Source organism: Stenotrophomonas sp. 22LJNL06-5-1, assembly GCF_056861455.1.
This window is the reverse complement of the sequence record NZ_JBSPUE010000001.1, coordinates 1,015,044-1,071,557: the sequence shown is the minus strand read 5'-3', so window position 1 is coordinate 1,071,557 and position 56,514 is coordinate 1,015,044. Positions and strand designations below refer to the sequence as shown.

48 protein-coding genes and 1 riboswitch (1 of these 49 cut by a window edge) are annotated in these 56,514 nt (G+C 66.8%); of the genes, 28 read left to right on the top strand and 20 right to left on the bottom strand.

What is annotated here, in order from left to right; translation table 11 throughout:
• The first annotated feature begins 224 nt into the window (after positions 1-224).
• Positions 225-2,213, top strand: coding sequence for a hybrid sensor histidine kinase/response regulator (locus AC13GF_RS04970; RefSeq protein ID WP_126928776.1), 1,989 nt, complete (start codon positions 225-227; stop codon positions 2,211-2,213).
• 43 nt (positions 2,214-2,256) lie between these two features.
• The gene (locus tag AC13GF_RS04965; protein WP_483003553.1) at positions 2,257-2,547 is read left to right on the top strand and encodes a DUF3247 family protein; all 291 of its coding nucleotides are present in this window, start codon (positions 2,257-2,259) and stop codon (positions 2,545-2,547) included.
• A gap of 82 nt (positions 2,548-2,629) precedes the next feature.
• On the opposite strand, the gene AC13GF_RS04960 is transcribed toward AC13GF_RS04965, so the two are convergent.
• Entirely contained in the window at positions 2,630-2,893 is a 264-nt protein-coding gene (locus AC13GF_RS04960) for a hypothetical protein (protein ID WP_005407925.1), read from the bottom strand.
• 157 nt (positions 2,894-3,050) lie between these two features.
• Here AC13GF_RS04960 and AC13GF_RS04955 point away from each other — a divergent pair, with 157 nt between their 5' ends.
• The 3 genes from AC13GF_RS04955 to AC13GF_RS04945 are packed head-to-tail and all read left to right on the top strand — an operon-like array spanning position 3,051 to position 5,493.
• Complete coding sequence (locus tag AC13GF_RS04955) at positions 3,051-4,115, top strand: class I SAM-dependent methyltransferase (protein ID WP_043398893.1); 1,065 nt, start codon at positions 3,051-3,053, stop codon at positions 4,113-4,115.
• Positions 4,112-4,813: a pseudouridine synthase gene (locus tag AC13GF_RS04950; protein ID WP_126928779.1), complete on the top strand. Its 702-nt coding sequence runs from the start codon at positions 4,112-4,114 to the stop codon at positions 4,811-4,813. The genes AC13GF_RS04955 and AC13GF_RS04950 overlap by 4 nt, the downstream gene beginning before the upstream one ends.
• Positions 4,810-5,493, top strand: a complete 684-nt coding sequence (locus tag AC13GF_RS04945) for an HAD family hydrolase (protein WP_483003551.1) — start codon at positions 4,810-4,812, stop codon at positions 5,491-5,493. Before AC13GF_RS04950 ends, AC13GF_RS04945 begins: the two co-directional genes overlap by 4 nt.
• 132 nt (positions 5,494-5,625) lie before the next feature.
• On the opposite strand, the gene fabB is transcribed toward AC13GF_RS04945, so the two are convergent.
• On the bottom strand, positions 5,626-6,834 hold the full coding sequence (gene fabB / locus AC13GF_RS04940; RefSeq protein WP_483003549.1) for a beta-ketoacyl-ACP synthase I: 1,209 nt from the start codon (positions 6,832-6,834) through the stop codon (positions 5,626-5,628).
• Positions 6,834-7,349, bottom strand: a complete 516-nt coding sequence (gene fabA, locus AC13GF_RS04935) for a 3-hydroxyacyl-[acyl-carrier-protein] dehydratase FabA (RefSeq protein ID WP_049480813.1) — start codon at positions 7,347-7,349, stop codon at positions 6,834-6,836. Before fabA ends, fabB begins: the two co-directional genes overlap by 1 nt.
• Positions 7,350-7,540: 191 nt before the next feature.
• On the opposite strand from fabA, the gene dinB reads away from it, so the two are divergent.
• Positions 7,541-8,629 carry a DNA polymerase IV gene (gene dinB, locus AC13GF_RS04930; RefSeq protein ID WP_126928780.1) on the top strand — a complete coding sequence of 363 codons (1,089 nt, stop codon included), beginning with the start codon at positions 7,541-7,543 and terminating at the stop codon, positions 8,627-8,629.
• Between the two features lie 319 nt (positions 8,630-8,948).
• On the opposite strand, the gene AC13GF_RS04925 is transcribed toward dinB, so the two are convergent.
• Complete coding sequence (locus AC13GF_RS04925) at positions 8,949-9,860, bottom strand: MBL fold metallo-hydrolase (RefSeq protein WP_483003546.1); 912 nt, start codon at positions 9,858-9,860, stop codon at positions 8,949-8,951.
• 91 nt (positions 9,861-9,951) lie between these two features.
• On the bottom strand, positions 9,952-10,590 hold the full coding sequence (locus AC13GF_RS04920) for an NAD(P)-dependent oxidoreductase (RefSeq protein WP_483003544.1): 639 nt from the start codon (positions 10,588-10,590) through the stop codon (positions 9,952-9,954).
• 108 nt (positions 10,591-10,698) lie between these two features.
• Between AC13GF_RS04920 and AC13GF_RS04915 the strand changes: the two genes are divergently transcribed.
• The 3 genes from AC13GF_RS04915 (at position 10,699) to gph (ending at position 13,137) form a co-directional block, all read left to right on the top strand.
• Entirely contained in the window at positions 10,699-11,628 is a 930-nt protein-coding gene (locus tag AC13GF_RS04915) for a LysR family transcriptional regulator (protein ID WP_483003542.1), read from the top strand.
• Positions 11,625-12,416 (top strand): class I SAM-dependent methyltransferase, encoded by a 792-nt coding sequence (locus AC13GF_RS04910; RefSeq protein WP_049444871.1) that lies wholly within the window; start codon positions 11,625-11,627, stop codon positions 12,414-12,416. The genes AC13GF_RS04915 and AC13GF_RS04910 overlap by 4 nt, the downstream gene beginning before the upstream one ends.
• A 64-nt stretch (positions 12,417-12,480) precedes the next feature.
• The gene (gph, locus tag AC13GF_RS04905) at positions 12,481-13,137 is read left to right on the top strand and encodes a phosphoglycolate phosphatase (protein ID WP_483003540.1); all 657 of its coding nucleotides are present in this window, start codon (positions 12,481-12,483) and stop codon (positions 13,135-13,137) included.
• Positions 13,138-13,237: 100 nt separating this feature from the next.
• Here gph and btuB read toward each other — a convergent pair whose 3' ends face one another.
• Positions 13,238-15,079 (bottom strand): TonB-dependent vitamin B12 receptor, encoded by a 1,842-nt coding sequence (gene btuB / locus AC13GF_RS04900; RefSeq protein WP_483003538.1) that lies wholly within the window; start codon positions 15,077-15,079, stop codon positions 13,238-13,240.
• A gap of 114 nt (positions 15,080-15,193) precedes the next feature.
• Positions 15,194-15,416: riboswitch (cobalamin riboswitch) on the bottom strand.
• A 142-nt stretch (positions 15,417-15,558) separates the two neighbouring features.
• On the opposite strand from btuB, the gene AC13GF_RS04895 reads away from it, so the two are divergent.
• Positions 15,559-16,137, top strand: coding sequence for a histidine phosphatase family protein (locus AC13GF_RS04895; protein ID WP_032128728.1), 579 nt, complete (start codon positions 15,559-15,561; stop codon positions 16,135-16,137).
• Positions 16,138-16,228: 91 nt separating this feature from the next.
• Here AC13GF_RS04895 and AC13GF_RS04890 read toward each other — a convergent pair whose 3' ends face one another.
• Positions 16,229-16,591 (bottom strand): TfoX/Sxy family protein, encoded by a 363-nt coding sequence (locus AC13GF_RS04890; protein ID WP_483003536.1) that lies wholly within the window; start codon positions 16,589-16,591, stop codon positions 16,229-16,231.
• Positions 16,588-17,070, bottom strand: a complete 483-nt coding sequence (locus tag AC13GF_RS04885; protein ID WP_004140850.1) for a GAF domain-containing protein — start codon at positions 17,068-17,070, stop codon at positions 16,588-16,590. Before AC13GF_RS04885 ends, AC13GF_RS04890 begins: the two co-directional genes overlap by 4 nt.
• 68 nt (positions 17,071-17,138) lie before the next feature.
• Between AC13GF_RS04885 and bioD the strand changes: the two genes are divergently transcribed.
• Entirely contained in the window at positions 17,139-17,822 is a 684-nt protein-coding gene (bioD, locus tag AC13GF_RS04880) for a dethiobiotin synthase (protein WP_483003534.1), read from the top strand.
• A gap of 75 nt (positions 17,823-17,897) precedes the next feature.
• Here bioD and AC13GF_RS04875 read toward each other — a convergent pair whose 3' ends face one another.
• The 4 genes from AC13GF_RS04875 to msrB all read right to left on the bottom strand — a co-directional run bounded on the left by AC13GF_RS04875 (position 17,898) and on the right by msrB (position 22,658).
• Positions 17,898-19,346 carry an aminotransferase-like domain-containing protein gene (locus AC13GF_RS04875; RefSeq protein ID WP_483003532.1) on the bottom strand — a complete coding sequence of 483 codons (1,449 nt, stop codon included), beginning with the start codon at positions 19,344-19,346 and terminating at the stop codon, positions 17,898-17,900.
• 212 nt (positions 19,347-19,558) lie between these two features.
• Positions 19,559-20,296 (bottom strand): peptide-methionine (S)-S-oxide reductase MsrA, encoded by a 738-nt coding sequence (gene msrA / locus AC13GF_RS04870; RefSeq protein ID WP_483003530.1) that lies wholly within the window; start codon positions 20,294-20,296, stop codon positions 19,559-19,561.
• Positions 20,297-20,310: 14 nt separating this feature from the next.
• Entirely contained in the window at positions 20,311-22,080 is a 1,770-nt protein-coding gene (locus AC13GF_RS04865; RefSeq protein ID WP_483003528.1) for a cytochrome c biogenesis protein DipZ, read from the bottom strand.
• Positions 22,081-22,082: 2 nt separating this feature from the next.
• Positions 22,083-22,658: a peptide-methionine (R)-S-oxide reductase MsrB gene (gene msrB / locus AC13GF_RS04860; RefSeq protein WP_483003526.1), complete on the bottom strand. Its 576-nt coding sequence runs from the start codon at positions 22,656-22,658 to the stop codon at positions 22,083-22,085.
• Positions 22,659-22,802: 144 nt separating this feature from the next.
• Here msrB and AC13GF_RS04855 point away from each other — a divergent pair, with 144 nt between their 5' ends.
• Both AC13GF_RS04855 and AC13GF_RS04850 read left to right on the top strand, forming a co-directional pair.
• On the top strand, positions 22,803-23,522 hold the full coding sequence (locus AC13GF_RS04855) for a response regulator transcription factor (protein WP_014035866.1): 720 nt from the start codon (positions 22,803-22,805) through the stop codon (positions 23,520-23,522).
• Positions 23,519-24,988 (top strand): sensor histidine kinase, encoded by a 1,470-nt coding sequence (locus tag AC13GF_RS04850; RefSeq protein WP_483003524.1) that lies wholly within the window; start codon positions 23,519-23,521, stop codon positions 24,986-24,988. The genes AC13GF_RS04855 and AC13GF_RS04850 overlap by 4 nt, the downstream gene beginning before the upstream one ends.
• On the opposite strand, the gene AC13GF_RS04845 is transcribed toward AC13GF_RS04850, so the two are convergent.
• The gene (locus AC13GF_RS04845) at positions 24,985-26,331 is read right to left on the bottom strand and encodes an ATP-binding protein (RefSeq protein WP_483003522.1); all 1,347 of its coding nucleotides are present in this window, start codon (positions 26,329-26,331) and stop codon (positions 24,985-24,987) included. The two genes, AC13GF_RS04850 and AC13GF_RS04845, sit on opposite strands and share 4 nt — an antisense overlap.
• A complete protein-coding gene (locus AC13GF_RS04840; RefSeq protein WP_010484092.1) occupies positions 26,328-27,017 on the bottom strand; it encodes a winged helix-turn-helix domain-containing protein in 690 nt (229 codons plus the stop codon). Before AC13GF_RS04840 ends, AC13GF_RS04845 begins: the two co-directional genes overlap by 4 nt.
• 350 nt (positions 27,018-27,367) lie before the next feature.
• Between AC13GF_RS04840 and asnB the strand changes: the two genes are divergently transcribed.
• Positions 27,368-29,269, top strand: a complete 1,902-nt coding sequence (asnB, locus tag AC13GF_RS04835) for an asparagine synthase (glutamine-hydrolyzing) (protein ID WP_483003520.1) — start codon at positions 27,368-27,370, stop codon at positions 29,267-29,269.
• A 435-nt stretch (positions 29,270-29,704) separates the two neighbouring features.
• Here the strand turns inward: asnB and AC13GF_RS04830 are convergent, their stop codons facing one another.
• Both AC13GF_RS04830 and queD read right to left on the bottom strand, forming a co-directional pair.
• The gene (locus AC13GF_RS04830; protein WP_285318500.1) at positions 29,705-30,052 is read right to left on the bottom strand and encodes a phasin family protein; all 348 of its coding nucleotides are present in this window, start codon (positions 30,050-30,052) and stop codon (positions 29,705-29,707) included.
• Between the two features lie 117 nt (positions 30,053-30,169).
• The gene (queD, locus tag AC13GF_RS04825; protein ID WP_483003518.1) at positions 30,170-30,532 is read right to left on the bottom strand and encodes a 6-carboxytetrahydropterin synthase QueD; all 363 of its coding nucleotides are present in this window, start codon (positions 30,530-30,532) and stop codon (positions 30,170-30,172) included.
• Between the two features lie 192 nt (positions 30,533-30,724).
• Between queD and AC13GF_RS04820 the strand changes: the two genes are divergently transcribed.
• Both AC13GF_RS04820 and AC13GF_RS04815 read left to right on the top strand, forming a co-directional pair.
• Positions 30,725-33,364, top strand: coding sequence for a TonB-dependent receptor plug domain-containing protein (locus tag AC13GF_RS04820; protein WP_483003516.1), 2,640 nt, complete (start codon positions 30,725-30,727; stop codon positions 33,362-33,364).
• 74 nt (positions 33,365-33,438) lie between these two features.
• The gene (locus AC13GF_RS04815; protein ID WP_483003514.1) at positions 33,439-36,033 is read left to right on the top strand and encodes a M14 family metallopeptidase; all 2,595 of its coding nucleotides are present in this window, start codon (positions 33,439-33,441) and stop codon (positions 36,031-36,033) included.
• 568 nt (positions 36,034-36,601) lie between these two features.
• Here AC13GF_RS04815 and AC13GF_RS04810 read toward each other — a convergent pair.
• Positions 36,602-38,017 (bottom strand): DEAD/DEAH box helicase, encoded by a 1,416-nt coding sequence (locus AC13GF_RS04810; RefSeq protein ID WP_010484086.1) that lies wholly within the window; start codon positions 38,015-38,017, stop codon positions 36,602-36,604.
• Positions 38,018-38,889: 872 nt separating this feature from the next.
• On the opposite strand from AC13GF_RS04810, the gene AC13GF_RS04805 reads away from it, so the two are divergent.
• The gene (locus AC13GF_RS04805; protein ID WP_483003512.1) at positions 38,890-39,879 is read left to right on the top strand and encodes a fumarylacetoacetate hydrolase family protein; all 990 of its coding nucleotides are present in this window, start codon (positions 38,890-38,892) and stop codon (positions 39,877-39,879) included.
• A gap of 14 nt (positions 39,880-39,893) precedes the next feature.
• Positions 39,894-40,562 (top strand): maleylacetoacetate isomerase, encoded by a 669-nt coding sequence (maiA, locus tag AC13GF_RS04800; protein ID WP_483003510.1) that lies wholly within the window; start codon positions 39,894-39,896, stop codon positions 40,560-40,562.
• A gap of 76 nt (positions 40,563-40,638) precedes the next feature.
• On the opposite strand, the gene AC13GF_RS04795 is transcribed toward maiA, so the two are convergent.
• Entirely contained in the window at positions 40,639-41,766 is a 1,128-nt protein-coding gene (locus AC13GF_RS04795) for a PilT/PilU family type 4a pilus ATPase (protein ID WP_004154068.1), read from the bottom strand.
• Positions 41,767-41,887: 121 nt separating this feature from the next.
• Between AC13GF_RS04795 and AC13GF_RS04790 the strand changes: the two genes are divergently transcribed.
• The 10 genes from AC13GF_RS04790 (at position 41,888) to AC13GF_RS04745 (ending at position 53,864) form a co-directional block, all read left to right on the top strand.
• Positions 41,888-42,253, top strand: coding sequence for a DUF4398 domain-containing protein (locus AC13GF_RS04790; protein ID WP_049398394.1), 366 nt, complete (start codon positions 41,888-41,890; stop codon positions 42,251-42,253).
• The gene (locus tag AC13GF_RS04785; RefSeq protein ID WP_483003508.1) at positions 42,250-43,134 is read left to right on the top strand and encodes an OmpA family protein; all 885 of its coding nucleotides are present in this window, start codon (positions 42,250-42,252) and stop codon (positions 43,132-43,134) included. The genes AC13GF_RS04790 and AC13GF_RS04785 overlap by 4 nt, the downstream gene beginning before the upstream one ends.
• 324 nt (positions 43,135-43,458) lie before the next feature.
• The gene (locus tag AC13GF_RS04780; RefSeq protein ID WP_005407964.1) at positions 43,459-43,695 is read left to right on the top strand and encodes an HP1242/YdcH family protein; all 237 of its coding nucleotides are present in this window, start codon (positions 43,459-43,461) and stop codon (positions 43,693-43,695) included.
• A gap of 299 nt (positions 43,696-43,994) precedes the next feature.
• Complete coding sequence (locus AC13GF_RS04775) at positions 43,995-45,365, top strand: pyridoxal-phosphate dependent enzyme (RefSeq protein ID WP_295554769.1); 1,371 nt, start codon at positions 43,995-43,997, stop codon at positions 45,363-45,365.
• Positions 45,366-45,488: 123 nt separating this feature from the next.
• Complete coding sequence (locus AC13GF_RS04770) at positions 45,489-46,673, top strand: cystathionine gamma-synthase (RefSeq protein WP_483003506.1); 1,185 nt, start codon at positions 45,489-45,491, stop codon at positions 46,671-46,673.
• Positions 46,673-47,467 carry an ABC transporter permease gene (locus AC13GF_RS04765; RefSeq protein WP_010480643.1) on the top strand — a complete coding sequence of 265 codons (795 nt, stop codon included), beginning with the start codon at positions 46,673-46,675 and terminating at the stop codon, positions 47,465-47,467. The genes AC13GF_RS04770 and AC13GF_RS04765 overlap by 1 nt, the downstream gene beginning before the upstream one ends.
• Positions 47,457-48,812 carry an ABC transporter ATP-binding protein gene (locus AC13GF_RS04760; protein ID WP_483003503.1) on the top strand — a complete coding sequence of 452 codons (1,356 nt, stop codon included), beginning with the start codon at positions 47,457-47,459 and terminating at the stop codon, positions 48,810-48,812. Before AC13GF_RS04765 ends, AC13GF_RS04760 begins: the two co-directional genes overlap by 11 nt.
• The gene (locus tag AC13GF_RS04755; protein WP_483003501.1) at positions 48,812-52,186 is read left to right on the top strand and encodes a glycosyltransferase; all 3,375 of its coding nucleotides are present in this window, start codon (positions 48,812-48,814) and stop codon (positions 52,184-52,186) included. Before AC13GF_RS04760 ends, AC13GF_RS04755 begins: the two co-directional genes overlap by 1 nt.
• A gap of 157 nt (positions 52,187-52,343) precedes the next feature.
• Entirely contained in the window at positions 52,344-52,814 is a 471-nt protein-coding gene (locus AC13GF_RS04750; protein WP_279914825.1) for a hypothetical protein, read from the top strand.
• 54 nt (positions 52,815-52,868) lie between these two features.
• The gene (locus AC13GF_RS04745) at positions 52,869-53,864 is read left to right on the top strand and encodes an acyltransferase family protein (RefSeq protein ID WP_343236706.1); all 996 of its coding nucleotides are present in this window, start codon (positions 52,869-52,871) and stop codon (positions 53,862-53,864) included.
• A gap of 88 nt (positions 53,865-53,952) precedes the next feature.
• On the opposite strand, the gene AC13GF_RS04740 is transcribed toward AC13GF_RS04745, so the two are convergent.
• A complete protein-coding gene (locus tag AC13GF_RS04740) occupies positions 53,953-55,872 on the bottom strand; it encodes a hypothetical protein (RefSeq protein ID WP_483003499.1) in 1,920 nt (639 codons plus the stop codon).
• A protein-coding gene (gene rffA / locus AC13GF_RS04735) for a dTDP-4-amino-4,6-dideoxygalactose transaminase (protein WP_483003497.1) crosses the window boundary here: on the bottom strand, positions 55,869-56,514 show its 3' portion. 488 nt of this gene lie beyond the right edge of the window; only the last 646 of its 1,134 coding nucleotides appear in the window; its start codon lies off the right edge, out of view — the gene reads right to left on this strand; it ends in the stop codon at positions 55,869-55,871. Before rffA ends, AC13GF_RS04740 begins: the two co-directional genes overlap by 4 nt.

The window sequence follows — 56,514 nt, the reverse complement described above, 5'->3', positions numbered from 1 at the left end:
CGCTGGGGACGATGTTGATCACAGATCGAGTGTGATCCTGTGGCCGGGCCACCGCAATGGCCGATTGCGTCGTGCGCAAGGGTGGTTGCCGCCAATTCATCGACGTCAACCATGACTGACGACGCTTGACGCTGTGAATACGCGCTTTGGAAGATGCTGTGCTTCCAATCCGGCCTGCACAGACGCCCTTGTCCACACTGCCGCCCCTCGTGGAGCGCCCACCGATGATGGTGCCAGCGCCCGAACCCGACCTGCATCATGGCGTGCTTGAGCGCATCAACGCCGGTTTCTGCGTGATCCAGGTGCTGTTCGAGGGCGATCGCGCAGTGGACTACCGTTTCATCGAGGTCAACGATGCGTTCGAGCGCCACACCGGCTTGAAGGACGCGCGTGGCCAGCGCATGACGGCGCTGGAACCGGGCCATGAGGAAGACTGGTTCCGCATCTACGGCGAAGTCGCGCGCAGTGGCCGCCCGGCCCAGTTCGAGATGGAAGCGCGTGCGCTGGGCCGCTCGTTCGCGGTGGATGCGGTGCGCGTGGGCCGTCCGGGCGAAGACAAGGTCGGCATCCTGTTCTTCGACATCACCGCACGCAAGCAGATGGAAGTGGAGCTGGGCGAAAGCGAAGCCCGCTTCAGTGCGCTGGCCGACGGCCTGCCGATGCCGGTGTGGGTGCTCGACGAGCGCGGCCATGCCCGTTTCGTCAACAGCGCTTTCAGTGAGTTCTTCGGCGGTGACGAAACACGCGTGCCGGAAGATGTCTGGCGCGGCCTGGTGCATCCGGACGATGCATCGGTGTTCGAGTACGAACTGCAGGAAGCACTGAAGGCGCAGCGGTCGATGCATGCGCTGGTGCGGGCCCGACGCGCCGATGGCGAGTGGCGCTGGCTGGAGATGAACGCACGCCCGCGCTTCTCGCGGATGGGCCGCTTCATCGGCCTGGCCGGCAGCAGCCCGGACGTGACCGAACGCCGCGAGATCGAACTGGCGCGCGAGGAGCTGCTGCAGTCCGAGCGTGCCGCGCGCAGCGCCGCCGAGAACATGGCGCGGCTGAAGGACGAATTCCTGGCCACGCTGTCGCATGAACTGCGTACGCCGCTGACCACCATCCTCGGCTGGAGCGAGCTGCTCCTGCAGCGCGTGGACAACACCAGCCCGCTGTACAAGGGCCTGAACGTGATCGCCAACAGCGCCGGTGCGCAGAAGCGGCTGATCTCGGACATGCTCGACCTCAGCAGCATGCTGCTGGGCAAGGTGCAGCTGGAGGTAGAGATACTGGACCTGCGCGACCTGCTGGGCGAAGCCATCGGCGCGCAGGAGCTGGTCGCCGAGGGCAAGGCGCTGGACGTGAGCCTGCTGCTGCCGGAGCAGCCCAGCCTGGTGCTGGGCGATGCCACCCGCCTGCAGCAGGTGATGTGGAACCTGCTGTCGAATGCGATCAAGTTCACCCCGGCCGAAGGCCGCATCGACCTGCAGCTGCAGGCCGACGGCAACCACTGGGTGATCACCGTGCGCGACACCGGCGACGGCATCGCGCCCGAATTCCTCAATCATCTGTTCAGCCGCTTCCGCCAGGCCGATGGCACCACCACCCGACGCCATGGCGGCCTCGGCCTGGGCCTGGCCATCGTGCAGCAGCTGGTCGAACTGCATGGCGGTACCGTCACCGCTGCCAGCGAAGGCCATGGCCACGGCGCCACCTTCACCGTGCGTTTGCCGCAGCACATTCCCGATGCCGAACGGCGGCCACTGCGCGAAGTGATCAGCGGGCCGATCCTGGAGCCGGTGATCGTCGAACCGTATCCGCTGCGTGGCATGCACGTGCTGGCGGTGGAAGACCAGCCGGAAGTGCTGGAGTACCTGCGGCGCATGCTGGAAGAGCAGGGCGCGAGCGTGTCGGCCGCCAGCTCGGCCGGTGAAGCGCTGGCGCTGCTGGCCGATACCGGCCACCTGCAGTACCACGTGATGCTGACCGACATCGGCATGCCGGGCATGGATGGCTATGGCCTGGTGCGCACGCTGCGCGAGGACATGGGCGTGGATGCGATGACCCTGCCGGCGGTTGCCGTGACCGCGCTGGCACGTGCCGATGACCGGCGCCGAGCGCTGGCGTCAGGCTTCCAGGAACATGTCGCCAAACCGTACTCGGTGGCCCAGCTGGTGGCTGCGGTACGCAAGGTGCAGGTGCCACGCGCGGACAGCGCGCTGCACTGAGCATTCACGGCCGATCGGCGACCCTGCACGCAGGAGGTCGCCGATGTCCCGTACAGCTCCCCGCATCCATACCGCCCCGGCGCAGATCGCGCGCCTGGAAGCCCTGCTGCCGCAGCTGGAAGGCGAAACGCAGGTGCAACTGACCCTGCACGATGGTCGCCACCTGCTTGGCACCGTGGCGGTGAAACCGACCGTGCAGCAATACCGCAACGAAGCAGGCGACGAAGGCAGCAACGGCCAGCTGCGCCTGGATGACTACGACACACCGGTGCAGCAGCACCATGTGTGGCTGGATGAGATCGCCAGCATCCGCAGGTTGCCGCCGAGGGTCTGACGGCAACCTGCCGGGCCCATCCCCGCTTGGCGTGGATCTACCAGAGGTTGCAGTAGCGCCACGCCATGCGTGGCTGCTGCGCTCAGTGCTCGAACAAGGTCGGCGTCGCTTCGAACCGGCGTGCGTACGCGCGCTCCTCTGCGACCCTCGCCACCTCGTCGTCGGCCAGGTCCGGCGCGCCATACACCGCATAGGCCACGCTGCCGTCGGCACCATGGCCGACCTGGTGCAGCCGGTAGCGCGAGTGGCCGCCGCCGGTATCCTCGGGGTAATGCACGGGCGGATGGCTGCCTTCCAGGTCCATTTCACTGTTGTCGACCACGCCACCGACGAACAAGGCTCGCATGCAGGTTCTCCTGGGTTTCCGGGGGGAGCCTCTACCCTGAACGTTCCAATGTTTCTGGCGGATCAAGGCCCCGTTCGGGTTTCGCAAAGCGGTTGCCGGGGGCGGCCCGGCCAAGCCGGTACAATGGACGGCCCTCACGCTTGAAGTACCCGCGCCGATGGCCTCCAGCGACGACGCCCCCCTGCAGACCCTGTTCCTGCCGTTCTCCCAAGGCGCCCTGCGCTGGCCGGAGGGCCCGGTGGCCTTCCTGCGTGCCCGCGACGGCTGGCCGCTGCGCGAAGCGGCCGGCAACCGCGAGGTGCACTGCGAGCAGAGCTTCGCCCCGTTCGCGCAGCCGCTGCAGCAGGCCGCCGGCTGGACCGTCAGCGGCCAGTTGGATGATGTGGCCGGCAAGGGCCGCTACCCGCTGGTGCTGGTGCTGCCGCCGCGCCAGCGTGAAGAAGCCCGCGCGCTGTTCGCCCGCGCGCTGGCGCTGGTTGCCGACGGCGGCCGCATCGTTGCCTGCCAGTCCAACAACGAAGGTGCACGCTCGGGGGAGGGCGACCTCAAGCAGCTGACCGGCCTCGGCGGCAGCCTGACCAAGAACCACTGCCGCGTGTACTGGACCGCCCCGATGCAGGGCCAGCACGACGCCGACCTGGCCAAGCGCTGGTCGGCACTGGATGCGGTGCGGCCGATCGTCGGCGGCCGTTTCCTCAGCCGCCCGGGCGTGTTTGCCTGGGATCGCATCGACCCGGCGTCGGCGCTGTTGGCCGAGCACCTGCCGGCCGACCTGGCCGGCCGCGCCGCCGACCTCGGCGCGGGCTATGGCTACCTGTCGCGCGAGCTGCTGGAACGCTGCCCGAAGATCACCGCGCTGGACCTGTACGAAGCCGAGCAGCGCGCGCTGGCACTGGCCGAACTCAATCTGGCGCCGCCGCCGCGCCCGCTGCCGCTGCGCTTCCTGTGGCAGGACGTCACCGCCGGCATCGAGCCGGGCTATGACGTCATCATCAGCAATCCGCCGTTCCATACGCCATCGCGTGCCGACCGCCCGGACATCGGCCAGCGCTTCATCGCCGTGGCCGCGCAGGCGCTGCGCCCGGGCGGGCGCCTGTACGTGGTGGCCAATCGCCACCTGCCGTACGAGTACACGCTCAACGAGAGCTTCGGCGCGGTGCGCGTGATCGCCGAGCGTGATGGCTTCAAGCTGGTGGAAGCGGTGAAGGGGAAGGGCAAGTGAAGCTGGTCAAGCTCATCGCCAACCTGGGCTATGGCAGCCGCAAGCAGGTGCAGTGGATGTTCCGCGAAGGCCGCGTCACCGACGCCGACGGCGAGGTGCTGTACGCCGACGACCAGGTGCCGCACGAGGCGATCCGCGTCGACGGCGAGCCGCTGGACCCGCCGGTGGGCCTGTCGATCGCGCTGCACAAGCCGGCCGGCTACACCTGTTCGACCAAGGATACCGGCCGCCTGATCTACGATCTGCTGCCGCCGCGCTTCCGCGACCGTGATCCGGTGCTGTCCACGGTGGGCCGCCTCGACCGCGAGACCAGTGGCCTGCTGCTGCTGACCGACGATGGCAGCCTGCTGCACCGGATCATCTCGCCGAAGTCGAAGCTGCCGAAAGTCTATGAGGTCGAGTTGAGCGACGACCTGCGCGGCGACGAGGTAGCGCTGTTCGCCAGCGGTACGCTGATGCTGGAGTCCGAGAAGACGCCCCTGCTGCCGGCTGAACTGGAGGTGCTGGACGCGCGTCGCGCGCGCCTGGTGCTGCACGAAGGCCGCTACCATCAGGTACGCCGCATGTTCGCCGCCACCGGCAACCACGTGCAGGCCCTGCACCGCAGCCGCGTCGGCGGGCTGGACCTGCAGGGACTGGACGAGGGGCAATGGCGGCAGCTCACCTCCACCGACCTGGATACGCTGTTCGCTCCATGACCACCATCGCTGCGCTGCCGTTCCTCCCCGACGCCGTCATTTTCGACATGGACGGCCTGATGATCGACAGCGAGCGGGTCTCGCTGGCCTGCTGGAGCGAGGCCGCCGACGAATTCGGGCTGGGCCTGGACGAGGCGGTGTTCCTGCGCATGGTCGGCCTCGGTGACCGCGACACGCATGCGCTGCTGCGTGCGCAGGGGATCGAGGACAGCGTGATCGAGGCAATGGCTGCACGCTGCCATGAGCTGTACGAAGCACGCACACAGACCGGCCTGCCGCTGCGGCCGGGCATCCTGGAGCTGCTGGAGCTGTTGAAGGAGCACGCGGTACCGCGTGCGGTGGCAACCACCACGCGGCAGCCGCGGGCCAACCGCAAGCTGGCCGCTGCCGGCCTGTTGCCGTATTTCGATGCGGTGATCACCAGTGGCGACGTGGCGCGGCCGAAACCGGCGCCGGACATCTACCTGCTGGCCGCGCAGCGGCTGGGCCAGGCCCCGGAACGCTGCCTGGCGCTGGAAGACTCACCGGCCGGTACGCGCGCGGCATTGGCCGCCGGCATGACCGTGATCCAGGTGCCGGACCTGGTGCATCCTGACGAAGAGCTGCGCGCACTGGGCCACCGTATCGTCGGCTCGCTGGTGGACGCGCATGCGCTGCTGCTGCCGTTGTTGCCGAGGTAACGGTGGGTGCCGACCGTTGGTCGGCACTCTTTACTGCTTTGGTGGGTGCCAACCTTGGTTGGCACGCTTTTCAATGCAGTCGAGCAAGCTCGACTCTACGGGTGCCGACCGTTGGTCGGCACACCTGCCCCATCACACCCGCCCGAACACCAGCGCGGCGTTGGTGCCACCGAAGCCGAAGCTGTTGGACATCACCGTATCCAGCTTCTGCTCGCGGCTCTCGCGCAGGATCGGGAAGCTCTCCACCTTCGGGTCCAGCTCACCGATGTTGGCCGAACCGGCAACGAAGCCATCGCGCATCATCAGCAGGCAGTAGATCGCCTCGTGCACGCTCGCCGCACCCAGCGAATGGCCGGACAGCGCCTTGGTCGAGGACAGCGGCGGCACGGCATCGCCGAACACTTCGCGGATCGCATTGAGCTCGGTGACGTCGCCCAGCGGCGTCGAGGTGCCGTGGGTGTTGAGGTAGTCCAGCGGGCGATCGACGCCCTGCAGCGCCATCTTCATGCAGCGCACCGCACCTTCACCGGACGGCGCGACCATGTCGGCGCCGTCGGAGGTCACGCCATAGCCGATCAGCTCGGCATGGATGTGCGCGCCGCGTGCAACGGCGTGGTCGTAGTCCTCCAGCACCAGCATGCCGCCGCCGCCGGCGATGACGAAGCCGTCGCGGTCCTTGTCGTACGGACGCGAGGCGTTGGCCGGGGTCTCGTTGAAGCTGGTCGACAGCGCGCCCATCGCGTCGAACATCACGCTCATCGACCAGTGCAGGTCTTCGCCACCACCGGCGAACATGATGTCCTGTGCACCGTGGCGGATCATGTCCGCGGCGGCGCCGATGCAGTGCGCCGAGGTCGCGCAGGCGGCCGACAGCGAGTAGCTGACGCCCTTGATCTGGTAGGCCGTGGCCAGGCAGGCCGAGACCGTCGAGCACATCGTGCGCGGCACCATGTACGGGCCGACCTTGCGCACGCCACGTTCGCGCAGCAGGTCGACCGCGCCGATCTGCCACTCGCTGGAGCCGCCACCGGAACCGGCGATCAGGCCGGTACGCAGATTGCTGACCTGCTCGGGGCTGAGCCCGGCATCAGCGATGGCATCGCGCATGGACAGGTAGGCGAAGGCCGCCGCATCGCTCATGAAGCGCTTCTGCTTGCGGTCGATCAGCGCCTCCAGATCGAGGTCGACACGACCGCCGACCTGGCTGCGCAGGCCCGCTTCGGCGTGGTCAGCCAGGGCGGTGATGCCCGAGCGCCCTTCGCGCAGCGCGGCCGAAACGGTATCCAGATCATTGCCGAGGCAGGACGTGATGCCCATGCCGGTGATGACGACGCGACGCATCAGAAGCTCCCGGTTTCAGTGAACAGGCCGACGCGCAGATCGCGCGCGCTGTAGATTTCGCGGTCATCCACGTACATGCGGGCGTCCGACTGGGCCATCACCAGCTTGCGGTTGATGACACGGCTGATGTCGATCTCGTAGCGCACCAGCTTGGCCTCCGGCAGTACCTGGCCGGTGAACTTCACCTCGCCGCAGCCCAGTGCGCGGCCCTTGCCGGGGGCGCCCAGCCAGGTCAGGAAGAAGCCGGTCAGCTGCCACATGGCATCCAGGCCGAGGCAGCCGGGCATCACCGGGTCGCCGATGAAGTGGCAGCCGAAGAACCACAGGTCCGGGCGGATATCCAGTTCGGCGCGTACCATGCCCTTGCCATGCGGTCCGCCGTCCTCGCGGATGTCGGTGATGCGGTCGAACATCAGCATCGGATCGTTGGGCAAACGGCCGGCGGCGGCGCCGAACAGTTCACCGCGTGCGCTGGCCAGCAGCTGTTCGCGGTTGAACGCGTGGAGACGGGTCATGAAGCACAATCCTGGAAGCGGGGAAACAGGGAAACAAGCGCTCGAGGATGCCCGTGGAAACTGCGCCGATCAAACATTTCAACCGTACGCAACCGTAGTGTTTTCAATGGAATACGCGCATCCTGTTGATGTGCAACGACCATACTTCGGCGTGTGGCCCGTTCGGCACGCCCCCGCCCTTTCCGCCTGACATGACCCGACTGCGCAAGATCATCCACGTCGACATGGACGCGTTCTACGCGTCGGTGGAGCAGCGCGACGATCCGTCACTGCGCGGCAAGCCGGTGGTTGTGGCATGGCGTGGCGCTCGGTCGGTCGTATGCGCGGCGTCCTACGAGGCGCGCGTGTTCGGCGTGCGTTCGGCGATGCCCGCCGTGCGTGCCGAGCGCCTGTGCCCGGACGCGATCTTCGTGCCGCCGGACTTCGCACGTTACAAGGCGGTGTCACAGCAGGTACGCGCGATCTTCCTGCGCCACACCGATCTGGTCGAGCCGTTGTCGCTGGACGAGGCGTACCTGGATGTGACCGAGCCGAAGAGCGGCATCGAACTGGCCACCGACATCGCCCGTACCATCCGCACGCAGATCCGCGAGGAAACGAACCTGACTGCTTCAGCCGGGATCGCGCCGAACAAGTTCCTGGCCAAGATCGCTTCGGACTGGCGCAAGCCCGATGGCCAGTTCGTGATTCCGCCGCAGCGCGTGGATGCCTTCCTGCTGCCGCTGCCGGTGAACCGGGTGCCCGGCGTCGGCAAGGTGATGGAAGGCAAGCTGGCCGCGCGCGGCATCGTCACCTGCGGCGACCTGCGGCAGTGGGCACTGATCGATCTGGAAGAGGCGTTCGGCAGTTTTGGCCGCAGCCTGTACAACCGCGCACGCGGCATCGACGAGCGGCCGGTGGAGCCGGACCAGCAGGTGCAGTCGATTTCCTCGGAGGACACCTTCGCCGAAGACCTGCCGCTGGAAGACCTGGGCGAGGCGATCGTGCAGCTGGCGGAGAAGACCTGGAATGCCACGCGCAAGACCGAACGCGTTGGCCACACCGTGGTGCTGAAACTGAAGACCGCGCAGTTCCGCATTCTCACCCGCAGCTTCACCCCGGAGCGCCCGCCGGAATCGATGGAAGAACTGCGCGACATCGCGCTGGCCCTGCGCGCCCGCGTCGACCTGCCGGCGGAGACCCGCTACCGCCTGGTCGGCGTCGGCCTTGGTGGCTTCCGCGAAAAGGAACCGGTAGTGCAGGGCGAATTGTTCGAGCACACCCAGACCGATCGCTCCTGATCCTCCATCCACGCACGGCGTGGATCTACGTGTCGACCAAGGTCGACACCCACCAAGAGCAGGTCATTCCATCCCGACAGGTTGCAGAGACATGCCATCCAGACGGATTGCGGAGATCTGTCGAAGGCGGGGTGGGTCCGGTTGCGGGGGTGTCTGCGGCATGGATGCCGCGGCCAAGCCCCCAGGGATGGGTTTACGGCGTCCCCCGCAACCGGACCCACCTCGCCATCCCACGGATAGCCAGCGGTTGCTGTTGCTTCGGCTGTTGCCGTTGCATTGAGCAGGTGCAGGGCGCAGCCCTGCAAAAGCCTCCCCTACCTCATGGCCACTGCATCTCGCCCTTGGCCACCTTCGCACTCAGCTCCAGCGATGCCACGCCGTCCAGCTTCGGGTAGCGCACCTGCATCGCTTTCACCAGCGCCGTACTGTCCTTGGCCTTTGCCGTCTCGGCATCGAACGCGCGGATGTAGTCCGCAGTGAAGCGCAGCGCACTGGCATCCAGTGCGGCACCCGGCGCGTAATGCCCCGGCACCACCACCTTCGGCTTCAGTGCCTGCAACCGCTGCAGGGTCTGCAGCCAGTCGGCGTGCGACTTCGGCGTCTGCGTGTCGGCCATCCACACGTGTTCACCGGCCACCACCGGAATACCGCCGACGATCGCGCGCAGCGACGGCACCCACAGCACCGTGCGGTCCGGGGTCGGGCCATCCAGGCCGATCAGCGGCAGGCGCTGGCCTTCCAGCAGCAGGGCATCGCCGTCCAGTACCTGCGGCACCACGATGCGTGCCGGCACGTCGGCGCCCATCTTCGGTCCCCAGTAGGCCAGCTTGCCGGCCTGGGTCTGCTGGATGTGGGCGACGGTCTGCGCGGTGGCAACGATGCGCGCCTGCGGGAAGGCGTCCTGCAGGGTGGCCAGGCCGAAGTAGTAGTCCGGATCGCCGTGGCTGATGTAGATCGTGGTCAGCTGCTTGCCGCTGGCGCGGATCAGCTCGACCAGCTTGCGCGCATCGCTGGCACCAAACTGCGCATTGACCAGGATCGCGTCGTGGCGGCCTTCGATCAGCACCGAAGACACCGAGAACATCGCCTGCGGACCGGGATGGAAGGTCTGCAGGTGCAGCTGGGATTTCGTCGCCGTGGCCGGGGCCGTGGTGGCCGGTGCGGCCAGCAGCGGCGCACTGGTGAAGCTGGCGGCCAGGGCGAGGGGAAGCAGCAGGGCAGCGGTACGCATGGGAATTCCTTGTGTGGAGCCGGGCCAATGCCCGGCTGCATGTTTGCGTAGAGCCGAGCGTGGGCCCGGCTCTACAGAACAGGCGTGTCGATCAATACGCGGCCGTGATGATCTGCTTCGGATACGCATGCGCTTCCAGCTCGGCGACGAACGCGGCGCCGTAGTCGGCATAGCTGATGCGGCTGTGGCCGCTGGCATCGGCGAGGAAGGCCTTGGGCTGCACGCGGTACTGGCCGCGCTCTTCGCCCGGGCCGATTTCGGCGGCCGGCGAGAAGAAGGTCCAGTCCAGGTCGTCCACTGCCTGCAGGCGGTTGAACGCCTCACGGTGCGCCAGCGCGTACGCCTTGTAGGCCTCCGGGAAGGTGGGGGTATCGACCAGCTGCACGCCGGGTGCGACTTCCAGGCTGCCGGCACCGCCGACCACCACCAGGCGGGGCACGCCGGCCTTGCGTGCGGCGGCAGCCAGCTGCGCGGCGACCTCGCCGACGCGGCCGATGTCATCGCCCGGGCGCGGGCCGTAGGCGCTGGCCAGCACGTCGTGGCCGGCGATGGCGGCGACCAGGGCATCCTGGTCATCCAGCGAGGCGATCACCGGATGGGCACCGGCCAGTTCGGCCGGAAGATCCTGCGCGCTGCGCACGATGACGGTGAGTTCGTGGCCGTTGGCCAGCGCGTGGCGGGCGATCTGGCGGCCGATGTTGCCGGTGGAACCAACGAGGGCGATTTTCATGGCAGGACTCCGTGGGGCGGTGTGGGCTGGGAATGGGGCCACTCTAGGCTGCTGCAGTTGCTCGAAAAACAGCGTATAACGCGCTTGTTTGTTGCATGGATCGAGCATATGGACCGATTGACCGCCATTACGGTGTTCGTCGAGGTGGCCGAGCGCGGCAGCCTCACCGCCGCCGCCGAAGTGCTGGACATGTCACGGGCGATGGTCAGCCGCTACCTGGCCGAGGTCGAGGGCTGGCTGGGTGCGCGCCTGCTGCACCGGACCACGCGTCGGGTCAGCCTGACCGGCCCCGGTGAGGCGGCGCTGGCGCGCTTCCGGCAGATGCTGGCGATCGGCGAAGAACTGCAGGGCGAGCTGGCCAGTGATGATCCCGAGCCGCACGGCACGCTGCGGGTGACTGCCAGCGTGTCGTTCGGGCAGAGCCACCTGGCACGGGCGGTGGCCGGCTTCGTTGCGCGTCATCCAGCGGCGCGCATCGAGCTGCTGCTGGTCGACCGCACGGTGAACCTGGTGGAAGAGCGGGTGGACCTGGCCGTGCGCATCGCGCGCCAGATCGACCCCAGCCTGATCGCACGGCGGCTGGCCACCTGCCGCTCGGTGCTGTGCGCGACGCCGTCCTACCTGCAGGTGCGCGGCACGCCGACCGCCCCCGAGCACCTGGCCGCGCACAACTGCCTGACCCACCATTACGTTGGCAAGAGCCTGTGGCAGCTGCACCGCGATGGGCGTTCGCTGTCGGTGGCGGTGGGCGGCAACATCAGCGCCAACGAGGCCTCGCTGCTGCTGGAGGCGGTGCGCGCCGGTGCCGGTATCGCCATGCTGCCGACCTACCAGGTGGCGCCGCTGCTGCGCAGTGGTGAGCTGATCGAACTGCTGCCCGAATTCAGCCTGGACGAACTCGGCATTCATGCCGTGTACGCGTCACGGCGCCAGCAGCCCGCTATCATGCGGCGATTCCTGGATTTCCTGGGCGAGTGTTTCGCCAGCCCGGCCTTCCAGGATCTGGATTGGCGCCCGCCGGGCAAGGAGAACACATGAACCATGGACAGGCCTTGATCGACCACAACCGTGCTGCCTGGGACCGCCAGGCCAGCGAAGTGCGCGAATGGTCGCGCCCGGTGGAAAGTTCAACCATTGCCGCCGCGCGCGAAGGCCGCTGGCAGGTGCACCTGACGCCCCGTGCGTTGCCACTGGACTGGATGGGTGATGTGCGCGGCCGTCGCATCCTGTGCCTGGCCTCGGGCGGTGGCCAGCAGGCACCGGTGCTGGCCGCTGCGGGCGCTGACGTCACCGTGTTCGACCTGTCCGACGGGCAGCTGGAACAGGACCGCAGGGTCGCCGCGCGCGATGGCCTGCAGCTGCGCACCGTGCAGGGTGACATGCGCGATCTGCACGTGTTCGCCAACGACAGTTTCGATGTGGTGTTCCACCCGATCTCGAACCTGTATGTGCCTGATGTGCGCCCGGTGTGGACCGAATGCCGCCGCGTGCTGGCACGCGATGGCATGCTGATGGCCAGCTTCTACAATCCGGTGCTGTTCGTTGGTGCGCGCGATCCGCAGCTGGATGCGCAGGGCCTGATCCGGCCGCAGTACGCCATTCCCTATTCGGACCTGGAAGACCTGCCAGCGGCCGAACGCGAGGCGAAACTGGCCCGTGGCGACGCGCTGACCTTCGGCCACAGCCTGACCGAACTGATCGGTGGCCAGCTGGATGCCGGCTTCATCATCGATCGCTTCATGGAAGACTGGCAGCCGCAGCCGCGTTTCCTGATCGACCGTTATCTGCCCACCTTCCTGGCTACCCGCGCACGCCGCATCGGTTGAGGCGGATCGGTGCAAAAACCAGCGGCGTACAATGGACGGCCCCACGTCATGCAGGTGCCGTCCCTTGTCGTATCCCTATCCGCTGGTCGTGTTCGACCTTGATGGCACGCTGGTCGACAGCGCAGCTGATATCGCTGAAGCGCTGAACCGTACGCTGGAGGACATCGGTGTGGCACGCGTGCCGGAAGCCACGGTGCTGGGCTGGATCGGCGACGGTGTGCGCCGCCTGGTCGAACAGGCCGTGCATGCCGCGGGTCGTGAGGTCGACCTGGCCGAAGTGATGCCGGTATTCATGGTGCACTACCGCGAATGCCTGCTGCGCAGCCCGCGTCTGTTCGATGGCGTGGCTGAAGCGCTGGCGCAACTGCGTGCACGCAACGTGCCGCTGGCGATCTGCACCAACAAGCCCGAAGCGCTGGTGCCACCACTGCTGCAGCATCTGGGCATCGGTGATGCGTTCGCGCTGATACTGGGCGGCGATTCGCTGCCGCAGCGCAAGCCCAGTGGTGAACCGCTGCGGCACATCGCCGCGCACTTCGGGCTGCCGGTGGACGCCTGCCTGATGGTGGGTGATTCGTTGACCGACTACCGAGCCGCCGAAGATGCCGGCATGCCGATCGCGCTGGTGCGTTACGGCTACCCGCGCGGCCTGGACCTGGCCACCGCGCATGCGGTGGCGGTGATCGACGACCTGCGTGAACTGCCGGGGTTGCGGGGCTGAAGCAGGGGGTAGTGCCGGCCGCTGGCCGGCAACTCCGGGGACGTTGCCGAAGGTCATGATGTTGCCGGCCAGCGGCCGGCACTACCAATGACCATTGCGGTCACTTCGGCTGGTAACGCACGCTCAGCTGATATTCGCGGCCGGGCTGGTTGAACCACGCCACCGTTTCGTAGCGACGGTCGAAGACGTTGGCGGCACGTGCCAGCAGCGACCACGATGGCGTCAGTGCGTACTCGGCGCGCAGGTCCAGCGTGCCGTAGCCGCCAACCTTCACCGAGTTGCTGGCGTTGTCATAGCGCTTGCCCGCACCCTGCACGGTCAGGCCGGCACGGAAGTCGCCGAAACGGCGGTCGATGTCCAGGCGCGCGGTCTGCTGTGCACGTCGCGGCAGCCAGTTGTCGAACTGGGTGCTGCCGTGGGTGCGGTTGCGCGGATCGGTGTAGCTCAGCTGCGCGCTGATGTCGAAGCCGGCCAGCAGCACGCCACCGGTCAGCTCGGCGCCACGGATGCGCGCCTTCTCCACCTGCTGCATTTTCATCGTGGACGCATCGTAGGTGATCAGGTCATCGATGCGGGTTTCGTATACATCCAGGCCCCAGTGCCAGCCCTGACCCTGCTGCGAAACGCCAAGGTTGGTGCTCTTGGACTTCTCCGGATTCAACGTCGGCACGCCGCTCCACGGGTCGTACAGGTCGCTGAAGGTCGGCGCCTTGAACGCCGTGCCGTAGCTGGCATTGACGCGCAGACCATGCTCCAGCTGCATCGCCCAGCCGAGGCTGCCGGTGGCGTGGTTGCCGAACTGCTGGTTGTCGTCGTTGCGGGCACTGACCTGCAGCTGGTGGCGGCCGAAGCGGCCCTGGTACTGCACGAACACGCCGGTGTTGCGGCGGCTGTCGACGAGATACCCGGCGCTGCTGCCATCCAGGTTGTCCTCACTCCAGTCCACGCCGGTGCTCAGCAGCTGACCTTCGGCCAGCGTGATGTCACCCTGCAGCGAGGCGCTGTCACGATGGGTCTGCGCGCTGCCAAACACCCCCGGTGCGCCGAAGTTATCCGACTCGTTGTCACTGCGGCCGACGTTGGCAGTGAATGCCAGGCGTTCGGACGGGGTGAAGCGCACTTTGCCGGCCAGCACCTGCTGGCGGGTCTCCGAGTAGTTGTAGTAACCGTCGTAGTGGTTCTTGCCGTCGGCGCGCAATGCGCTGCCTTCCACGTTCCACTGGTCGTTGAAGGTATAACCGCCGCGAAGGCTCTTGGACAGGTTGCGGTAGCCGTCGCGGTCATGTTCGTCGGCAAAGCAGCCGGTGAACAGCGTCGCCGAGCCGCGGCAGGCATCGATGCCGTCGGAATGCTGGTAGGCGATGTCGGCGCCGAACCAGCCGCGCTCGGTACCGCCGCCGATGCCGCCGCTGGCTTCGCGCAGCCCGTTGCTGCCACCACCGAGCTGGAAGTGCGGGGCGAAATCGCCCTGGTTGCGGCGGGTGAAGATCTGGATCACGCCACCGATGGCGTCGGCACCGTACAGGCTCGACTGCGGTCCACGCACGATTTCGACGCGCTCGATCTGCGCCAGCGGCAGGTCCTGGTACATGGCCAGGCCGAGGTCGGCGCTGTTGATGCGCACACCATCGACCAGCACCACGGTGTGGCCCGAGTTGGTGCCGCGCAGGAACAGCGAGCTCTGCTTGCCGAGCCCGCCGGCATTGGTCAGGTTGATGCCGGCGCGGCCGCGCAGCAGCTCCTGCAGCGACGTGGCCTGGCTGGATTCGATCTGCGCGCGGTCGATCACCTGCGCCGGCGCGATGCTGTCCTGCAGCGCGATGGGGGTGCGGGTGGCGGTGACCAGGATCTGGTCGAGCGCCGTGGTGTCATCGGCGGCCTGGGCCAGCGCGGGCAGGGCGGCCAGCACGGCCAGGGACAGCATTCGGGACTGCAGCTTCATGGGGGACTCCAGGTGCCACGCACGCCCGCGCGGCGAAGGGGAGGAGCCGCGAAGGCAGGCACGCGCCGATGCCGCAGCACAGGCCGCGTCATCCAGCGCCATGCCCACCGCATCGCGACCTGAGGCTTCCGGGCCGGTCTCCGGGCTTGCCGCCGGGTGGCGCGAGGCCACCGTCCAGGCGCCTTCCCATGCCTGCGGCACAGTGGCGGTGTTGCCTGGAACTGACGTGCTTACCGTTGCGGGGGCAGCGCCGGCCTGGCGTGGAATCACGCGTCACCGGCTTCCCGTTTCAACCTGCCGGCCGAGGCCGCAGGTCACCTGGAAGTGCGCGCAGTCTACGGCATCGCAGGCGGCCCGTAGCACCGCGCTTGCTCGTCTGCCTTTGCCGTGCCTTTAGAATGGCCCCTCGATCCCGTGGTGCCGTTGCCGATGTCCGCCCGTTTTCCGCTGTTCCCGCGTTGCCTGTACAGGACGCACGCATGATCCTCGACCTGGTCCGCCATGCCGGCAACGGTCGCGATGAGTTCCTCGATGGCCGCAGCGATCCACCGCAGCTGGCCCGCCTGCCGCAGGAACTGGTCGACGCCTACGCCGCACAGCCCTGGGAACGGGTGATCAGTTCGCCACGGCTGCGCTCGCTGCACACGGCGATGGCCCTGGCCACCCCCCGTGGGCTGGACGTGGAAGCGGATGAGGAATGGGAAGAGCTGGATTTCGGCGATTGGGACGGGCAGTCGCTGTTCGACCTGCCGGAGGATGCACTGGCGGCCTTCCATGCCGACCCGCACGCGTTCCCGCCACCGAATGGCGAGAGCTGGGGCCACTTTGAGCGGCGCATCGCGCGCGCGCTGGATCGCCTGCTCGATGATGACGATCCGGTGCCGACGCTGGTGGTCAGCCATGGTGGCCCGCTGCGCATGGTGCTGTCGCAGGTCTGCGGCCTGCCGATGTCGCTGTGCTGGGCCCTGCGCATCGACCACGGCACGCGCCTGCGGGTGTGGCTGGAGCGCGGTGAGGTCGGGCTGGTGGGCGAGCTGCTGGAGCTGCAGCAGCCCTGAGCGCACTCGCCGGGCATGGCCCGGCGCTACCGATCCCGCATCACAATGGTAGTGCCGGCCGCTGGCCGGCATGCCCAGGAACGCGGACGCCTCAATCCTCGTCCACGCGCTCGGCCACGCTGTCCTCAGCGTCATCGTCAGCATCGAAGCGCTGCTCATGCACCGGGCCCGACGCCGGGCCGGCTGCCTTCAGCGGATGCGCGGCGATGCGCGCTTCGTAATCCTGCACCAGCGCCTCACGCTGCGGCTCGCTCAGTTCCTGCCAGTGGCAGTCCAGCAGTGCGCCTTCCAGCGAGTACAACAGGTTCAGGCTGGGCTTGAAGCCCGCGCGCCTGACCTTGACGAAGGCGCCCACGGCACCGATCGCGACCAGGTCTTCGCGGCTGCGCAGGCCGACCTGGCGCAGCCACGCCGCACTCTTCGGGCCGATGTTGCGCAGCTTCGGTGCGCTCATCCCAGCGCCTCGACGAACACGCGGGCGATGGCTTCCAGGCCAGCCTGGTCGTCGGCATCGAAGCGGCCGACCTTCGGGCTGTCGATATCGAACACGCCGATCAGTTCATCACCGCGCAGCAGCGGCACCACCAGTTCCGAGCGCGAGGCTGAATCGCAGGCGATGTGGCCGGGGAAGGCATCGACGTCGTCCACGCGCTGGGTCACGCGCTGGCTGGCGGCGGCACCGCACACGCCCTTGTCCAGCGGAATGCGCACGCAGGCCGGCAGGCCCTGGAACGGGCCGACCACCAGCTCCTTGCCGTCGTACAGGTAGAAGCCCACCCAGTTCAGGTCGGGCAGGGCGTGGTAGACCAGTGCCGAGAGGTTGGCCGCGTTGGCGATGCGGTCGGACTCGGCGTAGACCAGGCCACGGGCCTGTTCCAGCAGCTGAGCGTATTGTTCCGGCTTGCTGCCGGTGAGCGAGGCATTGGCGAACATGCCCGCAGTCTAGCAAGCGCGCCGGGCCGGCGATAATGCTCGCTCTGTTGCCCCGTTGGAGCCCATCGATGCCATTGCCCGTTACGCTGCCGCCCGCCCTGTTCGTCACCGGCACCGATACCGAGATCGGCAAGACCGCGGCCAGCACCGCGCTGCTGCATGCACTGCGCCGGCGCGGCCTGCGTGCGGTGGGTATGAAGCCGGTGGCCAGCGGCAGCGAGGATCTGGGCCAGGGCCTGCGCAACGAAGACGCATTGGCGCTGCAGGCGGCCAGCTGGCCGGTACCGGACTATGCCGATCTGAACCCATATGCGTTGCGCCAGCCGCTGGCACCGGAGCTGGCCGCTGCCGAGGATGGCGTGCACGTGGCGCTGGCGCCGATCGTGGCCGCGTTCGAGCGTCTGCGCGCGCAGGCCGATGTCGTGGTGGTGGAGGGTGTTGGCGGTTGGCTGGCACCGGTCTCGGCCACGCTCGACCAGCTCGACCTGGTGCGCGCATTGCGGCTGCCGGTGCTGCTGGTGGTGGGCATGCGGCTGGGCTGCGTCAACCATGCGCGACTGACCGCGCAGTCGCTGCAGGCCAGTGGCGTGGAGTGCCTGGGCTGGATCGGCAACCACATCGACCCGGCGATGCAGCGCCAGGATGAGAACATCGCAACGCTGCAGCAGCGCCTGCCGATGCCGTGCTGGGGGAGGCTGCCCAATCTTCCGGGGGCGGATGGTGAAGCGTTGGCGGCGCACCTGCTCGATTGATCCTGGGTAGTGCCGGCCGCTGGCCGGCAATCTCGATGCAATCACGTGCGTGCAGTTGCCGGCCAGCGGCCGGCACTACCGTGCTGCAGCCGCCAGCTCCCGCGCGATCGCACCCAACTGTTCCACCGCACCGATGAAGCGTGCATCCAGCGTCTGGCAGCACGACAGCCGCAGGCAGTGGCGGTAGCGCGCCCCGCGCGAATACACCTGGCCTGGCATGAACACGATGTCTTCCTGCAGCGCATGCTCGAACAGCTCGCGCGTATCCACGCCCGGCAGTTCCAGCCACAGCAGGAAGCCGCCCTGTGGCTCGGTGGCACGGGTGCCGACCGGGAAGTGTTCGGCCACCAGCTGGCGCAGCCGCCCGACCTGTTCGCGGTACAGCCGGCGCATGCGATGCAGGTGGTGCTCGTAGCTGCCCGCTTCCAGATACGCCGCCACCGCGTCGCCAAGCAGCTGCGGCTCGCCGCCGGTGGACTGGAATTTCAGCAGCGCGATGCGCTCGGCGAAGCGGCCGCCATCCAGCCAGCCGATGCGGTAATCCGGCGCCAGCGTCTTGGAGAAACCACCGACTACCATCACCCAGCCGTCGCGATCGAAGGCTTTCAGCAAGGGCGCCGGCGGTTCGCAGAACTGCAGCTCGGCATACACCGCATCCTCGATCAGCGGCAGCTGGCGTGCGTTGACCAGTTCGGCCAGGCGTTGCTTGGCGGCCGTCGGCATGGTGCAGCCCAGCGGGTTGTGCACGGTCGGCATCACCACCAGTGCGGCCAGCGATGTGTGTTCCAGCAGCGCATCCAGCGCATCCACATCCAGCCCATGCTGCGGGTGGGTGGGCAGCTCGATGGCCTGCAGGCCGAGGTTGGCCAGCAATGGGTAGAGGTTGAAGTAGGACGGCGCCTCGATGCCGACCGCGTCACCGGGCTGGGTCACTGCACGCAGCGCCAGCTGCAGCGCTTCCATCGCACCGTGGGTCAGCAGCAGGCGCTCGCTGTGGGTATGCAGCCCCATGCGCGGGCCACGGCGCACGATCTGCGCCAGCAGCCGGGGCGAGCCGTTCGGTCGTGCATAGGTTTCCACCGTCTGCTGGCCGTGGCGCAGCACCTGCGCGGTATGCCGGGCCAGCTGCGCGCCTGGATAGAACTGGCGACCACGTGGGCCGGCGAACGCCAGGTCGATTACACCCAGGCGGCGCTGTGCCTCCAGCACGCGGGCCATCAGCACCTGCTGCAGCGGCGCGGTGGGCGCGGACGGAGTGTCGCGCAGCGAACGTTCCGGCACCGACAGCCGTGGCGCAACCTCGAAACCGGCCTTGGGCCGCGGAATCACCAGGCCGGCGTCTTCCAGCTGGCGATAGGCCGCGATCACCGTGTTGAGGCTGAGCCTGCGCTGCGACGCCATCTGCCGCAGCGAGGGCAGGCGGCTGCCGACCGGAAGGCGGCCACCATGGATGGCTTCGGCCAACTCATCCGACAGCCGTTGGTAGCGGGGGGGAATCATCGAAGTCTGGTCATCTGTATCCATCGAACATCCCGCCATCTGGTGCTGTACCCATGATGATGGCGAGCCTAGCATGTCGTTGTCGTCCGGGCCTGATCGGGGCACGGCCGATACTTCCCAAGCGCACGGCTGGATGGCCGTGCGTCTTTTTTTGCAGGTAGTGCCGGCCGCTGGCCGGCAATCCCTGGATCCGGAACGGTGCGGTTGCCGGCCAGCGGCCGGCACTACCCAGGTCGTTACCGCATTGGCACCAGCGCTGCATCGCGCCGGTACAACGCCGGGAACTGCTTGCCCAGCGCGGCCAGCTTCGGTGCGTCGTAGTAGCGGATGTAGGCGGCCTGCAGGTAGTTGGTCATGTAGTTCTGGTGGTAGCTCTCGGCCGGGTAGAAGCGCTGGCCGCTGACCAGCTGGGTGACGATCGGCGCGCGGTAGCTGCCGGCCTGGCCGAGCTGGGCGATGTAGGCGCGGCTGGCCGCCTGCTGGCGTGCGTCATCACTGAAGATCGCCGAACGGTACTGGCTGCCGTGGTCGGGCCCCTGGCGGTTGAGCTGGGTCGGGTCGTGCACCACCGAGAAGAACACCTGCATCAACTGCCCATAGCTGACCTGCCGGGGGTCGTAGTCGATCTTCACCGCTTCGGCATGATCGGTCTGGCCACCGCTGACGCGCTCATAGCGCGCATTGGCCGCGCTGCCACCGATGTAGCCGGACACCGCATTGCTCACGCCCTTGACGTGTTGGAACACGCCCTGCACGCCCCAGAAGCAACCGCCGGCAAACACCACGCTGGCGTGGGTGGCGTCATCGCGGAACGCCGCATCGCCCGTGGGTACCGGTAGTGCCTGGGTCTGCGCGCTGGCTTCGACCGGTGCTGCGATGGCGCCGTGATCAACGAGTAGCACGCCGGCGATCAATGCCGTGGCCACGAGACCGGCAACACCGGCGGCGATGCCTTGTTCAAAGGAGAGTTTCATCGTGTGCTCCCGGTTCAACCGAAGGTAAAGGCATAGGCCTGCACGCCCGCATCGAGGAATTCGATCTCGAAGCGATGCGGGCCGACCGTGCCGCGCTGGCGGACCAGCTGGTACAGGCGGTGCTCGTCGACCACGCCGCTGCCATCGGCACCGACATCGCTGCCGGCATCGGCGGCGGGCAGCGGTTTGCCGTCCAGCCAGACACGGAAGCGCACCGGCGTGCCGTCGTGGGTCGGTGCCAGCACCAGGTGCAGGTCGCGCGCGTGGAACTGGAAGGCGATGCGGCCACCGGCCTGCTGCAGTTGTGCGGCTTCGTCGGTGACGGTCCAGCGCCCCGACAGTCCCCACTGGTTCAACGCCAGGGTGGTCGGCAAGGTGTAGTCGAACGCGGCATCGCTGCGCTGCCCGCCGGGCGAGGCGAACTGCTCGGCGCGGGCGTGGCCCAGATAGGTTTCCGGCGAGCGCAGGTTGCCCATGTCGGCCTGCGCGGCCACGCCCTTCAGGTCGGCGGCAGCGGGATCGGCCGGTGGCGGCAGACTGGTCTGGCCGGCTTCGGTCAGCAGGCGACGGATCATCTGTTCCGAGCGCGCGTAGTTGCCTTCGCCGAACTGGTGCCCGCGGATGTTGCCCTGCGCGTCGACGAAGTACTGCGCCGGCCAGTAGCGGTTGTTGAACGCGCGCCAGATCGTGTACTGGTTGTCGAGCGCCACCGGGTATTCGACCTTCAGCTGCTGCACCGCCTTCATCACGTTGCGCGGGTCACGCTCGAAGGCGAACTCCGGCGTGTGCACGCCGATCACCACCAGACCGTGGTCGCGGTAGCGGCGCTCCCATTCGTGCACGAACGGCATCGCGCGCAGGCAGTTGATGCACGAGTACGTCCAGAAATCGACCAGCACCACCTTGCCGCGCAGCTGCTGGGCTGTCAGCGGCGGACTGTTGAGCCAGCCGGTGGCGCCGTCCAGTGCGGGCAGGGTGCCTTCCACCGGCAGCGGTGCATCGGCCGCGGCGTTGGCACCGGTCATCATCATCATCGGCGGTGCCGCTGGCTGCGCACCGGGTACCGCGTCCAGCAGACCCTGCTCGATACGCGCAGTGCTGACCGTCGAAAGGCGGGTCAGCAGGCCGGTATCCCATCCCATGCCGATCGCCACTACGGCCAGCAGCGCAGCCACACCCAGCACCTTGCGCAGTACATCGCCGAGGCCAAGCCGCGCCTGCAGGGCACGGAACACGCGGCCGCCCACCCACACCGCCAGCGCCAGTGCGGTGATTGCACCCAGCGCATAGGCCAGCAGGAGCGCACTGGTACCGACGCTGGCGCCATGCAGGGCAGCACCGGTCAGCACCAGGCCGAGGATCGGCCCGGCGCAGGGTGCCCACAGCAGGCCCGTGGCGATGCCGATCAACAGCGAGGTCCATGCGCCGCCATGCCCAGCAGCATCAGCGGCATCGGCACGCGCGCTCAGGCGTGCACCCACACGCTGGAACGGCGCCAGCAGATGGTCGGCCAGTCGCGGCCACAGCAGCGCGACCGCGAACAACGCCATCAGCAGCAGGGCGATCCAGCGTCCGACCTGGTTGGCCTGCGCCACCCATTGGCTGCCCACCGCGGCCAGGCTGGCGACCACGGTGAAGGTCAGCGCCATGCCCAGCAGCAAGGGCAGCGTGCTGCGCAGGAAGGGACGGTCGGCACGCGCGAACACGAACGGCAGCACCGGCAGGATGCAGGGACTGAGCAGGGTCAGCGCGCCTCCGAGGTAGGCAAGCAGCAACAGCAGCATCGTCAGGCTCCGGAAGCAGGGGAAGAACCGACCGGCACCCGCCAGCCATCGGCAGTGCCGCCCTCGGCGGCACCGGGAACGAACACCATCGCCGCACCGTTCATGCAGTAGCGCAGCCCGGTCGGACGCGGGCCGTCGTTGAACACGTGGCCGAGATGGCCACCGCAGCGGCGGCAGTGCACCTCTACCCGCAGCATCCCGAAGGTGACGTCGCGGTCTTCGCCGATGGCGTTGTGCAGCGGCGCCCAGAAGCTGGGCCAGCCGGTACCGCTCTCGAACTTGGTGGACGAGGAGAACAGCGGCAGCGCACAGCCCGCGCAGGTGAAAGTGCCCTGCCGATGTTCCTTGTTGAGCGGGCTGCTGTACGGGCGCTCGGTGGCCTGCTGGCGCAGCACCGCGTACTGCGCCGGGGTCAGCTGCTGGCGCCACTGCGCATCGCTGTGCATGACCTCGAACTGTCGCGGCGGGCGCGCTTCAGCGGCCGCCGGCGCGGCGCGGCTGCAGGCCCCCAGGCCGAGCAGGCCGGCGGCGGTGGCAACACCGCCCAGGCCCAGCAGATGGCGGCGGGACAGGGACATGGCGGACTCCGGGAAGGGGCGACGGGGCCATGCTGCGCCCGCCCGGGTCAACGAATCCTCACGCAGGATTCAATTTTTCGTGAGGTATCGGCGGCCGTCCCGCGCCACAATGCAACCAGCCTCCCCACTGGCCCCGAGCTGCCGATGTCCACCAAACGCGTGCTGATCGTTGAAGACGATGCCCACATCGCCGACCTGCTGCGCATGCATCTGGGCGATGAGGGCTACGACGTCGCCCATGCCGCCAGTGGCGATGCCGGGCTGCGCCTGCTCGAGCAGGACGGCCCGTGGGATGCGCTGGTACTGGACGTGATGCTGCCCGGCGTGGATGGCCTGCAGGTGTGCCAGCGTGCACGCGCGATGGCGCGCTATGTGCCGATCATCATCATCAGTGCGCGTGGCAGCGAAACCCAGCGCATCGTCGGCCTGGAACTGGGTGCGGATGACTACCTGGCAAAGCCCTTCTCGATGCCGGAGCTGGTGGCACGGGTGCGCGCATTGCTGCGCCGGGCCGAAGCGATGGCGCAGAGTGCTCGCATCGATGCCGGCGCGATCGAACTGGGCGGCCTGCAGCTGGATCCGGTTGCGCGTACCGCCTCGGTGGATGGCAACGCGCTGGAGCTGACGCCGCGCGAGTTTGACCTGCTGCTGTTCTTCGCCCGTCATCCGGACCAGGTGTTCGCGCGCATGGAACTGCTCAACCAGGTCTGGGGCTACCAGCACGATGGCTACGAGCACACGGTCAACACCCACATCAATCGCCTGCGCAGCAAGATCGAGCCGGACCCGGCCAATCCACGGCGGCTGCTGACGGTGTGGGGCCGTGGCTACAAGCTGGTCGACCCGGCCGGGGCGGCGGCATGATCAGGCCGAACCTGTGGCAGAAGCTGGCGGTGGTGATCGCCGCGCTGATGCTGATGTGCTGCATGGCGCTGCTGGCGCTGCAGATGCGTGCCAATACCCGCCACGAGCAGGAGGTGGTGCAGCGGCTGTCGCTGGGCCTGGCCGAGCACATCGCGCAGCGCAGCGAGCTGATGGATACCAGCGGCATGCGTGATGCCGCGGTGCGCGCGCTGTTCGGCCAATTGATGGCGGTCAATCCCAGCGTCGAGGTCTATCTGCTGGACGACCAGGGCCGCATCCTCGGCCACGATGCGCCGACAGGCCATCTGGTGCGCAACCGGGTGGATGTGGCACCGCTGCGCCGGCTGCTGGCCGGTGCGCCGTTGCCGATCCTGGGCGATGACCCGCGCAGCACGGACGGCCGCAAGGTGTTCAGTGCCGCACCGTTGATCGTGCAGGGCCGCCAGGCCGGATACGTGTACGTGGTGCTGGTGGGCGAGCACAGGCAGATGCTCGCCGACGATCTTGCCGCCGGCAGCCAGTGGAACACCACCTGGTGGTCGGTGGTGCTGGTCGGCAGCCTGGGCCTGCTGGCCGGGCTGGTGGCCTTCTACTGGGTGACGCGCCCGCTGCGGCGGCTGACCCGGCGCATCCAGGCCTTCGATATCGACGCACCCACGCCGCTGCCGCCGCCGGAGCCGCTGCGCCCCGGTGAGCGCGACGAGCTGGTGATCCTGGAACACGCACACGCGCAGATGGCGCAGCGGCTGGGCGAGCAGTGGCAACAGCTGCGCCAGCAGGACCTGCAGCGCCGCGAACTGGTGGCCAACATCTCGCATGACCTGCGCACGCCGTTGTCGTCACTGCACGGCTACCTGGAAACACTGGCGCTGAAGGACGCCACGCTGTCGCCGGATGAGCGCCGGCGTTATCTCGGCATCGCCCTGGCGCAGAGTGCCAAGGTTGGTCGGCTGGCGCGCGCGCTGTTCGAACTGGCGCGGCTGGAGCACGGCGAAGTCCGTCTGGAGTGGGAGGTGTTCGCATTGCCGGAGCTGCTGCAGGACGTGCTGCAGAAGTTCGAGCTGGCGGCGCAGGCACGCAACCAGCGCCTGCATGCCGAGTTCCCGCCAGGCCTGCCGCTGGTGCGTGCCGATCTGGGCCTGGTCGAGCGGGTGCTGACCAACCTGCTCGACAACGCGTTGCGGCATGCGCCGGAGGGTGGCCGGATCGAGGTACGCCTGCGCGCGACGCCGGACAGCGTCGAGGTGAGCGTGGCCGATGATGGCCCTGGTGTTGCCCCTGCACTGCGCACGCAGCTGTTCCAGGCGCCGGCGGCGCTGGGGGCACGGCGCGGCGATAGCGGCGGGCTGGGCCTGCTGATCGTGCAGCGCATCGTGCAGCTGCATGGGCGCCGGATCGAATTGCGCGACAGCGAGCAGGGCGCGCTGTTCGTGTTTGCCTTGCCGCGCGCGGAACCGGCGGTCTAGCAGGTCGTCTCGCTCTCCACGGCACCGCCGCTTTCCAGCGGCAGGTGCAGGCGGATGCAGGCACCGCCCAGCTCCGAATCGGTCACTTCAACGTGGCCGCCATGCTTGTCGGCTACCACCTGCACCAGCGCCAGGCCGAGGCCGAACCCGGGGCTGCCCGGATCCAGCCGCACATAGGGTTGCAGCACCTGGCCGCGCAGTTCGGGTGCGATGCCGGGGCCGTCGTCCTCCACCTGCAGGCACAGCCAGCCGTCGTTTACCGTGCTGGCGATACGGATCTGCCGCCGTGCGTAGCGCAGGGCATTGCCGAGCAGGTTGCGCAACGCCAGTTCCAGCATGTGCCGGTTGACGTTGACCAGGCCTGCCGGCGACAGCACCTGCTGTACCGGCATCGGCAGCGGTGCGAACTGGGCCACCACGCCACGTACCAGTGCCGCCAGCTGCAGGCGCTGGCGGGTCAGCTGATGACAGCGGCCGAGCGCGGCGTACTCGACACCGGCATCGGTGAGGTGCTGCAGCCGATCAACGTCGGTGCGCAGGCCGCCCAGTGCATCGCGCTGTATCTCGTCGAGCGCGGTGTCCTCCAGGTCGGCCAGGCCGAAACGCATCCGCGCCAATGGCGTGCGCACTTCGTGCGCCACTGCCTGCGCCAGCACGCGCTGGCTTTCCAGCAGCTGCTGCAGCTGCTCGGCCATGTGGTTGAAGGCATTGGCCAGCGGCCGCACCAGCGCGGTGCCGGCGCGTGGCGCGCGCGTGTCCAGCTGGCCGTCGCGCATCTGCCGGGCGGCCTGGGCCAGCTGCGAAACGTCGCGCCACAGGCGGTAGACCATCACGTACATCGGCAGCGCCACGGCCACCATCAGGATCAGCAGCAGGATCGCCACGCCGGACACTTCGCTGTCCTGCCAGCCTTCCTCGGGCAACGCTTCATCCAGTGGCCCCAGCATCACGGCATAGTCGCTGTCGCCGATCCGCTGCAGGCTGCGCATGTGTTCCAGGTCGATCTGCACCCGGCCGTTGTTGAACGGCGGTCGCTGGCTGGCCGACAGCGCCTTCTCCGCCTCGGCCAGCGGCACCATCCGCAGGGCGTAGGCGAAGTCGGCGTCGAGCCCTCGTGCAAGCACCGGCCACTGCTCGCGCGGTGTTTCCGCGAAGCGTTGCTGCAGCAGCGCATGGGTGCCACGCATCTCGGCCAGCAGGCTGGCTTCGGTGCGGTCTTCCAGCAGCGCATCCCAGGCCCACAGGCCCAGCACGATCAGCAGCAGGTGGGCGACCAGGAAGCCGATGCCGTAGCGCAGGAAGTGGAAGGCGTGGCCACGCATCGCCGAGGGCGTGCGCTTCATCCCCATGCCGAGCGGCTGAACAGGTAGCCGCGTCCACGGACGGTCTTGATCCGCTCCGGTTGTTCAGGGTTGTCGCCCAGCTTGCGGCGCAGGCGCGAGATGCGTGCATCGATCGAACGGTCCAGGCCGTCAAAGGCGATGCCACGCAGGCCGCGCAGCAGTGCATCGCGGTCCAGGATCTGGCCGGCGTTGCTGGCCAGCAGGAACAGCAGGTCGAACTCGGCGGTGGTCAGCTCCAGCAGGCCGCCCTGCAGGTGCACATTGCGGGTGGACGGGTCGATGTTCAGCTCGCCGAAGCGCAGGCTGCCGTCGCGCGGTTCGACCCGGCGATGGCGGCGCAGGTGCGCACGCAGGCGGGCCAGCAGCACCCGCGGTTCGATGGGTTTGCCGATGTAATCGTCGGCCCCCAGCTCCAGTCCCAGCACCTGGTCGATGTTGTCGGTGCGGGCGGTCAGCACGCAGATGATGCCGTCATAGTGGGGTCGGATCTGCCGACACACTTCGAAACCATCCTGGTCGGGCAGGCCGACATCGAGCAGGACCAGGGCCGGCTTCTCGGCCAGGATCCGGGCCACCGCGCGCTCACCACTGCGCTCATGGGCCACCTGGTAGCCATGCCGCTGTAGATAGTCGCTGACCATCGTACCCAGGCGGGCATCGTCTTCGACCAGTACGATATCCAGCATTTTCAAGGCCTCCGTGGGCGCAAACGTACCGCCACGGCACGAGCGCGGCGATGCTATCCCAGCCTGCGGGCCGCCCGGGTCCCGGGGGCGGGCGCCATTCAGCCGGGGTTGCTGGCGCTCGGGCCGGGCCTCAGGCCTGGCAACAACTTGGCGTCCAGCATAGCTTGTTGCCGTTACAAAACGTTACCTTCGTGATACGTCTGGTGACCATCGCTGACAGCAAAGCGACTGACGCGGGGCAGGTGGGGCGCCGAGCATGGAGTCTCCTCCGCTCCGCGTGCCGTTCCCATGTCGCCCGCCGCCCTCTGCCTGCTGAACCCGTCCCGCCGTTGCCGCTGCGGAGATGCCCGATGAGCGGCGTGGTCGGGGCCTGGCTGCCGCCCGCCGAAGACGAGCACCTGCTGCAGCAGCTGGCGCCGATGCTGCGCGCCCTGCAGCAGCGGGGCAGGGGCCGCATCGGTTACTGGACCGACGCCGAGGCTGGCCTGGCGCTGGGCCACTGCCGGGCGCCGACCGATACCCCGCTGCAGCCGCTGAGCTCGGACTGCGGCCGTTACGTGTTGTGCCTGGACGGCCGCCTGTACAACCGCGCCGACCTGCAGTCGCAGCTGCGTGATCTGCCGCGCAGCTGCAGCGATGCCCGGTTGCTGCTGCAGGCGATCATCGAGTGGGGTGTGGAGCGGGCGCTGTCGCGCATCGAGGGAGCATTTGGCTTCAGTGTCTGGGACCGCGAGTCGCGCGCGTTGTGGCTGGCCCGTGATCCGGTCGGTGAGCGGCCGCTGTACTACGGCTGGTCCCAGGGCCAGTTCCTGTTCGCCTCGGAAATGAAGGCGTTGCAGGCCTTTGCCGGCTTCGCGCCAAGCATCGATCAGGATGCGCTGAGCCTGCTGCTGCGCCACGATTATGTGCCGGCACCGCACACCATCTACCGGGGCATCCACAAGCTGGTGGCTGGCGCGGTGCTGCGCGTTGATCTGGATGACCACGCTGCCGGTGGTTCCAGCCAGGCGGCGGAAGGGGGGGCGCGCTACTGGTGCGCACGCGACGCGATGCAGAGCGCATTGCAGGAACCCCTGCAGCCGGCGCCGAGCCTGGAGCAGGCCACCGATCAGCTGGAAGTGGTGTTGCAGAAGGCGATCGCTTCACGCATGCACTCGCCATTGGCGTGTGGCGCGTTCCTGTCCGGCGGCACCGACTCGTCGCTGGTGACGGCGATGATGCAGGCGCAGTCCACCTTGCCGATCGAGGCGTGGACGGTCGGCTTCGACGATCCCGGCCATGACGAGAGCGACTGGGCCTCGCAGGTCGCGCGGCATCTGGGTGTGCAGCACCATCTGCACCGGATGGACGCGCGCCAGGGCCTGGATCTGCTGCAGCGCCTGCCGCAGGTCTGGTGCGAGCCGTTCGCCGACGCCTCGCAGCTGCCGACCCTGCTGGCCAGTGAACTGCTGGGCGCGCGCAAGCCGGTGGCGCTCACAGGCGATGGTGGCGATGAACTGTTCTTCGGCCACCCCAGCTACGGCCGCGCACTGCGCAATGCGCGCCTGTGCGGTGGCCTGCCGGACTGGGTGCGCGACCTGGCGCGGCGCAGCGGCAACCGCATGAACGTCGAGCGTGGGCGCCTGGGAGGCTGGCGTGCGCTGGTGGCCGAGGTTGCCGCCAACGACGTGGAAGGGCATTACCTGCAGCGTGTGACCCGCTGGCGGCAGCCGGCGCAGGTGGTGCTGGGCGCGCGCGAGCCGATGACGATCTTCCAGCAGCAGGACACCGCGCTGCCGGCCGAGGCGCGCATCCAGCTGCTGGATTTCCGCATGGACCTGGCTGAGGGCATCCTCGCCAAGGTCGATCGCGCGGGCATGGCGGCGGGCGTGGAGACGCGTGCGCCGCTGCTGGACATGGAGGTGGTGCGCCTGGCCTGGCGCCTGCCGCAGCATCTGAAGTACCACGACGGTGAGCACAAGCGGATTCTCAAGCACCTGCTGGCGCGCTATCTGCCCGAGCCGCTGGTGTACCGCCCCAAGCGCGGTTTCGGTCCACCGATGGCGCGTTGGTTGGCGGGCCCGCTGCGCGATTGGGCGGAGGCGTTGCTGGACCCGCAGCTGCTGCGCAACCAGGGCTGCTTCGATGCGGCACGCGTGCGCGGTATCTGGGAAGCGTTCCTGCGGGGTGAGCGCAAGTGGCACACGCACCTGTGGAACGTGTTGATGTTCCAGGCGTGGCACCAGCACTGGCACGTCAATCGCGGGCGTTGAGATTCCTTCGCGGTTTGTTCTGCGTGGCGCAGGGCGGATGCCCTTGCGTACGAATGTCCTCCGGCGCCGGCCGTTGGCCGTCACCTCCCCCTTTACTTCGTACGCAAGGGCCTCCGCCCTGCGTTCGGAGTTCGTCGGCGCTTCCTTGAAAGGCGGCCGCGCGTGCTGCGCTCTACTCACCGCGCGCAGAGCCTCGTCGGGGCGGGTAGGGGGCTGGGCAAAGTAAAGGAGGAGGTGACGGCCAACGGCCGGCGCCGGGGGACATTTGCCCAGGCCCCTGCCTGCCCCGACGGGGCCCATCAGCTCGCAGAGACGTCGGGCGAAGACGCACTTCGGTATCCAAACGCCAGGCAAAAAAAGACCCGGCAGAGGGAGGGATCTGCCGGGTCCGGATTGCGCGGGGGGAGGGACCCACGCAATGAGCGTTGCGTCGCGTCAGTGGTTGTTCGCGTCCGCCGTTGATTCGTTGTAGCCCTGCACCAGTTCGGACCAGGCCTTGCCGGCCTGCAGGCCGAGACCGACCACGTCCTGCTGGGCCTGGCCCAGCCGCTGCAGGTTGTCCTGCCACAGCTGTGCGCCCTTGTTGAGCATCCCGGCCGCGTCGTCACTGCGGGCCAGTTCACCCAGCCAGCCGCCGGTCGCGGTCAGGTTGCGCTCCATCACCTTCAGCTGCACGCCGAACATGCTTTCCGCGTTCTCCAATGCCAACCGGTTCGCGCGGGTTGCCGCGGCGGCGAGCTGGCGGGTGGCATCACTGAAGCGATCGCTGAAGGCGGCGGCCATGGGGGCATCAGGGAGTGGCTTGATGCAATGCAGCATACGCCGTTGATGCGGCAATGCAACAAAAATAACAAAGGCGCCCAGGGCGCCTTTGAAACACCTTTCAGATCAATGGGTTGATCAGGACGCCGGGCCGCGGTAACGGCAACCGGATGTGCAGGTTTCGTGCACGGTGATCTCGCTCAGCGCCGGCAGGCTGGGCTTGAGTTCGTTCCAGATCCACACCGCCAGGTTCTCGCTGGTCGGGTTCTCCAGGCCGGGGATGTCATTGAGGTAGTGATGGTCCAGGCGGTCGTAGATCGGCTGGAAGGCCGCCTTCACGTCGCCGAAGTCCATGATCCAGCCGGTGTGCGCACCCGGCTCGCCCTCGACCTTCAGTTCCACCCGGAACGAGTGGCCGTGCAGGCGCGCGCACTTGTGCCCCGGCGGCACGTTGGGGAGGCGGTGCGCCGCCTCGAGCATGAAGACTTTGAAGATTTCCATGGCGCGATTGTACGCCGCAGGTGGCCGGTCATCCTGAGCGGATGTTGGGCTTTCGTGAAGTAACTCTTTCCATCCGGATGAAGAGATGATAGCTTCTCTTATATCCGTATGAAGAGATGTTATTGGCCGGACCCCGGTCAGGCATGGACTACTGCGGAACTACGTCGCCCTTTCCACCTCCCCCACATCGTCATGCCCAAGCACACCCTGCTCGTGGCGGCCCTGGCCGTCGCTCTGGCCGCGCCTTTGTCTGCCGCCGCCGAAACCTCCGCCGACGCCAGTGGCGAAGCCAGCACCCTGGCCGCCGTGCGCGTCACCGGTTCCAACATCAAGCGCACCGATACCGAGGCCTCCAACCCGGTGCAGGTGATCGGCCGCCAGCAGCTGGAACAGACCGGCAAGGCCACCGTGGCCGATGTGCTGCGTTCGATTTCGGCCAACACCGGCAACGCCAGCAACGAAACCACCAACAACGGCTGGGCCTCCGGCTCGGCCGGCATCGGCCTGCGTGGCCTGTCGCAGAAAAACACGCTGGTGCTGCTCAACGGCCGCCGCCTGGCCAACTACGGCTTCCCGGCCGGTGGCCTGTCCGACACCTTCGTCGATCTCAACGCGCTGCCGCTGGTTGCGGTCGAGCGCATCGAAGTGCTCAAGGACGGCGCCTCGGCCGTGTACGGCTCCGATGCCGTGGCCGGCGTGGTCAACATCATCACCCGGCAGAACTTCGAAGGCGCCGAGATCGGCGGCAGCTTCGGCGGTGCCGACCAGGGCGGCCTGCACGAGCAGAACCTGAAGTTCGTCGGCGGCCTCGGTGATCTCGACACCGATGGCTACAACATCCTCTTCAGCCTGCAGGGCTACAACCGCGAGCGCCTGGACCAGGACGAACGCAACCTGACCAAGAGCGGCATCTACACCGATGCGCCGGGTGGCCGCTGGAACGGCTGGTCGGCCAAGGGCGCGCGCTACTTGGTCAACGGCGTGTCGGTGCCGATGCTCGATGCCAACGGCAACTGCCCGACCGGTACCACCCGCGTTGCCAGCGCACCGATCGACGGCCTGGCCGGTGACACCTGCGGTTTCAACCAGGCACCGTTCACCACGTTGATCCCCTCGACCAAGCGCTACCAGGCCTATGCCAACGGTACCTTCCGCCTGAATGACAGTGTCGAGGCGTTCGGCGAAGTGCTGTACAGCCAGATCAAGAGCACCGCGTGGTTCGGCAGCAGCCCGTTCTTCACCCTGGAGAGCGGCCGCTTTGCATTGAACGCCGACAGCGGCCTGGCCGAGCCGGTGTCGTCGCTGCTGCCGGCCAACAATCCGTACAACCCGTACGGCCGTGCGATCCCGATCGAATACACGTTCTTCGACCTCGGCGGCACGCTCAAGACCAACCGCTCCACCGCCTATCGCGGCGTGTTCGGCCTGCGCGGCACCACCGCGAACTGGGATTGGGAAGTGGCTGCATTCGGTGCGCGCAGCAGCGAGCGCGAGAGTGTGTCCGGCGGCTTCGCCAACCGCTGGGCGCTGGCCAACGCACTGTCCACGGGCAGCTACAACCTGCTCAACCCGGCGGCCACGCCGCAGTCGGTGCGCGATTCGATCAACATCGCCACGCTGCGTCCGGCCGAATCCAAGCTGCAGGGCATCGACGCGAAGATTTCCGGCAGCCTGGGCCACACCTGGGCCGGCGAGATCGGCTTCGCGGCCGGTGCAGAGTGGCGCCGCGAGAAGCTCGATTCCAACAACCCGTGGCAGATCGATGCCGGCCTGCAGGTGCGCCCGGCCATCGCCGAAGTGCATGGCCAGCGCCAGGTCAGTGCCGCCTATGCAGAAGTGAACGTACCGCTGGCCTCGACGCTGGAGCTGTCCGCCGCTGCGCGTGCCGACCACTACGACGATTTCGGCGATGCGTTCTCGCCGAAGATCGGCCTGCGCTGGCAGCCGCTCGACTTCCTGCTGGTGCGTGCTTCGGCGTCGAAGGGCTTCCGCGCACCGTCGCTGTCGGAAAACTCCAACAGCACCAGCATCGCCTACGGCAGCGTGGTCGATCCGCGTGATCCGGACGTGCCGGGCTCGCGCCAGAACCCGACCTTCTTCACCGTCGGCAACAACGAACTGAAGCCCGAGCGCACCAAGAGCGTGAACTTCGGCGTGGTGCTGTCGCCATGGGCCAACACCAACCTGAGCGTGGACTACTACCGCATCCAGCTGGACAACCTGGTCGGCACCAACAACACCCAGACCCTGGTCAACGACAACGTGGCCGGTGCCGTGCAGCGCGATGAACGCGGCAAGCTGCAGGCGGTCTACAACCGCTACCAGAACCTGAGCGAGCTGAAGACCTCGGGCATCGACGTCGAACTGCGGCAGCGCATCCCGACCGCGGCACTGGGTGACTTCACCGTGTCCTCCGCCTACACCCACGTGCGCGACTACCGTCGCCCGACCGTGGTCGGTGGCCCGCTGGTGGACTACGCCGGCAGCAACCTGGGCGCGACCCTGCCCAAGGACAAGGCCACCACCACGCTGGACTGGAAGTACGGCGACTTCAACGCCGCCGTGACCTGGTACTACACCAGCGGCTATCGCCAGGAAGCCAGCACTGCAGCGAAGGCCGTGCAGCAGCGCGTCGGCAGCTACAGCCAGTACGACCTCTACCTGGCCTACACCGGCATCGACAAGCTGACCGTGTACGCCAAGGTGCAGAACCTGGCCGACAAGACGCCGCCGTACGACGCCTCGTTCCCGGGCATCCGCGCGCCGTACGATTTCAGCCAGTACGACCTGCGCGGCCGCTACTTCACGCTGGGCTTCGATTACCGCTTCTGATCCATCCGCCGCGGCCGGTCACCTGAAGGGACCGGCCGCGCGACTGTCTGCCGTTGTGTTCCAGGGGAGTCACCGTGTCCTTGCATCGCCGTGCCGTTCTTCCGTTGCTGCTTGCCGCCGCCGCCGTACTGTCCTCGCCGCAGCCGGCGCAGGCACAGAGTGCCTACTTCTTCCCGCAGGTTGCCGACGCAGCGGCGTTCGATGCAGCGGTGCCGACGCCGGAGCAGTTCCTCGGCTACCCGATCGGCAGCCGTTACACCCGGCACGACCAGCTGGTGGCGTATTTCCAGGAATTGGCGAAACGCTCGGACAAGATCAGCGTGCGCGAGATCGGCCGCAGCTATGAAGGCCGCCCGCTGCTGATCGCCACCGTCACCGCTGCAGGCAATCATGCGCGGCTGGAACAGATCCGCCAGCAGCACGCGACCCTGGCCGATCCGGCGCAGCCGCGCAGCGCCGCCGGTGACAGCCCGGTGGTGGTGTGGCTGGGCTACAGCGTGCATGGCAACGAGACCTCCAGTGCCGAAGCGGCAATGCTGACGGCGTACTACCTGGTGGCCAACCGCGGTGCCGAAACCCAGCAGTGGCTGCAGCAGGCGGTGGTGCTGTTCGACCCGGCACAGAATCCGGACGGCCGCGATCGCGCCGCCAACTGGCACAACGCGTGGGCCTCCGATCCGGCCTCGGCCGACCCGGCCGACAAGGAGCACGTCGAGCCGTTCCCGCAGGGCCGCACCAACCACTACTTCACCGATCTCAACCGCGACTGGCTGGCCCTGACCCAGCAGGACTCACGGCCGAAGGTGGAGGTGTTCCACCAGTGGTACCCGAACGTGCAGATCGACTTCCACGAAATGGGCAAGGACAGCACCTACTACTTCGAGCCCTCGCCGAAGAGCATGCACAGCCCGCTGATTCCCGCGGCGTCGTACGAATTCAACAAAACCCTGGCCAAGTACCACGCACAGGCGCTGGATGCGCTGGGGTCGCTGTACTACACCGGCGAGAATTTCGACAACTTCTCGCCGGTGTACGGCTCCACCTATCCGGACTTCCACGGTGCTGTCGGTGTTACCGTCGAGCAGGCCAGCTCGCGCGGCCGCGTGCAGGAATCGGTGAATGGCCTGCTGACCTTCCCCTTCACCATCCGCAACCAGGTCGCTACCGGCCTGGGCACCGTGCGTGGTGCGGTAGCTGAGCGCAGCGGCCTGTTCGACCTGCAGAAGCAGTTCTTCCAGAGCGCGCTGAAGCAGGCTGCGCAGCAGCCGGTGAAGAGTTTCGTGTTCGGTGATGCGCATGACCCGGCACTGACCCGTCGCCTGCTGGAACTGTTGTTGCTGCATCGCATCGATGTGCGCGCGCTGGATCGTGCCGTCACTGTCGATGGACAGCGTTTCGATGCCGGCAGTGCCTACGTGGTGCCGGTGCAGCAGGCGCAGTTCCGCCTGGTGCATTCGATCTTTGCCGAGACGCCGCCGATCAAGGGTGATGTGTTCTACGGCAGCACCAGCTATGCAATCGCACCGGCCTACGGCGTGGCCTTCGCGGGCAGCCGCAGTCGCATCGAAGGCGGCGCACGGGTTTCCGCGCTGCCGGCGGAGCAGGGCGCGGTACTGGGCGGCCAGGCCGGATTCGCGTACGCGATCGACTGGCGCGACTACAACGCCGGGCGCGCGCTGGCTGCGCTGCAGGGCAAGGGAGTGAGCGCACGTGCGGCGTTCCAGCCGTTCACCACCGCGACCGCGCAGGGCGATGTCAGCTTCGCCGCCGGCAGCCTGGTCATTCCGGTTGCCGGGCAATCGCTGCAGGGCGCGGCGCTGCTTGAGGCAGTGACGTCGGCCGCGGGCGAGGCAGGTGTGCAGGTGCATGCGCTGTCCAGCGGCCGCAGCCGCGAAGGCATCGACCTCGGCAGTGACGGCGTCAAGGCACTGCGCAAGCCCGCAGTTGCGCTGGTGATGGGCGAGGGCGTGGCCGCCACTGAAATCGGATCGGCATGGTTCCTGCTCGACCAGCAGCTGCACCTGCCGGCCAGCAAGCTGGACCCGCAGCAGCTGGGCAAGGTGCCGCTGGACCGCTACACCACCATCGTGTTGTCCGGCGGCACCTATACCGGCGTCGATGCCACGGCGGTGGCCGCACTGAAGCGCTGGGTACAGGCCGGCGGTTCGCTGGTGACCTATGGCAGCGCCTCGAAGTGGGCGATTGAACAGAAGCTGGCCGACGGCGAGAAGCTCGGCAAGGAAGAAGGTGCTGCTGACGAAAGCCGCCGCGCGTTCGGCGATCAGCGCGACATCGCTGCGATCGAGCGGGTCAGTGGCAACATCCTCAGTGCCGACGTGGATACCAGCCATCCGCTGGCGTTCGGCGTGCCGCGCCGGCAGCTGGCGATCAACAAGGAAAACACGGTGACGCTGCAGCCGAGTACGAACTCGTTTTCCACGGTGGTGCGCATCGATACGCCACCGCGGGTGAACGGTTACCTGTCCGAGCGCAACCGTACGCGGGTGGCAGGCAGTGCGTGGCTGCTGGTGTCGGCGCAGGGGCAGGGCAACGTGGTGCTGTTTGCCGATGATCCGGCGCACCGCAAGTACTGGCACGGAACAGACCGACTGCTGATCAACGCGATCTTCTTCGGGAATCTGGTGAATCCGAGTAAAGCGCGGGGTTGAGGGTTTGCGCGCCTTGATTGATGCGTGTGTGGGAGGCCGGGCGGGCTGCGCAGGACACGCCGTAAACCCGTCCTTGGGGGCTCGATGGCGCCATCCATGGCGCCAACGGTCCTGCGCAGCCCGCCCGGCCTCCCCTTGGCAGTTTCCTGCGGGCGCGGACGCATCAGACCCCAAGGCGGGAGCAAGGGCAAAAGCAAAAGCAAAAGCAGCATTCCCGGCTTCGGCTTCGGCTTCGGCTTCGGCTTTTGCCTTTGAATTTGAATTTGAATTTGAATTTGAATTTGATCTTTCTTCTCCCGGCTACCCGGCGGGACAAGTAGGCGCTGGTGATCTCTGAAGCGGCGCAGGGCGCAGTGGGTGCAAAACCGTGAGCGCCATGGATGGCGCGATCGAGCCCTCATGGATGGGTTTACGGCGTGTTTTGCACCCACTGCGCCCTGCGCCGCCCCAAGTCGAACCATCCGCGTGCTTTCACCCACGGTAGCCCGCAACAAAAAAAGGACGGCGCGTCAGCGCCGTCCCTCGATAGCCCCCGCGCAGCGGGAAGCACCATCCATGTCAGCTGGAATCAGCCGGCGCGACCGCCGCCGTTGCCACCCTGGCCGCGGCCACGGCCGCCACCATTGCCGCCACCGCCACGACGCTGGCCCTGACCGGCGCCTGCACGCTGCTGGCCATTGCCACCGCCCTCGCGACGGCCACCACCGGCCTTCTTCGGGCCCGCATGTGCATGGCGCGGTGCATCGCCGTGCGGACGGCGCGCGTGGCTCTTGCGCGGTGCGCGCTCGCCGGTATCGTGCTCGGCCTTGCCCGGTGCACTGTTGCCCCAGCGGATCGGCGTCTGCAGCTCGAAGCCCGGCACGTCGCGGATGTCCATGTCGCGGCCCAGCAGGCGAGTGATCGCACGCAGCAGCTTCACTTCGTCCTGCGCCACCAGCGAAATCGCCTGGCCGGTGGCACCGTTACGGCCGGTACGGCCGATGCGGTGCACGTAGTCCTCGGCCACCATCGGCAGGTCGAAGTTGATCACCTTCGGCAGCTCGTTGATGTCGATGCCACGCGCGGCGATGTCGGTGGCCACCAGCACGGTCACCCGGCCGGCCTTGAAGTCACCCAGTGCACGCAGGCGCTGGCCCTGGCTCTTGTTGCCGTGGATCGCCGCGGTCTTGATGCCCGACTTTTCCAGGAACGTGGCCAGCTTGTCGCTGCCGTGCTTGGTACGGGCGAAGACCAGGGTCTGCTCGCGGCTGTCCTGGGCCAGCAGGTGCAGCAGCAGGTCACGCTTGCGGCTGCCATCGACCGGGTGCACGCGGTGGGTGATGGTTTCGGCCACGGTGTTCTTCGGCGTCACCTGGATCTGTTCCGGGTTGCGCATGAACTCCAGCGCCAACTGGCGGATGTTGTCCTCGAAGGTGGCCGAGAACAGCAGGGTCTGGCGGTTCTGCTTCGGCAGCTTGGCCAGGATGCGCTTGATCGACGGCAGGAAGCCCATGTCGAGCATGCGGTCGGCTTCGTCCAGCACCAGCAGTTCAATGCCGGACAGGTCAATGCTGCGGCGTTCCAGGTGGTCGATCAGGCGGCCCGGGCAGGCCACCAGCAGGTCCACGCCACGGCGCAGGATGTCCAGCTGGTTGCCCATGCCGACGCCGCCGTAGATGCATGCGCTGGGGATGCGCAGGTACTTGCTGTAGCCGCGCAGGCTGTCATGCACCTGGGTGGCCAGCTCGCGGGTCGGGGCCAGGATCAGCGCGCGCGGCTTGCGCGGGCCGCTGCGCACTTCCTGGGAGGCAGTGCCCAGGTGCTGCAGCAGCGGCAGGCCGAAGGCGGCGGTCTTGCCGGTACCGGTCTGTGCGCCGGCCAGCAGGTCGCGACCGGCCAGTGCCAGCGGGATCGCCTGCTGCTGGATCGGGGTCGGGTTTTCGTAGCCCTGCTCGGCAAGCGCACGCAGCAGGAAGGGCGCCAGGCCCAGCGATTCAAAAGACATTGAGATTGCTCCAAGTACAAGAAACGCCTGTCCGAACGGACAGACGGGGGCAGATCAAACTGATCGGCTGACTCGGAGCGTTCCCGTGAACCGCGCTGCGAGAATTGGGTGCAGCCGGCACGAAGCGCAGGCTGGAATGCGTGACGAACGGCGTCGGAGTGGGGGCGGGCGAAGAGGGCGGACCCTGGTCGCCGGCGATCCCGGAGGGAAACGGACGGCCGCTGCAGACTCCGCAAGTCTAAACGATGTTTGAGACTTCACGCAAAAAGGCCTGTTCAGGTAAGGGGTTCTCTCTGCAGGGCTGCGCCCTGCACCCGCAGAGGCTGAAGCAACGGCAAAGGCCGGATTCCTGTGGGTAGGCGGGGTGGGTCCGGTGGCAGGGGACGCTGCAAGTACGTCCATGTAAGCTCGGTCGCCGCATCCATGCGGCTCACGCCCCTGCCACCGGACCCACCCCGCCTTCGACAGTTTTCCGCGATCTGCAGTAGATCCACGCCATGCGTGGATGCTCTTCGTTCAATTGTCGAAATACTCGATTTCAATGGAGATTCATCCACGCATGGCGTGGATCTACTGGCCACCGGCCTACTGTCGAAGGCGGGGTACTGTGGGTTTGCGGGGTGTGAGCGGCATGGATGCCGCGACCAAGCCCCCATGGACGGGTTTACGGCGTCCCCGCAAACCCACAGTGCCCCGCCATCCCACGGAATGCCCGCTGTTGCTGTTGCCCTGGCTTGAAGCAGGTGCAGGGCTGCAAGCCCTGCCGAACCCCCCACTACGGTAGGGTGGGCCGATGCCGCGCTGCAGCTTGGCGTCGCCGCAGATTTGATTACACTTGAAACTTGTTTGCCCACGACTCCGGACACCCACCCATGAAGCTTGGTTCTTTGAAGGAAGGCGGCCGCGACGGCACCCTGATCGTCGTCTCGCGTGACCTGCGCCACGGCGTGCGCGCCACCGGCATTGCCGCCACCCTGCAGCAGGCCCTGGAAGACTGGAGCCATATCGCGCCGCGCCTGAACGCCCTGTACGAATCGCTCAACGCCGGCGATGCCGATGGCGTGTTCGACCTCGACCCGCAGGCACTGGCCGCGCCGATGCCGCGTGCCTATGAGTTCGTCGATGGCAGCGCCTACCTGCCGCATGTCGAGCGCGTGCGCCGCGCCCGTGGCGCCGAGGTGCCGGAGAGCTTCTACACCGACCCGCTGATGTACCAGGCCACCAGTGCCGGTTTCCATGGCCCGCGCGATGCGGTCAAGGTGGTCAGCGAGGACTACGGCATCGACCTGGAAGCGGAGATCGTGGTGATCACCGACGACGTGCCGATGGCGGCCACCCCGGAACAGGCTGCGGGCCATATCCAGCTGGTCGGCCTGGTCAACGATGTCTCGCTGCGCAACCTGATCCCGGGCGAGCTGGCCAAGGGCTTCGGCTTCCTGCAGTCCAAGCCGCGTTCGGCGCTGTCGCCGGTGTTCGTCACCCCCGATGAGCTGGGCGCTGCGTGGCAGGACAGCAAGGTGCACCTGCCGCTGCTGACCCACATCAACGGCCAGTGGTTCGGTGCGCCGGAAGCAGGCGTGGACATGCAGTTCAACTTCGCCCAGCTGGTCGCGCATGCGGCCAAGACCCGTCCGCTGGGCGCCGGCACCATCGTCGGCTCGGGCACCATCGCCAACGAAGACACCAGCAAGGGCGCATCGTGCTTTGCCGAGCAGCGCGTGGTGGAGACCCTGCGCGACGGCAAGCCGAGCACGCCGTTCATGTCCTTCGGCGACGTGGTCCGCATCGAGATGCTCGATGCGGCGGGCAACAGCATCTTCGGTGCGATCGAGCAGCGCATCGAACAGGCGGTCAAGCCCTGAGCATGGAGGCGGCGATGGAGATCCCGGTCGACGACGGCATCGTGCTGTACACCTACTGGCGATCCAGCGCCGCCTACCGCGTGCGCATCGGCCTGGAGCTGAAGGGCCTGGCCTGGGAGGCGCGGCCGGTGCACCTGGTCCGCGAAGGTGGCGAGCAGCACCTCGACGCCTACCGCACGCTCAACCCGCAGCAACTGGTGCCGACCCTGCTGCACGAGGGGCATGCGCTGACCCAGTCGCTGGCGATCCTCGAGTACCTTGACGAGCGCTTCCCACAGGTGCCGCTGCTGCCGGCCGACGCCGCCGGCCGTGCGCGGGTGCGTGCGCTGGCCCAGCTGGTGGCTTGCGACATCCATCCGATCAACAACCTGCGGGTGATGCAGTACCTGGAGCGCAGCCTGCAGGTGCCGGCCGACGCCCGCACGCAGTGGACCCTGCACTGGATGGCCGAAGGCTTCGCTGCCATGGAGGCAATGTTGGCCAACAGCAGCGCTACGGGCACGTTCTGCCACGGCGACCGCCCCGGACTGGCCGACCTCTGCCTGCTGCCGCAGCTGTACAACGCACACCGCTTCGGCCTGGACCTGACGCCGTACCCGACCCTGCGCCGCATCGAAGCGACATGCCAGGCACTGGACGCCTTCGACCGCGCGCGCCCGGAAAACCAGCCCGACGCCGCCTGAACGAAAAAGGGGACGGAGGGGATTAAGTCGTTTATGCACTTACGACTTAATCCCCTCCGTCCCCTTTTTCGTGCGGTCAGAAGCCGTGGGTGATGCTGGGTGCGCCCGCCGAGAAATCCGCGTACGGGTCGTGCTCGCCGCTGCTGCCCTCGGACAGGCGGAACTTCAGGGCCAGGCCATCGCGCGAGTCGGCTGCGCGCAGCGCTTCCTCCTGGTCGATCACCCCGGCCTTGGCCAGTCGGAACAGACACTGGTCGAAACTCTCCATGCCTTCTTCCAGCGAGCCTTCCATCGCCGCCTTGATCTCGTGCACCTGGCCGCGGCGCAGCAGGTCACGGATCATCGGCGTGTTGATCAGCACCTCGGTGGCCGGCAGGCGACGGCCTTCCTTGTTCTTCACCAGACGCTGGCTGATCACCGCGCGCAGGTTCAGCGCCAGGTTCATCAGCACGTTCTTGTGCGCGCTTTCCGGGAAGAAGTTGAGGATGCGCTCGATGGTCTGGTCGGCGTTGTTGGAGTGCAGGGTGGCCAGGCACAGGTGGCCGGTTTCGGCGAAGGCGATGGCCGCCTCCATCGTTTCCGCATCCAGGATCTCGCCGATCAGGATCACGTCCGGCGCTTCACGCATCGCGTTCTTCAGCGCGTTGTGGAAGGCATGGGTGTCCAGCCCGACCTCGCGCTGGTTGACGATCGACATCTTGTGCTTGTGCAGGTACTCGATCGGGTCCTCGATGGTGAGGATGTGACCGGTGGTGGTGCTGTTGCGGTGGTCGATCATCGACGCCAGCGAGGTGGACTTGCCGGAACCGGTGGACCCCACCACCAGCACCAGCCCGCGCGGGGTCATGATGACGTCCTTCAGCACCTGCGGAAGGTTCAGCTCCTCGATGCTCGGGATGCGGCTGCGGATGGCGCGGATGACCATGCCGACTTCGCCCCGCTGCTTGAACACGTTGACGCGGAAGCGCCCGGCATCGGGCAGGGCGATGGCCATGTTGAGCTCCAGCTCGCGCTCGAACTGTGGCACCTGGCCTTCGTCCATCAGCGAGTAGGCGATCTTCTTGACCATGCCCGGCGGCAGGCCGGTGTTGCCCAGCGGATAAAGCTTCCCCTCGATCTTGATGTAGACCGGTGCTCCGGTGGTCAGGAACATGTCCGAAGCGTTCTTTTCGGTCATCAGCTTCAGGAAGTAGCCGATATCCATTGCGAATTTTCCCCAACGAAACGGCCGACGCCCGTTGCCAGCACGGTGTCGGCTTGACGACAATGGCCGTGAACCGACAACCGGTACGGCCTCCCCAATGAAACGACTTAGCTTCGCACGAATGCGCCATGGCCTGTATGTGATGGCGTTTGCATTCGCACTGTCTGCCCCCGCCTGGGCACAGGACGGCGCACTGGAACTGGCTCAGGCCCGGCAGGCGGTCGACAAGGCCACCCAGGCCGACGCCGACCAGTACGCCCCGGATCTGATCGGGCTGGCCCGGCAGGGGCTGGAGCAGGCCCAGCGTGCCGCCGGCGACCGCCGCGAGCGCAAGAACGCCCCGGCGATCGCCCTGCGCGCCGCCGCCGATGCCGACCTGGCCCGCGCCCGCAGCGAGGAAGCCACCGTCACCGCGCAGCTGCAGCTGCGCCGCAACGAGGTCAACCAGCTGCAACGCCAGCTGTCGACCGGGGAGGACCGCCGGTGAAGCCGATGACTGCCGCAACCCTGGCCGCGCTGCTGGCGCTGCCGACCCTGGCCATGGCCGCCGACAACCCGATGGTGGCGCAGCTGAGCCAGCGCCTGATGGCCATCCAGGCCAATCCCGACACCGCTGAGCTGGGCGCCTTCGAGCGCATGCAGGCCCAGCAGGCCATCGCCACCCTGGACAAGGCCAAGCGCCGGGATCAGGAGCTGGCCACTTACCTGGCCGAGCGCCGGGTGGAGATTGCCGAGACCGCCGTGCGCACCGCGATGGCCGCGCGCGAGGTCGACCGCCTGGAGCGGACCCGCAGCGACCTGCTGATCGAGGCCAGCCGCCGCGATGCCGCCCGTGCCCGCCAGGAAGCCGAGCAGCTGCGCATGCAGGCGCAGATGCAGGCCGAGGAGGCCGAGCGCCTGCGCCAGGCCGCCGAGGCCGAGACCCTGGCCCGCCAGGACGCCGAGAACGCCCTGACCAGCGTGGCCGGCAAGCAGCAGCAGCGTCTCAGCGCCGCTCAGCAGAACGCCGCCAAGCTGGCCCGCGAGGAAGCCGAGCTGGTGTCCGGGCAGAAGCTGCCGGGCTCGAAGTTCGATGGCCGAGGTGAGGTCTTCACTTTCAATGGTGACGCATTCGCCGCTGGCGCCTCCAGCCTGTCCGGTGGGGCCCGCAACCAGGCCAAGGCACTGGCCGAGTACCTGAACATCGGCAAGAAGGGCCGCCTGCGGATCGAGGCCTATGACAGCGCCAACGGGGTCGGTCAGAAACGTGCCGAAGCCCTGCGCGATGCCCTGGTCGCGGCGGGTGTCGCCAGCAACCGGATCCAGCTCAGCGGCAAGAAGGCGGCGTCCACCCGGGCACGCTCGGCCGAGGTCATCGTCGCCCCGTAATTGCTTGATATTGTTTGTTTTTCGTTGCGATGAGCATTCAGCCTGAACCCCGCCCCGGCGGGGTTCGGTCTTTTTGCCGCAGGGGTCTTGTACCCCGCCTTGAGCAGGCGTAGGGTCAATCGTCCGGGACGCAATGCCGCGGACCGGACGATGGGAGGGCCGGGCCGATGCAAACAGGGCGCGAACCGCAGCGAATCGACGTGCGCAGGCCAGTGCCGCAGGTCGTTGCAGGCGTCCAGGTGGCCATCGACCGGCGCTCCTCCATGAACAACGCCCCGTGCCTTGCGGCCGGGGCGTTCGTGTATCTGTCGAAGGAGGTCCATCATGTTTGAAGATCAGCCCCAGAGCGAGATCGACGCCCGTCGCGCGCGTGATCCGGAGTTCAGGGCACTCCATGACCAGCACCGCAAGTTGAACAAGAAGTGCATGGACGCGGAGTTGGGTGTACTCCCGATCGATGATGTCACCCTGGGTCGCATGAAGCGCGAGAAGCTGCTGGCCAAGCAACGACTTCTGCGAATGTACGAAACACCGCTCCCAACGACGTCCCCCACGCTTTGACGCACCTCGTCACGCCCGGAACGGCGTGACCCGGCCATCGATGGCCCCGCCGGACGCTCCTGCCCCGGCATCGCGGCACCGCCGATGAGGCGGCCGCGCCAAGGCACCACAAGCGGTGGTGCCTTGGCCTGCAGGCACAACTCACCGATGCGGGCGGTACTGGTCTCCTCGTCGATCCGGGGCCGTCCGCATCTCTTTTTGCGAAGGGCACCCCGCTGTCCTGCCGACCTGACTTTCATCGCCATCCGTCGGATAATCATCGGTCCGGCCCAGTGTGGCGCGAATCGAAAGTCCTCCGAATGCCCATCCATTCTTCCGTCCTCGAACTCATCGGCCAGACCCCGATCGTCAAGGCCCAGCGCCTGGACACCGGCGTCTGCGAGCTCTACCTGAAGCTGGAGAGCGCCAACCCGGGCGGATCGATCAAGGATCGCATCGGCCTGTCGATGATCGAGGCGGCGGAGCAGCGCGGCGACCTGAAGCCCGGTGCCACCCTGGTCGAGGGCACGGCCGGCAACACCGGCCTGGGCCTCGCTCTGGTGGCCCAGCAGAAGGGCTACAAGCTGATCCTGGTTGTTCCCGACAAGATGAGCCGCGAGAAGATCTTCAACCTGAAGGCGATGGGCGCCGAAGTCCGCCTGACCCGCTCGGACGTGGCCAAGGGCCATCCGGAGTACTACCAGGACCTGGCCAAGACCATCGCCGAGCAGACCCCGGGCGCCTACTTCATCAACCAGTTCGGCAACCCGGACAACCCGGCTGCGCATGAATTCGGTACCGGCCCGGAGATCCTCGAGCAGATGGGCGGCGACCTCGATGCCATCGTGTTCGGCTGCGGCAGTTCCGGCACCATGACCGGCCTGTCTCGCGCCTTCGCCAAGCTGTCGCCGAAGACCGAGCTGGTGCTGGCCGACCCGGTTGGCTCGATCCTGGCCGAGTACATCAACGACGGCAATCTGAACGACAAGTCGGGCAGCTGGCTGGTGGAAGGCATCGGCGAGGACTTCCTGCCGTCGATCTCCGATTTCAGCCGCGTCAAGAAGGCTTATGCCATCAGCGACGCCGAGAGCTTCCACACCGCACGCGAACTGCTGGGCAAGGAAGGCATCCTGGGTGGCTCGTCCACCGGCACCCTGCTGGCCGCCGGCCTGAAGTACTGCAAGGAGCAGACCACGCCGAAGAAGGTGCTGGTGCTGGTACCGGATACCGGCAACAAGTACCTGTCGAAGATGTACAACGACTACTGGATGCTGGACAACGGCTTCCTGCAGCGCCCGCAGCACGGCGACCTGCGCGACCTGATCCTGCGCCCGTACGGCCAGCGCGACACCGTGGTGATCGGCCCGAACGACCTGCTGACCACGGCCTACCAGCGCATGAAGCTGTACGACGTGTCGCAGCTGCCGGTGATGGATGGTGACCAGCTGGTCGGCATCGTCGACGAAAGCGACGTGCTGCTGCACGTGTATGGCGATGAGGCCCGCTTCCGCGACAGTGTCGCCACCGCGATGGTCAGCAAGCTGGACCGGCTGGACGTGAAGTCGCCGATCGAGGCGCTGCTGCCGGTGTTCGACCGCGGCCAGGTGGCGATCGTGATGGACGGCGACGCCTTCCTGGGCCTGATCACCCGTATCGACCTGCTGAACTACCTGCGCCGTCGCGTGCAGTAAGCCGCTGATCGAAGACGTTCGCTGCTGAATTCCGGTTTATCCGCGTCAAAGGTCGTTAAGGCCGCGCTGGTAGACTTCCGCACCTTCGATGGCGCCGTGCGTCGGCGCCCCTCAGGAAACAACATGTCCAACGCTACTTCCCAGGATCGCGCCCTGGCCCTGGCTACCCTGGCCATCCACGGTGGCCAGTCGCCCGACCCCAGCACCGGCGCGGTGATGCCGCCGATCTACGCCACCTCGACCTATGCGCAGTCCAGCCCGGGCGAGCATCAGGGCTTCGAGTACTCGCGTACCCACAACCCGACCCGCTTCGCCTATGAGCGTTGCGTGGCGTCGCTGGAAGGCGGTACCCGTGGCTTCGCCTTCGCTTCGGGCATGGCGGCCAGCTCGACCGTGATCGAGCTGCTGGACGCCGGCAGCCACGTGGTGGCGATGGACGATATCTACGGCGGCAGCTTCCGCCTGTTCGAGCGCGTGCGTCGCCGCACCGCCGGGCTGGACTTCAGCTTCGTCGACCTGACCGATCTGGCCGCGTTCGAGGCCGCCATCACGTCGAAGACGAAGATGGTCTGGATCGAGACCCCGACCAACCCGATGCTGAAGATCGTCGACATCGCTGCGGTCGCTGCCATCGCCAAGCGCCATGGCCTGATCGTGGTGGTCGACAACACCTTCGCCTCGCCGATGCTGCAGCGTCCGCTGGAGCTGGGCGCGGACCTGGTGCTGCATTCGGCCACCAAGTACCTCAACGGCCATTCGGACATGGTCGGTGGCATGGCCGTGGTCGGCGACAACGCCGAACTGGCCGAGCAGATGGCCTTCCTGCAGAACTCGGTGGGTGGCGTACAGGGCCCGTTCGACAGCTTCCTAGCCCTGCGTGGCCTGAAGACCCTGCCGCTGCGCATGAAGGCGCACTGCGCCAACGCGCTGGCCCTGGCGCAGTGGCTGGAGAAGCACCCGGCCGTGGAAAAGGTGATCTACCCGGGCCTGCCGTCGCACCCGCAGCATGAGCTGGCCGGCAAGCAGATGGCCGGTTACGGTGGCATCGTCTCGATCGTGCTGAAGGGCGGTTTCGAGGCGGCCAAGCGCTTCTGCGAGAAGACCGAACTGTTCACCCTGGCCGAATCGCTCGGCGGCGTGGAAAGCCTGGTGAACCACCCGGCGGTGATGACGCATGCCTCGATCCCGGTTGCGCGGCGGGAACAGTTGGGCATCAGCGACGCGCTGGTAAGGCTGAGCGTGGGTGTTGAAGAGTTGGGGGATCTGCAGGTGGATCTGGAACGGGCGCTGGTGCAGCAGGCCGGCTGATGGGAATCCTCTCGGTTTTCGGCAAGCATCGTTCGCTGACGTTCGAACTGAGCCAGCGCGAAGTGCTGGGCCGCTATCGTGGCGCCAGTTTCGGCCTGCTGTGGTCGTTGATCAGCCCATTCCTGATGCTGCTGGTCTACACCCTGGCCTTCGGCTTCGTGATGAAAGGCCGCTGGCCGGGATCGACAGGATCGACCACCGACTTCGCCCTGATCCTGTTCGCGGGACTGACCGTGCACGGGTTCTTCGCTGAGTGCTTCACCCGTGCGCCGCAGCTGATCGTAGCCAATACCGGCTACGTGAAGCGTGTGGTGTTCCCGCTGGACATCCTGGTGTGGAGCATGACCTTCTCGGCGCTGTTCCACCTGTTGATGAACATGGTGGTGCTGCTGCTGCTGCAGCTGGCGATCAAGGGCAGTATCCCGGCCACGGCCATCCTGCTGCCGGTGGTGGTCATCCCGCTGGTGATCCTCACCGCTGGCGTGGGCTGGATCGTCTCGTCGCTGGGCGTATACCTGCGTGATATTGGCCAGTTCGCCGGGGTGATGGCGGCGGCGATGCTGTTCCTGTCCTCCGCCATCGTGCCGGTTGAATCGGTGCCGGAAAGCTATCGCATCGTGTTCGAGCTGAATCCCCTGACTTTCATCATCGACCAGGTACGCGAAGTGGTGATCTGGGGCCGCCTGCCCGACTGGGCCGGCCTTGGTGTCTACACCCTGATCGCGTGTGCGGTGGCTCTGCTGGGCCATCGCATGTTCAACAAGCTGCGCGTGGGGTTTGCCGATGTCCTCTGAGCTGACCGACGGCGACATCGTCATCGACGTGCAGGGCGTGGGCAAGTCGTACCACATGTACGAACGTCCCTCGCACCGCCTGTTGCAGGCCCTGGCCGGCAAGCGCAAATCCTTCTACAAGGATTTCTGGGCGCTGCGTGGCGTCAGTTTCTCGATCCGCCGCGGGCAGACGGTGGGTATTGTCGGTCGCAACGGCTCGGGCAAGTCCACCCTGCTGCAGATGATCGCCGGCACCCTCAACCCGACCGAAGGGCGCATCACAGTCAAAGGGCGGGTCGCGGCCCTGCTTGAACTGGGTAGCGGCTTCAATCCGGAATTCACCGGGCGCGAGAATGTGTACCTGAATGCCACGATCCTCGGCCTGACCCGGCCGCAGATCGAAGCGCGCATGGACAGCATCCTGGCTTTCGCCGACATCGGTGAATTCATCGACCAGCCGGTGCGCAGCTACTCCAGCGGCATGTCGGTGCGCCTGGCCTTTGCCGTGATTGCTCATGTCGATGCCGACATCCTGATCATCGACGAGGCACTGGCCGTAGGTGACGCCTTCTTCTCGCAGAAGTGCATGCGCTTCCTGCGCGAGTTCCAGAAAAACGGAACGCTGCTGTTCGTCAGCCATGACGCGGCCGCGGTGACCAATCTGTGCGAAAGCGCTGTGTGGCTGCAGCACGGCCAGATGCGCCTGTCGGGCACGTCGCAGGAAGTGATCGAAGCGTACATGACCGAGCAGCACGTGGTAGGCCGTCGCGAGGCGGGCGCGGACGACGTGGTGGTCGAAAAGAAACAAAGACGCCTGGCCACCGATGCGCCGGACTTCCGCCTTGAGGCGCTGCAGGCCGCTGGTGCCAGCAACCGCATCGCGTTGTTCCAGTTCGATCCGGACAATGTCGGGCAGGAATTTGGTGCCCAGGGTGCGCGCATCGTTGATGTGGCGCTGAACGATGAGGAGGGGGCGCCGCTGGGCATGGCCGAGGGCGGCGAACTGGTCCGCCTGCGCATCCGTGTCGAGCTGATGCAGGCGCTGGACAGCGTGATCGTCGGCTTCTACGTCAAGGATCGCCTGGGGCAGCGCCTGTTCGGCGACAACAGCTACTTCGCCTGCAAGGACAGCCCCGTGGGCGGCCAGGCGGGTGAAAGCATCGTAGCCTCGTTCCTGTTCCGCATGCCGGTGATGCCGTCCGGTTCCTACATGATCGATGCTGCGGTGGCCTCCGGCGACCAGCACGATCACACCCAGCAGCACTGGATCCACGACGCGCTGGAGTTCCGCGCGATCGACGAGACGATGCGCTTCGGCCTGGTGGGCCTGCCCATGCTGGCCATCGATATCACCAAGGAATCCTGATGATCGAGTTCACCGGCGAACGTTTCGTCCCCACCGAACAGGGTGTCATCCGCCAGGAGCACCTGCACCGGTACGCGTGGTGCCTGCCCCTGGTGGAAGGCAAGGACGTGCTGGATGTGGCCAGCGGTGAAGGCTATGGCAGCGCGATGCTGGCCAGCCGCGCGCGTTCGGTCAGGGGCGTGGACATTTCCCATGATGCCGTTGCACACGCTGCGGAGCGCTACGCCGACCGCACCAACCTGCAGTACCTGCAGGGGTCGGCTGCAGCGATTCCGCTGCCGGACGCCAGTGTTGACGTCGTGATCTCGTTCGAGACGATCGAACACCTGTACGAGCAGGAAGAGATGATGTCCGAGATCCGCCGCGTGCTGCGGCCGGATGGCGTGATGATCATGTCCTCCCCGAACAAGGAGGTCTACTCCGACCGCGCTGGCTACCACAACGAGTACCACGTGAAGGAGCTGTACCTGGGCGAGTTCCAGGCATTGGTCTCGCGGCATTTTCCTGCCTCGCGCCTGTGCGGGCACCGCATGTCGGTCTGTTCGACCATCACGCTGCTCGATGATGGCCCGGCACAGCCGGTGTACCAGGCGTTGACCGATACCGGCGAAGGCGTGCAGGAGCGTGCTGCCGTCATTCCCGATGCGGTCTACTTCGTGGTTGTGGCGGCGGCCGATGCCTCGCTGTTGCCGCAGTTGCCCGCGTCCATCCTGTATACCGAAGCCGAAGACCTCTACGCCCATCATCATGAAGTCGCGCGCTGGGCGCAGGCACAGGATGCTGAAATCGGTGAGCTGCGCGGCCATGTGGTACGCGAGCAGGGCGTGGTGGCAGAGCTGCATGGCCAGCTTGATGCGGCGCGCGAGCAGCAGCAAGCGCAGCAGGATGCACTGGCTGGCGAGAAGGCCAGGGCCGAACGTCTGGAAAAGGCGATGGCCGAAATCTGGGATGCGCGCACGCATCTGCAGCAGCAGATCAATGCCGTCTCCGGCTTGACCGATGCCGCGCGCAGCGCCCTGCAGCAGCAGCATGCGCAGATCGAGCAGCTGATGCAGCGTTCCGGGGTCACCCAGCCGGCGGCAGGAGGATTGGTCGCAGGGGGAGAGTCGCAGGACGTCTCAGCGGTACTGGAGTCGTATCGTGCCGAGCTTGAGTCACTGCAGGCCCTGACCGCCTCGCTGATCGCCTCCCGCTCCTGGCGCATCACCAAGCCGATCCGCTTGGCGGGCCGCGTGCTGCGAGGCGAGTGGCACGCGGTGTTGCAGTCATTACGCAACTCCGGATTGGCTCGCCATCCCTTGATGAAGCCCTTCGTTCCGATGGCCAAGCGCATGCTGCTGAGCCAGGCAGCAGCGGTTCCTGCACCGCTGGATGGGCTGCTGCTGGAAGAAGTACGCCGCGACCCGCAGTCGGTGCAACAGAGCCTGTGTTTTGCCGATGTCGTGGATCCGGTCGTCAGCATCGTCATACCCACCTACGGCAACTACGAGCAGAGCCTGGCCTGCGTGGCCTCGATCGCACGCGTGGGTGCACGCGTATCGTTCGAGGTACTGGTACTGGAGGATGCTTCCGGTGATGCGCGGATCGATGCACTGGGCAGCATTCCGGGCCTGCGCTATCACGTCAATCCGGAGAACCTCGGTTTCCTGCGCTCCTGCAACCAGGCGTTGACGCTGGCCAAGGGCCGTTACGTCTACCTGCTCAACAACGACACCGAAGTGCGGCCGGGCTGGCTGGATGCTTTGGTGGACGTTTTCCAGTCGCATCCGGATGCCGGCCTGGTGGGCTCCAAACTGGTCTACCCGGATGGCCGCCTGCAGGAAGCAGGTGGCATCGTCTGGTCAGATGGCAGCGCGTGGAATTTCGGGCGCCTGCAGGATCCATCCCTGCCGGCCTATGGCTATCTGAAGGAAGCAGATTACATCTCCGGTGCCTCGATCATGCTGCCGCTACAGCTGTTCCAGGAGCTCGGTGGCTTCGACGAGCATTTTGCGCCGGCCTACTACGAAGACACCGACATCGCCTTCCGTGTGCGCGAGCGTGGGTTGAAGGTCTACATGCAGCCGGCATCGGTCGTGGTGCATTACGAGGGCGTGTCCAGCGGCACCGATGAGAGCAGTGGAGTCAAGGCGTGGCAGGCGGTCAACCGCGACAAGTTCCTCGCGCGCTGGATGCCGATCCTGGAGCAGGGCCAGTTCGCCAATGGCGAACATGTGTTCCTCGCACGGGACCGTTCGCGCAACAAGCGCCACGTGCTGGTAGTGGACCACTATATTCCGCAGCCTGACCGTGATGCCGGCTCGCGCGCGACCTGCCAGGTGATGCATACCCTGCTGGAAGAGGGATGCCAGGTAACCTTCTGGCCCGCCAATGCCTACTACGATGACCAGTACGCGCCGCCACTGCAGCGCAAGGGCATCGAAGTGATGTATGGGGTCGGCTGTGTTGGCGCGGCTGGGTTCGAGGCCTGGATGGCCGCCAATGGCCAGTATCTGGACGTGGTGATTCTCAACCGGCCGCATGTGTCGGCTGAGCTGGTAGCCAGCGTACGCCGCCATAGCCGGGCCACTGTCATCTATTACGGGCACGACATCCATCACCTGCGCATGCAGCAGCAGTTGCAGCTGCAGCCGGACGACGATCTGGCGCGTGAGGCCGCGCGCTTCCGTGATTTCGAGTACACCCTCTGGCAGCAGGCGGACGTGGTGCTGTATCCATCCACGGACGAAACCACCCATGTACGTGCGTGGCTGGCCAGCCATGCGCCATCGGCCGGGACCCGCGCCGAGACCATTCCGTTGTACGCCTATGAGCCTGTTGCCGATGCCGATGTGCCGGGCCCTGAGCAGCGCCGCGACATCCTGTTCGTGGCCGGCTTCGCGCATGCGCCCAATGTGGACGCCGCTCAGTGGTTTGTCAGCGACGTGTTGCCCCGGGTACAGGCACAGGTACCGTCGGTCCGGTTGAGCCTGGTTGGCTCCAGCCCGCGTCCGGAAATCCAGGCGATGGCGTCTGAACGCATCGATGTGACCGGATACGTCAGTGACGAAGTCCTGGCCGGTTGGTACCGGCGCGCGCGCGTGGCGGTTGCACCGTTGCGTTTCGGCGGTGGGGTCAAGGGCAAGGTGCTGGAAAGCCTGCGCAATGGCCTGCCGTGCGTGACCACGCCGATTGGCATGCAGGGCCTGGGAGATGCAACGGCATTCATGCCCACCGCTGAGGACGCTGAAGGCATGGCCGCGCAGATTGTGTCGTTGCTCGGCGATGATGCGCGGTGGCAGCAGGTGTCTGATGGCGGCCGGGCATTTATTGCACAGCATTACTCCGATGACGCACTGCGGCGGATTCTGACCGCCGCTATTGCGGCACGCTGAGGCACCGTTCTGTCCCCGCCCGCATTGACGCTGGCGGGGACGTGGCCAATCGTCGGTCCTGCGGGGGGACGTGAACGCGGGCTTTACGCTGTGGTGCGCATGGGTAAGAATGCCTCGTTTCCGCCGCCCTCCGGTGGCGATCGGTAGGGAGCACTGCATGGGGATTCAATCGCGCGCGTTGCTGGCATGCGTGCTGGCGTTGGCCCTGACGGCCTGTTGTGACGAGGCTGGCCGCCGCCGCGCGGGAGCCGTCGGAACCACGTCCGAGGCGCCGGGCATGCAGGCTGCTGTCACCGACGCGTCCGTTGCCGGCATGAACCTGGTCCATGCCAGTGTTGCGGGCATGGTGGTCGAACCCAGGGTGCTCAAGCTGGATTGCAGCGGCGCGGCCGGAGCGTCCGCCGAAGTGCAGGTGGCGTGGAAGTCCGAGGTTCCGAATGCCGCCTTCGTGCAGATCACGGTTGGCAGCCTCACGCAGACACCCAAGGTCTGGGTGGAAGGTACGGCTGCGGGCACGGAGGCCACCGGACCATGGATCAATGACGGTTCGGTATTGACCTTCAGTGACGGCAACGGCAATACCCTTGCCACTGTTCGCGCGGTAGCCACCGCTTGCCCGTCCCGTTGATGGCATGCGGACCCTGCGTCCTCGTTTCCTGCCCATTGGAGCAGTTCCTTGAAAATGCCTGTGTTTGGATTCGGCGCAAGCCGGTTCGTGCTCGCGTCATTGGTCGCGGCGTCCCACTTGTGGTCGAACATGCCGCATGGATATGCAGCCTACGCGGTATGGGCATTCTTCGTGCTCAGCGGCTTCCTGATGACGCTGGTGTTGACCACCAAGTACGGCTTTGATCGCACCGGCCTGAAGGCGTATGCGTTCAACCGCTTCATGCGGATCTTCCCGCTGTATTGGCTGGCCGCGATCATGGGCCTGCTGACGCTCTGGTACTACGGCAGTGTCGGCATTGACCTGCGCCCGATCAATGGCGAGTTCCACATGCCTCGTGGCCTGCAGGACTGGGCCTACGTAGTCACGCTGTTCCCGGGCATTACCCGCGGAGGCCTGCCGGTTCCGGTGGCGAATGCGCTGGCCATTGAAGTGGGCTTCTATCTGTTGATGCCGATGATGGCAACCTCGCGTGGTGCAGCCGCACTTGGTGTGGTCATCGGCGCCCTTATCAATCTCAAGCTTGGCATCCATCAGGACAGCTTCGGTGAGCGTTACGCGACCTTCCTGCCTTGCCTGCTGCCGTTCGCGACCGGCGCCCTGGTCTGCCATTACCGTGAATCCCTGGCGCGAGTCCGCATGCCGGCCATCAGCTGCGCGGCCTGGTTGCTGCATGGAGCAGTCTGGTTCTTCGTGCCGAGCTGGCCGTGGGACTGGGGCCTGTATGCGTCCTTGTTGCTTTCGGCGTGGATGGTGGTGTCACTGCATCAGCAACGTGGCGGCAAGCTGGACAAGATGCTGGGCGATCTGAGCTATCCGATCTATCTGATCCACACCACGGTGGCAGCCTGGTTCGTCTGTGCCTGTGGATTTACCCGCCCGTTCACGACCTTCTTCCTGCCAGCGTTCGCGGCCACGGTCGCGCTGTCCTGGCTGATCGTCGTGTTGATCGATCGCCCCTTGTCGCGCCTGAAGCGCAAGCCGCCTGCGCACGTGGTTGAGGCGCGCTGAGAAAGGGCTGCGCCAGGAAGACTGAAGAAAGCCGGTGCGGTGAAGTCCGCACCGGCTTTTTTTCGGCCGGGGTTGTTGTGGCTCAGCGTCAGTGTGCCGTGGAGCTGCTTGTGCAAGAAGGCAGATCGAGCTGCTGCTGGGCCAGGACCCCTTGGCTGTCCGAGCGGACCAATGACAGTACCGAGTGATGGGGGAGCGCATGCTCCACGGTCAGTGCTGGCTCCGCCGGAGCGGTGCTGGCCAGCAGCGTGCGTTGTGCACCGATCGAATCGACCCACAACTGGGCGCCGAACGGTGCCAGGTCATGGGTTTCAAAATGGATGCGAACCGGTTGCGTTGCGGAGGTGCCACCGGCGCAGCTTCCGGAAAGCGGCTCTGCCAGCAGCGAGGCATTGACCGGCGCACCAGCGATTCGATGATCGAAGCGCTGCTCCTGTACTGCCCCAGGGCCAAAACCCGGCACCGTTGCCAGTGACGGATACAGGCGGTTCCGGATCTGGAAGCGGTTGGAGAAGATGTTCAGCTGCTTGTCCACCAGCAGCGAAATCAACTTGACCCGCTCTTCCTCGGGGTAACCGCACACCGTCATGATGTCGGGGCAGGCGGTTGGCGGCGTGTGCGGATCGGTGGCCAGGCGCTGCATGGCCAGGGCGGTGTTCTGCCAGTAGGGGATCAGGTAATGCGGCAGTTTCCAGTTGTAGCGCGATGCCTGCCACTGCACGGCCAGCAGGCCGGCGATCAGCAGCAGGATGGCGCCCTGCTCGACGAACCGGGCCTTGGGTGATGTGCGCGCCGAAGCCGGCGCGGACGCGGATGCACCGGAACGGGTCAGCCGGTAGTGGAACATCACCGCGATGGCGACCAGATTGATCTGATAGGACATCACATAACGGGGCTGATGCAGGTAGTTCCAATCGAATGCCGGCACGCGGCTGAGGATGATGCCGGCGGTCAGTGCATACGCGACCAGCATCAGGAATGTGGCCATCGCCAGTGTCCGGTTGTAGGTACGCCTCCGCCAGGCGCCGAATACGGTCACCCAGAAGAACACCTGCAGGGCCAGAACGGCTCCGGCGCAGACCAGGACCGCTGTCTGCGTGGCCTTGGGGAATCGAGCCGACAACAGTTCCAGATGGATCAGGCCGTCCGAGAACGGAATCAGCAATCCTTTCAGCGCATCGGCGGTCAACAGTGATTCGGCAAGGCCACGGCTGGGCAGCATGGTGGCGCCCGTGCCTGCCCGCATGGCAACCCACCACAGGAAACCCCGGACCAGGATCAGGGCGACCACCGCAGCAACGAGGGCGATTGCCTTGTCACGCCGTGAGGCGATCAGCAGTGGCACGCAGGCGAGCGCGGTTGCGATCACCAGGACCAGCGCGATCTCGTCGGTACACAGCCCCAGCAACAGCGTGGCAGCAAACACGAGCCACGGGCGGGCCTGCTGCAGTTGGGTCATCACCAGCGAGAAATACAACGCGCCCAGCAGCAGTGGGATGTATCCAAGCGTTGCCAGCGGCCAGGTGAAGATATTGGAGCTGTTGAGCGACAGGCCCAGCGCGAAGACCAGGCCGATGCACAACCAGGCGTAGGCATTGCGCATCGGGCTGGCCAGTGCGTGGCGTGGCATTTCACGTGCCACGGCACAGCACCAGGCGATACCGATGAGGATGCCGATCAGGCCTTCAACACGGAAGTCCATGTCGAAGTACTTGGTGTGGAACAGGAGTACCAGTTTCTGCAGCGGTTGTGCATGGTCGCCCACGCCGCGCTGCATGAACAGGTCCAGGAAAGTCAGCGAGCCGTCGAAGTAGCGCGGCAGGAAACTTTCCAGGAAATACCAGGCATCGGACTGCACCAGCGGTGTAGCAACAGCATCACTGAACAACAGCGCGTTGCAGGAGGCGGCGATTGCAAGCAGCACGCCGAACGCGCGCAGCATGAACGCGAGCGACCCGATGCCAGGCCGGGTCAGCGGCCTGGCGGGTGCCTTGTGGGCCTCACTCATGCGTACTGCCTCAGTGCCGCGTCGGCTGCCTCCATGACCGCGTCCAGTTGCGGTTCCACGCCAATCCATAGCGGCATGCGCACCAGCCGCTGGCTGATGTCATCGGTCACGGTCATCGGCGAGCCGGTGCGACCGTAGGTCGTGCCCGCCGGCGAGGAGTGCAGGGGGATGTAGTGGAATACGGTCTGCACGCCCCGCGCCTTCATCTCCTGGATGAACTGGCTGCGAGCTTCCAATGACGGCAGCAGCATGTAGTACATGTGCGCATTGTGGCTGCAGTGCGCTGGAATCGTCGGACGGGTCAGGCGCCCTTCTGCTTCGTGCGCGGCCGCCCACTGGTGGTAGCGCTCCCAGATAGCAAGGCGGCGCTGGGTGATGTCCTCGGCCGAGTCCATCTGCGCAGCCAGGAATGCAGCGGTGATCTCACCGGGCAGGAAGGAAGAACCTACATCCACCCAGGTGTACTTGTCGACCTGCCCACGGAAGAAGCGGCTGCGGTTGGTGCCCTTCTCGCGGATGATCTCGGCACGCTCGGCATGCTTGCGGTCGCGGCACAGCAGCGCGCCACCTTCGCCGGAAATGATGTTCTTGGTCTCGTGGAAGCTCAGTGCGCCGAGATCGCCGATGGTGCCCAGCGGGCGC

What these genes read in the sequence shown, in the direction of transcription:
- AC13GF_RS04970 (WP_126928776.1), top strand. Translation starts at nt 225, where the DNA reads ATGATGGTGCCAGCGCCCGAACCCGACCTGCATCATGGCGTGCTTGAG.
- AC13GF_RS04965 (WP_483003553.1), top strand. Translation starts at nt 2,257, where the DNA reads ATGTCCCGTACAGCTCCCCGCATCCATACCGCCCCGGCGCAGATCGCG.
- AC13GF_RS04960 (WP_005407925.1), bottom strand. Translation starts at nt 2,893, where the DNA reads ATGCGAGCCTTGTTCGTCGGTGGCGTGGTCGACAACAGTGAAATGGAC.
- AC13GF_RS04955 (WP_043398893.1), top strand. Translation starts at nt 3,051, where the DNA reads ATGGCCTCCAGCGACGACGCCCCCCTGCAGACCCTGTTCCTGCCGTTC.
- AC13GF_RS04945 (WP_483003551.1), top strand. Translation starts at nt 4,810, where the DNA reads ATGACCACCATCGCTGCGCTGCCGTTCCTCCCCGACGCCGTCATTTTC.
- fabB (WP_483003549.1), bottom strand. Translation starts at nt 6,834, where the DNA reads ATGCGTCGCGTCGTCATCACCGGCATGGGCATCACGTCCTGCCTCGGC.
- fabA (WP_049480813.1), bottom strand. Translation starts at nt 7,349, where the DNA reads ATGACCCGTCTCCACGCGTTCAACCGCGAACAGCTGCTGGCCAGCGCA.
- dinB (WP_126928780.1), top strand. Translation starts at nt 7,541, where the DNA reads ATGACCCGACTGCGCAAGATCATCCACGTCGACATGGACGCGTTCTAC.
- AC13GF_RS04925 (WP_483003546.1), bottom strand. Translation starts at nt 9,860, where the DNA reads ATGCGTACCGCTGCCCTGCTGCTTCCCCTCGCCCTGGCCGCCAGCTTC.
- AC13GF_RS04920 (WP_483003544.1), bottom strand. Translation starts at nt 10,590, where the DNA reads ATGAAAATCGCCCTCGTTGGTTCCACCGGCAACATCGGCCGCCAGATC.
- AC13GF_RS04915 (WP_483003542.1), top strand. Translation starts at nt 10,699, where the DNA reads ATGGACCGATTGACCGCCATTACGGTGTTCGTCGAGGTGGCCGAGCGC.
- AC13GF_RS04910 (WP_049444871.1), top strand. Translation starts at nt 11,625, where the DNA reads ATGAACCATGGACAGGCCTTGATCGACCACAACCGTGCTGCCTGGGAC.
- btuB (WP_483003538.1), bottom strand. Translation starts at nt 15,079, where the DNA reads ATGAAGCTGCAGTCCCGAATGCTGTCCCTGGCCGTGCTGGCCGCCCTG.
- AC13GF_RS04895 (WP_032128728.1), top strand. Translation starts at nt 15,559, where the DNA reads ATGATCCTCGACCTGGTCCGCCATGCCGGCAACGGTCGCGATGAGTTC.
- AC13GF_RS04890 (WP_483003536.1), bottom strand. Translation starts at nt 16,591, where the DNA reads ATGAGCGCACCGAAGCTGCGCAACATCGGCCCGAAGAGTGCGGCGTGG.
- AC13GF_RS04885 (WP_004140850.1), bottom strand. Translation starts at nt 17,070, where the DNA reads ATGTTCGCCAATGCCTCGCTCACCGGCAGCAAGCCGGAACAATACGCT.
- bioD (WP_483003534.1), top strand. Translation starts at nt 17,139, where the DNA reads ATGCCATTGCCCGTTACGCTGCCGCCCGCCCTGTTCGTCACCGGCACC.
- AC13GF_RS04875 (WP_483003532.1), bottom strand. Translation starts at nt 19,346, where the DNA reads ATGGATACAGATGACCAGACTTCGATGATTCCCCCCCGCTACCAACGG.
- msrA (WP_483003530.1), bottom strand. Translation starts at nt 20,296, where the DNA reads ATGAAACTCTCCTTTGAACAAGGCATCGCCGCCGGTGTTGCCGGTCTC.
- AC13GF_RS04865 (WP_483003528.1), bottom strand. Translation starts at nt 22,080, where the DNA reads ATGCTGCTGTTGCTGCTTGCCTACCTCGGAGGCGCGCTGACCCTGCTC.
- msrB (WP_483003526.1), bottom strand. Translation starts at nt 22,658, where the DNA reads ATGTCCCTGTCCCGCCGCCATCTGCTGGGCCTGGGCGGTGTTGCCACC.
- AC13GF_RS04855 (WP_014035866.1), top strand. Translation starts at nt 22,803, where the DNA reads ATGTCCACCAAACGCGTGCTGATCGTTGAAGACGATGCCCACATCGCC.
- AC13GF_RS04850 (WP_483003524.1), top strand. Translation starts at nt 23,519, where the DNA reads ATGATCAGGCCGAACCTGTGGCAGAAGCTGGCGGTGGTGATCGCCGCG.
- AC13GF_RS04845 (WP_483003522.1), bottom strand. Translation starts at nt 26,331, where the DNA reads ATGAAGCGCACGCCCTCGGCGATGCGTGGCCACGCCTTCCACTTCCTG.
- AC13GF_RS04840 (WP_010484092.1), bottom strand. Translation starts at nt 27,017, where the DNA reads ATGCTGGATATCGTACTGGTCGAAGACGATGCCCGCCTGGGTACGATG.
- asnB (WP_483003520.1), top strand. Translation starts at nt 27,368, where the DNA reads ATGAGCGGCGTGGTCGGGGCCTGGCTGCCGCCCGCCGAAGACGAGCAC.
- AC13GF_RS04830 (WP_285318500.1), bottom strand. Translation starts at nt 30,052, where the DNA reads ATGGCCGCCGCCTTCAGCGATCGCTTCAGTGATGCCACCCGCCAGCTC.
- queD (WP_483003518.1), bottom strand. Translation starts at nt 30,532, where the DNA reads ATGGAAATCTTCAAAGTCTTCATGCTCGAGGCGGCGCACCGCCTCCCC.
- AC13GF_RS04820 (WP_483003516.1), top strand. Translation starts at nt 30,725, where the DNA reads ATGCCCAAGCACACCCTGCTCGTGGCGGCCCTGGCCGTCGCTCTGGCC.
- AC13GF_RS04810 (WP_010484086.1), bottom strand. Translation starts at nt 38,017, where the DNA reads ATGTCTTTTGAATCGCTGGGCCTGGCGCCCTTCCTGCTGCGTGCGCTT.
- AC13GF_RS04805 (WP_483003512.1), top strand. Translation starts at nt 38,890, where the DNA reads ATGAAGCTTGGTTCTTTGAAGGAAGGCGGCCGCGACGGCACCCTGATC.
- maiA (WP_483003510.1), top strand. Translation starts at nt 39,894, where the DNA reads ATGGAGATCCCGGTCGACGACGGCATCGTGCTGTACACCTACTGGCGA.
- AC13GF_RS04795 (WP_004154068.1), bottom strand. Translation starts at nt 41,766, where the DNA reads ATGGATATCGGCTACTTCCTGAAGCTGATGACCGAAAAGAACGCTTCG.
- AC13GF_RS04790 (WP_049398394.1), top strand. Translation starts at nt 41,888, where the DNA reads ATGCGCCATGGCCTGTATGTGATGGCGTTTGCATTCGCACTGTCTGCC.
- AC13GF_RS04780 (WP_005407964.1), top strand. Translation starts at nt 43,459, where the DNA reads ATGTTTGAAGATCAGCCCCAGAGCGAGATCGACGCCCGTCGCGCGCGT.
- AC13GF_RS04775 (WP_295554769.1), top strand. Translation starts at nt 43,995, where the DNA reads ATGCCCATCCATTCTTCCGTCCTCGAACTCATCGGCCAGACCCCGATC.
- AC13GF_RS04770 (WP_483003506.1), top strand. Translation starts at nt 45,489, where the DNA reads ATGTCCAACGCTACTTCCCAGGATCGCGCCCTGGCCCTGGCTACCCTG.
- AC13GF_RS04765 (WP_010480643.1), top strand. Translation starts at nt 46,673, where the DNA reads ATGGGAATCCTCTCGGTTTTCGGCAAGCATCGTTCGCTGACGTTCGAA.
- AC13GF_RS04760 (WP_483003503.1), top strand. Translation starts at nt 47,457, where the DNA reads ATGTCCTCTGAGCTGACCGACGGCGACATCGTCATCGACGTGCAGGGC.
- AC13GF_RS04755 (WP_483003501.1), top strand. Translation starts at nt 48,812, where the DNA reads ATGATCGAGTTCACCGGCGAACGTTTCGTCCCCACCGAACAGGGTGTC.
- AC13GF_RS04750 (WP_279914825.1), top strand. Translation starts at nt 52,344, where the DNA reads ATGGGGATTCAATCGCGCGCGTTGCTGGCATGCGTGCTGGCGTTGGCC.
- AC13GF_RS04745 (WP_343236706.1), top strand. Translation starts at nt 52,869, where the DNA reads ATGCCTGTGTTTGGATTCGGCGCAAGCCGGTTCGTGCTCGCGTCATTG.
- AC13GF_RS04740 (WP_483003499.1), bottom strand. Translation starts at nt 55,872, where the DNA reads ATGAGTGAGGCCCACAAGGCACCCGCCAGGCCGCTGACCCGGCCTGGC.